The sequence below is a fragment of the Stenotrophomonas sp. ZAC14D2_NAIMI4_6 genome, from assembly GCF_003086875.1.
Taxonomy (GTDB): Bacteria; Pseudomonadota; Gammaproteobacteria; order Xanthomonadales; family Xanthomonadaceae; genus Stenotrophomonas.
Genome location: NZ_CP025996.1, coordinates 4,337,825 through 4,395,495 on the forward strand (window position 1 = coordinate 4,337,825; position 57,671 = coordinate 4,395,495).

At 68.3% G+C, this 57,671-nt stretch carries 39 protein-coding genes, 1 rRNA gene, 1 pseudogene and 1 riboswitch (2 of these 42 running past the window's edge); of the genes and pseudogenes, 19 read left to right on the top strand and 22 right to left on the bottom strand.

Translation table 11 applies throughout. From position 1 onward, the window contains the following. On the bottom strand, positions 1-1,385 hold the 5' portion of the coding sequence (locus C1933_RS19690) for a DcaP family trimeric outer membrane transporter (RefSeq protein WP_108754623.1). It extends 37 nt beyond the left edge of the window; 1,385 of the gene's 1,422 nt are visible here — the first part of the coding sequence; the start codon lies at positions 1,383-1,385; its stop codon lies off the left edge, out of view. 244 nt (positions 1,386-1,629) lie between these two features. On the opposite strand from C1933_RS19690, the gene acs reads away from it, so the two are divergent. From acs to C1933_RS19705, 3 genes are all read left to right on the top strand, one after another. Further along, positions 1,630-3,573: an acetate--CoA ligase gene (gene acs / locus C1933_RS19695; protein WP_108754624.1), complete on the top strand. Its 1,944-nt coding sequence runs from the start codon at positions 1,630-1,632 to the stop codon at positions 3,571-3,573. Positions 3,574-3,712: 139 nt separating this feature from the next. After that, entirely contained in the window at positions 3,713-4,378 is a 666-nt protein-coding gene (locus C1933_RS19700; RefSeq protein ID WP_006477308.1) for a response regulator transcription factor, read from the top strand. A gap of 167 nt (positions 4,379-4,545) precedes the next feature. Then, a riboswitch (yybP-ykoY riboswitch) is annotated at positions 4,546-4,635 on the top strand. Between the two features lie 89 nt (positions 4,636-4,724). After that, positions 4,725-5,300 carry a manganese efflux pump MntP family protein gene (locus C1933_RS19705; RefSeq protein ID WP_108754625.1) on the top strand — a complete coding sequence of 192 codons (576 nt, stop codon included), beginning with the start codon at positions 4,725-4,727 and terminating at the stop codon, positions 5,298-5,300. 87 nt (positions 5,301-5,387) lie between these two features. Here C1933_RS19705 and C1933_RS19710 read toward each other — a convergent pair whose 3' ends face one another. The 6 genes from C1933_RS19710 to glyQ all read right to left on the bottom strand — a co-directional run bounded on the left by C1933_RS19710 (position 5,388) and on the right by glyQ (position 20,165). Continuing rightward, positions 5,388-8,843: a PAS domain-containing hybrid sensor histidine kinase/response regulator gene (locus tag C1933_RS19710; protein WP_108754626.1), complete on the bottom strand. Its 3,456-nt coding sequence runs from the start codon at positions 8,841-8,843 to the stop codon at positions 5,388-5,390. A gap of 135 nt (positions 8,844-8,978) precedes the next feature. Continuing rightward, the gene (locus C1933_RS19715; protein WP_108754627.1) at positions 8,979-11,126 is read right to left on the bottom strand and encodes a S46 family peptidase; all 2,148 of its coding nucleotides are present in this window, start codon (positions 11,124-11,126) and stop codon (positions 8,979-8,981) included. Between the two features lie 141 nt (positions 11,127-11,267). Next, a complete protein-coding gene (locus C1933_RS19720; RefSeq protein WP_108754628.1) occupies positions 11,268-15,137 on the bottom strand; it encodes a translocation/assembly module TamB domain-containing protein in 3,870 nt (1,289 codons plus the stop codon). After that, positions 15,134-16,930, bottom strand: coding sequence for an autotransporter assembly complex family protein (locus tag C1933_RS19725; protein ID WP_108754629.1), 1,797 nt, complete (start codon positions 16,928-16,930; stop codon positions 15,134-15,136). Before C1933_RS19725 ends, C1933_RS19720 begins: the two co-directional genes overlap by 4 nt. A 176-nt stretch (positions 16,931-17,106) precedes the next feature. Beyond that, positions 17,107-19,182, bottom strand: coding sequence for a glycine--tRNA ligase subunit beta (glyS, locus tag C1933_RS19730; RefSeq protein WP_108754630.1), 2,076 nt, complete (start codon positions 19,180-19,182; stop codon positions 17,107-17,109). A 71-nt stretch (positions 19,183-19,253) separates the two neighbouring features. Then, on the bottom strand, positions 19,254-20,165 hold the full coding sequence (gene glyQ / locus C1933_RS19735; protein ID WP_108754631.1) for a glycine--tRNA ligase subunit alpha: 912 nt from the start codon (positions 20,163-20,165) through the stop codon (positions 19,254-19,256). An 83-nt stretch (positions 20,166-20,248) separates the two neighbouring features. Between glyQ and C1933_RS19740 the strand changes: the two genes are divergently transcribed. From C1933_RS19740 to C1933_RS19750, 3 genes are read left to right on the top strand one after another with little or no spacing between them, the layout of a single operon-like run. Next, complete coding sequence (locus C1933_RS19740; protein WP_108754632.1) at positions 20,249-22,084, top strand: GspE/PulE family protein; 1,836 nt, start codon at positions 20,249-20,251, stop codon at positions 22,082-22,084. Further along, a complete protein-coding gene (locus C1933_RS19745; RefSeq protein WP_108754633.1) occupies positions 22,056-22,802 on the top strand; it encodes a glutamine amidotransferase in 747 nt (248 codons plus the stop codon). Before C1933_RS19740 ends, C1933_RS19745 begins: the two co-directional genes overlap by 29 nt. A 51-nt stretch (positions 22,803-22,853) precedes the next feature. After that, the gene (locus C1933_RS19750; protein WP_108754902.1) at positions 22,854-23,765 is read left to right on the top strand and encodes a BPSS1780 family membrane protein; all 912 of its coding nucleotides are present in this window, start codon (positions 22,854-22,856) and stop codon (positions 23,763-23,765) included. 80 nt (positions 23,766-23,845) lie between these two features. Here C1933_RS19750 and tatC read toward each other — a convergent pair whose 3' ends face one another. From tatC to C1933_RS19770, 4 genes are all read right to left on the bottom strand, one after another. Beyond that, the gene (tatC, locus tag C1933_RS19755) at positions 23,846-24,595 is read right to left on the bottom strand and encodes a twin-arginine translocase subunit TatC (protein ID WP_108754634.1); all 750 of its coding nucleotides are present in this window, start codon (positions 24,593-24,595) and stop codon (positions 23,846-23,848) included. After that, entirely contained in the window at positions 24,592-25,026 is a 435-nt protein-coding gene (gene tatB / locus C1933_RS19760) for a Sec-independent protein translocase protein TatB (RefSeq protein ID WP_108754635.1), read from the bottom strand. The genes tatC and tatB overlap by 4 nt, the downstream gene beginning before the upstream one ends. Positions 25,027-25,041: 15 nt before the next feature. Next, complete coding sequence (gene tatA, locus C1933_RS19765; protein WP_108751385.1) at positions 25,042-25,269, bottom strand: Sec-independent protein translocase subunit TatA; 228 nt, start codon at positions 25,267-25,269, stop codon at positions 25,042-25,044. Positions 25,270-25,343: 74 nt separating this feature from the next. After that, entirely contained in the window at positions 25,344-26,228 is an 885-nt protein-coding gene (locus tag C1933_RS19770; RefSeq protein ID WP_108754636.1) for a YSC84-related protein, read from the bottom strand. Positions 26,229-26,390: 162 nt separating this feature from the next. Here C1933_RS19770 and hemH point away from each other — a divergent pair, with 162 nt between their 5' ends. The 3 genes from hemH to C1933_RS19785 all read left to right on the top strand — a co-directional run bounded on the left by hemH (position 26,391) and on the right by C1933_RS19785 (position 30,594). Then, complete coding sequence (gene hemH / locus C1933_RS19775; RefSeq protein WP_108754903.1) at positions 26,391-27,353, top strand: ferrochelatase; 963 nt, start codon at positions 26,391-26,393, stop codon at positions 27,351-27,353. Continuing rightward, positions 27,350-28,204, top strand: coding sequence for an alpha/beta hydrolase (locus C1933_RS19780; protein ID WP_108754637.1), 855 nt, complete (start codon positions 27,350-27,352; stop codon positions 28,202-28,204). Before hemH ends, C1933_RS19780 begins: the two co-directional genes overlap by 4 nt. Before the next feature lie 287 nt (positions 28,205-28,491). Beyond that, positions 28,492-30,594 (top strand): methyl-accepting chemotaxis protein, encoded by a 2,103-nt coding sequence (locus tag C1933_RS19785; RefSeq protein WP_108754638.1) that lies wholly within the window; start codon positions 28,492-28,494, stop codon positions 30,592-30,594. 420 nt (positions 30,595-31,014) lie between these two features. Here the strand turns inward: C1933_RS19785 and rrf are convergent. Continuing rightward, a 5S ribosomal RNA gene (gene rrf, locus C1933_RS19790) occupies positions 31,015-31,129 on the bottom strand. 531 nt (positions 31,130-31,660) lie between these two features. Between rrf and C1933_RS19795 the strand changes: the two genes are divergently transcribed. Then, positions 31,661-32,869 carry a benzoate/H(+) symporter BenE family transporter gene (locus C1933_RS19795; protein ID WP_108754639.1) on the top strand — a complete coding sequence of 403 codons (1,209 nt, stop codon included), beginning with the start codon at positions 31,661-31,663 and terminating at the stop codon, positions 32,867-32,869. A 51-nt stretch (positions 32,870-32,920) separates the two neighbouring features. Here C1933_RS19795 and C1933_RS19800 read toward each other — a convergent pair whose 3' ends face one another. The 3 genes from C1933_RS19800 to egtB form a co-directional block, all read right to left on the bottom strand. Then, positions 32,921-35,092 (bottom strand): lytic murein transglycosylase, encoded by a 2,172-nt coding sequence (locus C1933_RS19800; protein ID WP_108754640.1) that lies wholly within the window; start codon positions 35,090-35,092, stop codon positions 32,921-32,923. Between the two features lie 78 nt (positions 35,093-35,170). Continuing rightward, the gene (gene egtD / locus C1933_RS19805; RefSeq protein WP_108754641.1) at positions 35,171-36,151 is read right to left on the bottom strand and encodes an L-histidine N(alpha)-methyltransferase; all 981 of its coding nucleotides are present in this window, start codon (positions 36,149-36,151) and stop codon (positions 35,171-35,173) included. Continuing rightward, on the bottom strand, positions 36,148-37,419 hold the full coding sequence (gene egtB / locus C1933_RS19810) for an ergothioneine biosynthesis protein EgtB (protein WP_108754642.1): 1,272 nt from the start codon (positions 37,417-37,419) through the stop codon (positions 36,148-36,150). The genes egtD and egtB overlap by 4 nt, the downstream gene beginning before the upstream one ends. Before the next feature lie 141 nt (positions 37,420-37,560). Between egtB and C1933_RS19815 the strand changes: the two genes are divergently transcribed. Next, the gene (locus tag C1933_RS19815; protein WP_108754643.1) at positions 37,561-38,841 is read left to right on the top strand and encodes a GGDEF domain-containing protein; all 1,281 of its coding nucleotides are present in this window, start codon (positions 37,561-37,563) and stop codon (positions 38,839-38,841) included. 3 nt (positions 38,842-38,844) lie between these two features. Here C1933_RS19815 and C1933_RS19820 read toward each other — a convergent pair whose 3' ends face one another. Beyond that, positions 38,845-39,237, bottom strand: a complete 393-nt coding sequence (locus tag C1933_RS19820) for a YchJ family metal-binding protein (RefSeq protein WP_108754904.1) — start codon at positions 39,235-39,237, stop codon at positions 38,845-38,847. Positions 39,238-39,320: 83 nt separating this feature from the next. On the opposite strand from C1933_RS19820, the gene C1933_RS19825 reads away from it, so the two are divergent. Further along, positions 39,321-40,100 (top strand): sulfite exporter TauE/SafE family protein, encoded by a 780-nt coding sequence (locus C1933_RS19825; protein WP_108751672.1) that lies wholly within the window; start codon positions 39,321-39,323, stop codon positions 40,098-40,100. Positions 40,101-40,189: 89 nt separating this feature from the next. On the opposite strand, the gene C1933_RS19830 is transcribed toward C1933_RS19825, so the two are convergent. From C1933_RS19830 to folE, 4 genes are all read right to left on the bottom strand, one after another. After that, positions 40,190-43,570 carry an SbcC/MukB-like Walker B domain-containing protein gene (locus tag C1933_RS19830; protein ID WP_108754644.1) on the bottom strand — a complete coding sequence of 1,127 codons (3,381 nt, stop codon included), beginning with the start codon at positions 43,568-43,570 and terminating at the stop codon, positions 40,190-40,192. 16 nt (positions 43,571-43,586) lie between these two features. Then, complete coding sequence (locus tag C1933_RS19835; RefSeq protein WP_108754645.1) at positions 43,587-44,288, bottom strand: DUF4194 domain-containing protein; 702 nt, start codon at positions 44,286-44,288, stop codon at positions 43,587-43,589. Next, positions 44,275-45,744 (bottom strand): DUF3375 domain-containing protein, encoded by a 1,470-nt coding sequence (locus C1933_RS19840; RefSeq protein WP_108751395.1) that lies wholly within the window; start codon positions 45,742-45,744, stop codon positions 44,275-44,277. Before C1933_RS19840 ends, C1933_RS19835 begins: the two co-directional genes overlap by 14 nt. A gap of 115 nt (positions 45,745-45,859) precedes the next feature. Next, positions 45,860-46,471: a GTP cyclohydrolase I FolE gene (folE, locus tag C1933_RS19845; protein WP_108754646.1), complete on the bottom strand. Its 612-nt coding sequence runs from the start codon at positions 46,469-46,471 to the stop codon at positions 45,860-45,862. 577 nt (positions 46,472-47,048) lie between these two features. Between folE and C1933_RS19855 the strand changes: the two genes are divergently transcribed. The 7 genes and pseudogenes from C1933_RS19855 to C1933_RS19885 form a co-directional block, all read left to right on the top strand. Next, positions 47,049-47,504, top strand: coding sequence for a MarR family transcriptional regulator (locus tag C1933_RS19855; protein WP_108751397.1), 456 nt, complete (start codon positions 47,049-47,051; stop codon positions 47,502-47,504). 102 nt (positions 47,505-47,606) lie between these two features. Next, positions 47,607-47,816: a DUF1656 domain-containing protein gene (locus C1933_RS19860; RefSeq protein WP_108754648.1), complete on the top strand. Its 210-nt coding sequence runs from the start codon at positions 47,607-47,609 to the stop codon at positions 47,814-47,816. Continuing rightward, the gene (locus tag C1933_RS19865) at positions 47,813-48,727 is read left to right on the top strand and encodes an HlyD family secretion protein (RefSeq protein ID WP_199911394.1); all 915 of its coding nucleotides are present in this window, start codon (positions 47,813-47,815) and stop codon (positions 48,725-48,727) included. Before C1933_RS19860 ends, C1933_RS19865 begins: the two co-directional genes overlap by 4 nt. Next, a complete protein-coding gene (locus C1933_RS19870) occupies positions 48,724-50,184 on the top strand; it encodes an efflux transporter outer membrane subunit (protein ID WP_108754650.1) in 1,461 nt (486 codons plus the stop codon). The genes C1933_RS19865 and C1933_RS19870 overlap by 4 nt, the downstream gene beginning before the upstream one ends. Before the next feature lie 3 nt (positions 50,185-50,187). Then, positions 50,188-52,227: an FUSC family protein gene (locus C1933_RS19875; RefSeq protein WP_108754651.1), complete on the top strand. Its 2,040-nt coding sequence runs from the start codon at positions 50,188-50,190 to the stop codon at positions 52,225-52,227. 94 nt (positions 52,228-52,321) lie between these two features. Further along, the gene (locus C1933_RS19880; protein WP_108754652.1) at positions 52,322-52,720 is read left to right on the top strand and encodes a hypothetical protein; all 399 of its coding nucleotides are present in this window, start codon (positions 52,322-52,324) and stop codon (positions 52,718-52,720) included. Between the two features lie 240 nt (positions 52,721-52,960). Beyond that, a pseudogene (locus tag C1933_RS19885) lies at positions 52,961-53,053 on the top strand (IS3 family transposase); the annotation flags it as partial. 209 nt (positions 53,054-53,262) lie between these two features. Here the strand turns inward: C1933_RS19885 and recD are convergent. Continuing rightward, on the bottom strand, positions 53,263-55,089 hold the full coding sequence (recD, locus tag C1933_RS19890) for an exodeoxyribonuclease V subunit alpha (protein ID WP_108754653.1): 1,827 nt from the start codon (positions 55,087-55,089) through the stop codon (positions 53,263-53,265). After that, positions 55,086-57,671 carry the 3' portion of an exodeoxyribonuclease V subunit beta gene (recB, locus tag C1933_RS19895; RefSeq protein WP_108754654.1) on the bottom strand. Its footprint extends 1,059 nt past the window's final position, so only the last 2,586 of its 3,645 coding nucleotides appear in the window; its start codon lies off the right edge, out of view; it ends in the stop codon at positions 55,086-55,088. Before recB ends, recD begins: the two co-directional genes overlap by 4 nt.

Consider the following 57,671-nt stretch of genomic DNA (forward strand, 5'->3'; position numbering starts at 1 on the left):
ATATCGCCCTTGCGCCCGTCTTCGATCTCGCGCACGCCGTACATGTACTCGGCACCGATATCGACCTTGGGCATCGGCGTGTAGAAGATGTTGCCGCGGATGCTCTGCACGCTCTTGGTCACCAGCGGGCCCAGGCTGCCATCGTTGTCGTAGTCACTGCGCGCGTAGATCAGGTTGGTGCGCAGCTTCGGGGTGAACGCATGCCGCCAGCCCACGTAGCCGGCAAGCACGCCGGTCGGGTTCAGTTCGTCACGTGCCACGTCGTAAGCGGTATCGGCGGTCACACCCAGACCGATGTAACGGGCAATGCCTTCACCACCGGTCAGCTGGTAATGCAGCGAATCGTTGCCGCCCATCACCCACTTGCCGCCCACGGTCAGGCCGCCGCCCACCTTGTCTGCCTTGGCCCCGGTGGCCTGGTTGTCGACCTTCAACTGGCGCACGATGCCACCCACGCCGAAGGTGCCCCAGTCGCCCTTCCAGCCATAGCGCAGGGTCAGATCGGGCAGGCTGCCGCGGTCGGAGTTGGCGCTGGCGTTGGTCCAGGCCCCGGTCACCGGGTTGCGGGTGCCGGTCAGGGTGGTGGTTTCCGGGTTTTCCAGCGCCACGCTGAAGCCGCCGTTGGTGTAACGCACCTGCGCCTGCCTCACGAAGATCACACCGTCGGTGGGACCGACGAAATCGACCGCTTCAGGCAGCGCTGCGGCGTCCATGAAGTTGGACCAGGTCTGGCCGGCCAGCCAGTTGTTCCAGTACATGTACGCATGGCGCAGGGTCACGCCGTAGGTGTTGGTGGCGGTCTGGTTGCCCAGCGAGTTGCCGAAGAAATCCATCTCGAACAGCGCGCCGGACTTGTTGCCCGATTCGCTGACGTTGTCGATGCCGATGTTGAAGCGCGAGAACTTGGCGTGGGCGTTGTAGTCCACGTCCGAGCGCTTGCCGCTGCCGCCGGCGCCGGCCACCGGGGTCTGGCCCGGCAGGTACAGCGCGCGGCCGGTGGCATCGTCGGCCAACTGGCCATCGCCGGTCTGGGTGGCCAGGAAGTCGGCCTTGATGAAGCCGCCGATCTTGACCGTGGTGCCCGGCGCCGCGCCGGGGGTGATGGTGGTGACCTGGATCGGCTGCTTGCCCGCCGGCACGGCCGGCTTCTGCTCGGCCTGCACGGTGCGGACTTCGGTGACCGCCTGCTGGGTCTGCACGATCTGGGTCTGTTGCTGCTGCTGCGACGACAGCAGCGCCTGGACCTGGCGTTCCAGCTCGGCAACGCGCGCTTCCAGTGCCTTCTCTTTGGCGGTTTCTGCAAACGCCATGCCCGGTGCGACCAGGGCAACCAGCAAGCAGGCCGCCAAAGGTTTGCGCACGGCTTTCAACGTACGGTGGCTCATGTTGCCCTCTCTCCCAAGTGGCAAGGTGATGCCGCGCGTGGGGCACGGTCGAGCCGAGACTGCGGGCGGTTTATGTATAGCGGTATTCGCCATTGGTCGAAGCCGGGCTGCTACGGGCCGGTCTTTCGACCAAGGTCTAAGCGCGGCGATAACGCGGGCGGGGGTGGATGGGGCAAACTGAGGGGGAACGGCCGCTGCGATGCTGCGGACGCACATGAAAAGTCAACGTGCAAGTGAGGGTGCCATGGCTGATATCTACCCCGTCGATCCGCAGTTCGCCGCCAAGGCACGCATCGACAAGAAGTCCTACGAACAGCAGTACCAGGCGTCGGTGTCCGATCCGGATGCCTTCTGGGGGAAGGCCGCGCAGCGGCTGGACTGGATGCGTGCGCCGACCAAGATCCGCAACGTCAGCTACGACCTGGCGGATTTCCACATCAAGTGGTTCGAAGATGGCGAGCTCAACGCCAGCGTGAACTGCCTGGATCGCCAGCTCGAAACGCGCGGCGACAAGACCGCGTTGCTGTTCGAGCCGGACAGCCCGGATGCACCGGCCCAGCACGTGACCTATCGCGAGCTGTACGAGCGCACCTGCCGCCTGGGCAATGCGCTGCGCAACCTGGGCGTCAAGAAGGGTGACCGGGTCACCATCTACCTGCCGATGATCGTCGATGCTGCGGTGGCCATGCTGGCGTGCGCGCGCATCGGTGCGATCCACTCGGTGGTGTTCGGTGGCTTCGCCCCGAACTCGATTGCCGACCGGGTGAGCGATTGCCAGAGCAAGCTGATCATCACCGCCGACGAAGGCCTGCGCGGCGGCCGCAAGGTACCGCTGAAGGCCAACGTGGATGCCGCGCTGAAGCTGCCGGGCACCAACACGGTGGAAACCGTGCTGGTGGTGCGCCACACCGGCGGTGCGGTGGACATGCAGGCCCCGCGCGACCGCTGGTTCCATGACGTGGTGGACAGCCAGCCGTCCACCTGCGAACCCGAGCGCATGAACGCGGAAGACCCGCTGTTCATCCTCTATACCTCCGGTTCCACCGGCAAGCCGAAGGGCGTGCTGCACACCACCGGCGGCTACCTGCTGTACGCGGCCTACACCCATGAAGCGGTGTTCGACCTGCGCGAGGACGACATCTACTGGTGCACCGCCGACGTCGGCTGGGTCACCGGCCACAGCTACATCGTGTACGGCCCGCTGGCCAACGGCGCGACCTCGCTGATGTTCGAAGGCGTACCGAACTACCCGGATACCTCGCGCTTCTGGAACGTGATCGACAAGCACAAGGTGTCGATCTTCTACACCGCCCCCACCGCCATCCGTGCGCTGATGCGCGAGGGCGAGGAGCCGGTGAAGAAGACCTCGCGCGCCTCGCTGCGCCTGCTTGGCAGTGTTGGCGAACCGATCAATCCGGAAGCCTGGCGCTGGTACTACGAGGTGGTGGGTGACAGCCGTTGCCCGATCGTCGATACCTGGTGGCAGACCGAAACCGGCGGCATCCTGATTTCGCCGCTGGCCGGCGCGATGGATCTGAAGCCGGGTTCGGCCACCCTGCCCTTCTTCGGCGTACAGCCGGCGCTGGTCAATGCCGATGGCGAGATCCAGGACGGCCCGACCGAGGGCAACCTGATCATCCGTGATTCCTGGCCGGGCCAGATGCGCACGGTGTATGGCGACCACCAGCGCTTCATCGATACGTATTTCCGCACCTATCCGGGCAGCTATTTCACCGGCGACGGCTGCCGCCGCGACGAGGACGGCTACTACTGGATCACCGGCCGCGTGGACGATGTGATCAACGTGTCCGGCCATCGCATCGGCACCGCCGAAGTGGAAAGCGCGCTGGTCTCGCACCCGAAGGTGGCCGAGGCGGCCGTGGTCGGCTTCCCGCACGACGTGAAGGGCCAGGGTATCTATGCCTATGTGACCCTGGTGGCCGAAGAGGCCCCCAGCGACGAGCTGCAGAAAGAGCTGGTCGCCTGGGTGCGCAAGGAAATCGGCCCCATCGCTACGCCGGACCACCTGCAGTGGGCGCCGGGCCTGCCGAAGACGCGCTCGGGCAAGATCATGCGCCGTATCCTGCGCAAGATCGCCGAGAATGCACCTGACCAGCTTGGCGACACCTCGACCCTGGCCGATCCGTCGGTCGTGGCCTCGCTGGTGGACGAGCGCAAGGTGCGCTGATGCATCACCCGGGGTCGGATCCCTTTCCGCAAGGAAAGGGCTCTGACCCCAGCAGATTCCGGCCTCCACGGGGTCAGAGCCCGTCCCTGACGGAACGGGATCTGACCCCGAACAGTTTCCCCCACGGTTCCCCCCGACCATGACCACCCTTCTGATTGCCGATGACCACCCCCTGTTCCGCGAAGCCCTGCGCGGGGCGGTGCAGCGGGTCATCCCCGGCGTGCAGTTGTTCGAGGCCGACAGCGTGGAAGCGCTGTACGCGCTGGCCGACCAGCACAACGATGCCGACCTGGTCCTGATGGACCTGAACATGCCCGGTGCGCAGGGCTTCAATGCGCTCGTACACATGCGGTCGCTGCACCCGCACCTGCCGGTGGTGGTGGTCTCTGCGCGCGAAGAAGCCACGGTAATGCGCCGAGCGCTGGACCACGGCGCGCTGGGCTTCATTCCCAAGTCGGCCGACTCGGACACCATCGGCCATGCGCTGGGCACCATCCTGGATGGCGAAACCTGGGCGCCGCCGGAAGCGCACAACGTGCCGCCCACTGGCAGCGAGGAACGCGAAGTCGGCCAGCGCCTGCGCGAGCTGACCCCGCAGCAGTTCCGCGTGCTGCAGATGCTCGGCGCCGGTCGCTTGAACAAGCAGATCGCCTACGACCTCAATGTTTCCGAAGCGACCATCAAGGCGCACGTGACCGCGATCCTGCGCAAGCTGGGGGTGACCAACCGCACCCAGGCCGTGCTGATGGCCGGCAAGCTGGCCATCGACGACGACGCCATCGTGCTGCCGCCGGAAGAAGACTGACCCTCGCCGGGCATGGCCCGGCGCTACCTTGACCACCTTGGTGGGTGCCAAGCTTGCTTGGCACGCTTCTGCTTCGCCTCGATATAGCCTTCGCTATACAAACCAGCCCTGCCTGCGCGTTTGCCTGGAAATGCGCCACGCGCGGATCGCGGTGCTAAGCTTCGCGTCCCCTTGGGGAGTAGCCGGATTCCTTCGCAGGAATCGTCCACGTCAACATACTCGGCCAGTGCGCCGTGGCGTGGACAACCATGATGGTTGGCGAGACCAGCGGCCCGCGTGCGCAATCTCAGGTTGGGCGCGAACGCGAGCCGTGCGTCCGTCCTTGCCCGACCTTCAGTTGCCGCCCATGTCTCCTGTTTCGATCCTCCTGATCGGCTTTGCCATGTCCACCGATGCCTTCGCTGCGGCGATCGGCAAGGGTGCGGCCATGCGCAAGCCGGTGTTCCGCGATGCACTACGCGCCGGCATCATCTTCGGTGTCATCGAGGCGATCACGCCCATCATCGGCTGGCTGCTCGGCCGCGCCGCCCTGCAGTACGTGGAAGCCTTCGACCACTGGATCGCGTTCGGCCTGCTGGCCGCACTCGGCATCCATATGATCTACAACGGCGTGCGCCCGGACAGCGGTGAAGAAGAGGAAGACCCCTCGCAGCATCACGGTTTCTGGAAGCTGGCACTGACCGGTTTCGCCACCAGCATCGACGCGATGGCCGTGGGCATCGGCCTGGCCTTCATGGACGTGCATATCGGCGTGATGGCGGCCGTGATCGGCCTGTGCACGCTGACCATGGTCACCGCCGGCATCATGCTCGGCCGTGTGCTGGGCAGCATGGTCGGCAAGCGCGCCGAGATCATCGGGGGCGTAATCCTGATCATCATCGGTTCGACGATCCTGTACGAGCACCTGCACGGCGCCGCGTAACGCGTTGGTTACCGTGGTCGCCGGGCATGCAATCCCGCATCGTGCCAACCAAGGTTGGCACCTACCGGATCCACGCATGGCGTGGATCTACGGTGACGTTCCTGCGTCGCGCAGCGCGCCCAGGAAGGCGCGCAGCGAGGCGGGCTTGATCGGCTTGGTCAGCACGCGGTAGCCGCGTTCGCGCGCCATCCGCTTCAATTCGTCACGACCATCGGCGGTCAGCAATGCGCCCGGCAGCGGGTAGCCCGCGGCCTCGCGCAGCGCCACCAGCGCATCCAGGCCATCCATGCGGTCATGCAGGTGGTAATCCACCAGCATCACCTGCGGTCGCTCGGCAATCCGTTCCAGAGCCTGGTCCACGGTGGAGGCGGTGATCACCTGCACCTGCCAGCGACCCAGCAGCGCGCGCATGCCGTCCAGGATCTCCTCATCGTTGTCCACGCACAGCACGCGCAGGCCGGCCAGCGAATCGCTGCGCACCGCCGGTGCGGCTGCAGCCACGACAGCGGCCGGCTCGGTGTAGCCCGGCAACGGTGCCACCCGCGGCAGGATGATCGAGAACATCGAGCCACTGCCGACCCGGCTGCGGGCGTTCAAACGGTGGTCCAGCAGGCGCGAGATGCGCTGGCAGATCGACAGGCCCAGGCCTAGACCCTGCTCACCCCAGTCGAAGGGCTGCTGGTAGCGATGGAATTCATCGAAGATCTGCCGCATGTGGTGCTCGGGAATACCTGGCCCGGTATCCCACACCTGCAGTTCCACTTCGTCGCCGCGCTGGCGCACGGCCAGCACGATGCGGCCCTGGCGGGTGTAGCGCAGCGCATTGGCCAGGAAGTTCTGCAGCACGCGCCGCAGCAGGCGACGGTCGCTGCGCACCCAGGTGGTGCGCGCGAACAGGTCCAGGCGCAGGCCACGGCCCGCAGCCACCGGGGTGTACTGCGCGGCCAGCTCGCGCATCAGCGCGCTCACGTCGAACTCGCCGATGACCGGGTGCAGGCCACCGGCATCCAGCCGCGACACGTCCAGCAGGCCATCCAGCAGTTCTTCGGCCGCGCGCAGCGACGCATCCACGCGTTCGGCCAGGTGCTTCTGCTCATCGCTCACGTGGTCGCTGTCACGCAGCGCCGAGGCGAACAGGCGCGCCGCGTTCAGCGGCTGCAGCACGTCATGGCTGATCGCCGCCAGGAAGCGGGTCTTCGACTGCTGCGCCACCTCGGCTTCATGCGAGCGCTCGGCCACGCGCTGTTCCAGCGTTTCGTTGGCTTCCAGCAGCGCCTTTTCCGCGTGCTTGTAATCGGTGATGTCGTTGTAGCTGGTCACGTAACCGCCGCCGGGCAGCGCCTGGCCACGCATCTCGATCACCTTGCCATCGCTGCGGGTGCGCTCGAACACGTGCGGCGAACCGGCGCGCATGTAGCCGATGCGGCGGTTGATCTGCACTTCGATATCGCCTTCGCCCAGCTCGCCGCGTTCGGCGTTGTAGCGGATCAGGTCGGCGACCGGCCGGCCGACGTAGAGCATGCCGTCGGGATAGCCGAACATGTCCTGGTAACGGCGGTTCCAGGCGGTCAGGCGCATGTCCGGGTCGACCACGCTGACGCCGGCGCTGATGTTTTCCAGCGTGGTGGACAGGATCTCGCGGTTGAAGCGCAGCTCCTGCCCGGCTTCATCCAGCACCGCCACCACTTCGCCCAGGTCCATGCCCGAACCACGCAGCAGGCTGGTCAGCAGCAGGCGTGCGGAGGCGGCACCGATGGATGCAGCCAGCAGACGTTCGGTGAACTGCACCCACGGCCGGTCGGCCGGTGCCGAGGACTGCAGTTCGCGACCCAGCGACTGCGCCTGTTCGAAGAACGAGCGCTGCGCATGGCGCTCGCCCACCACCCGCGCGGCCAGCGCCAGCAGGTCGCCCACGTGCACGTGGCCGGGCCAGCCACCGGCGACCGACGGCCGTTCCGCGTAGGGGTCCAGGAAGGGGGCCGCACGCAGGCGCTCGTCCACGCCGGGGCGCCAGCGCGCGGACACCAGCATCATCGTCGCCGCGTTCACCAGCAGCGACCAGAACGTGCCGTGGGTGAGCGGGTCCCAGCCGGTCATGCCGAACAACTGCTGCGGGCGCAGCCAGTCGATACCGAACGGGCCGTGCTGCACCCACGCCGCATCCACCCAGCCGGCCAAGGTCATCGCCGGCAGCAGCAGGGTGTACAGCCAGGTGGCAAAGCCCAGCAGCATGCCGGCTTCCACGCCACGGCGGCTGGCGCCACGCCAGTACAGACCGCCAATCAACCCCGGCGCGAACTGCGCCACCGCTGCGAACGCCATCAGGCCGTAGGACGCCAGGGTGCTGTCGTTGCTGCTGCTGCGGTAGTAGCTGTACGCCATCAACGCCAGCAGCAGGATCGCCAAACGGCGGATCCACAGCACGCGCGAGGCCACGTCGGCCGCTTCCTGGTGGTCGCCACTGCGGCGCAGCAGCACCGGCATCACCAGGTCGTTGCTGACCATGGTGGCCAGCGCGATGGACGAGACGATGACCATGCCGGTGGCCGCCGAGAAACCGCCGACGTAGGCGATCAGGGCCAGCGCATTGCGCCCTTCGGCCAGCGGCAGGGCCAGCACCATGGCATCGTCGGCCACGCTGCCGCCGGTGCCGAACAGGCTGACGCCGGCGGTAGCGATCGGCAGCACCATGGCCGAGATCAGCACCAGGTAGCCGCCGAACATCCAGCGCGCACGGCGCACGTCGCGCACGTCGCCGCACTCCACCACCGCTACATGGAACTGGCGCGGCAGGCAGATGATGGCCAGGAAACTGAGCAGGGTCTGCGAAATGAAGCCCACCGGCGGCAACCCGGTGAACAGCGTATGCACCGAAGCGACCACCGCCTCGCTGCGATCACTCAGCCACAGGTAGGCGAACACGCCCACCGCCAGCATCGCGCACAGCTTGATGACCGATTCAAAGGCAATGGCCAGCATCATGCCGTGATGGTGCTCGGTGGCATCGACCTGGCGGGTACCGAACAGGGTGGCGAACAGGGCCATCAACAGCGCCACGTACAGCGCCGGGTCGGTGAAGAAGCCGGTGGGCCCGCTGTTGCCGGTCAGCACCTGCAGGCTCATGGCCACGGCCTTGTACTGCAGGGCCAGGTACGGAACGATGCCGATCAGGGCGATGATCGCCACCAGCGCGGCCAGCCGCCGCGAGCGGCCGAAGCGCGAGGAGATGAAATCGGCGATGGACACCACGTTCTGGCTGCGTGCGATCAGCGCCAGCCGCTCGATGATGCGCCAGCCGAACAGCAGCAGCAGCAACGGGCCGATGTAGATCGGCAGGTAGCCCACGCCGTTGCGCACGGCGGTGCCCACGGCACCGTAGAAGGTCCACGACGAACAGTAGACGGCCAGCGCCAGGCTGTAGACCACCGGCCGCAGCCACGGGCGGTCGGGATACATGGGCCGTCGGTCACCCCACCACGCCACGCCGAACAGCAGCGCGGCATAGGCAACCGAGACCAGCAGCAGGATCCAGCTGGAGACCACGCGTGCGTTTCCGTCAGAGGAACCCGCAGTGTAGGCCAGGCGTGGCCAGGTGTACGGGCTCGTTGGGGGCAACCACCCCCACCAAGGTGGGGGCCTACGCGGTGCGGGCCGCGACCGTTGGTCGTGGCCGGCTTCTTACTGGGCCGGCACGCCCATTTCCTTCAGCAGCTCCGGCGCCGGGTAGACCTTGGCCAGCAGCCAGCGCAGGTAGCGCATGTCCACGTGCACCGCACGCTTGTAGCGCGGGTCGAACCACCAGCTGGCGCTGACCGATTCCCAGTTGCTGTCGAAGTTCAGGCCGATCAGTTCACCCTTGGCGTTGAGCACCGGCGAGCCGGAATTGCCACCGGTGGTGTCCAGGTTGGTCAGGAAGTTGACCGTCTGGGTCTGCAGCGCCGGGTCGGCGGTGCTGCCGAAATCGCCCTTGGCGATGGCCGCCAGCAGCGGCTTGGGCGCGTCGAACGGATAGGCGTTGGTGTTCTTTTCGACGATGCCGGCCACGGTGGTCACCGGCGAATAGGTCACGCCATCACGCGGGTGCAGCGCCTCGACCTTACCGTAGCTGATGCGCAGGGTGCGGTTGGCATCGGGGTAGACGGCGCGGCCCTGCTTGGCACGCCAGGCGAACAGCGCCTGCATGTAGGCCGGGCGCAGGCGCAGCTGTTCGCCCTCGCGGGTCTTGCTTTCGTTCTCGATGCGCAGCTGCGCGGCCACCAGCGGTCCGGCCACGGCAATCAGCGGGTCGGCGGCAAGGGCTTTGCCTTCGCGGGCGGCGGCGAAGCGGCTCAGGCGCTGTGCCTCGTCACCCAGCTGGGTGCTGGCATACAGGGTATCCAGGGCCTTGGCCAGCTGTTCGGGGGTGCGCCCGAAGGCGGCATCGAACTCGGCCACGCGCTGCGCGTCCGGCAGCTGCTGGTAGCGGGTCAGCAGGCTGCCCAGCAGGGCCTTTTCGACCTCCGGCGCATAGCGGCGCTGCACCTGCTTGAGCACGCCTTCGATCATCGCCTGGTCGCGCTGCTGGAAGCCGGTCTCGCGCTGCGCGTCCGGCTTGGCCGATTCGATGCGCAGGCGTTCCAGCAGCAGTGCCGAACGCAGCAGCTGGGTCTGCAGGGCCATCTGGTCCAGCAGCAGGTCGCGCTCGCCCACCGCCGCACCCTGCGACAGGTTGGTCAGCAGCGCCTTGATATCGCCCTGGTAGCGGCGGTCGGTGGCGGCCAGCATGGCCGACTCGTCGGCGGCGCGCTGGGCCTTGGCGTCGCTGCGCAGCAGGCCTTCCAGCTCGCCGGCGGCGCGCTTGCGGTTGTTCTTCAGCGACTGCAGCTGCGAGGCGTAGCGGGTACGCGCCTGCGCATCCTTGGCCGTGGCCGCTTCGATCGTGTCGATCATCTGCTGGAACACCGATACCCGGCGCGGCAGCACGGTGTCGATCTGGCCAGCGAATTCGGCCGCCGTGCGGTGGCGGTAGGTGATGCCCGGGTAGCCGGCCAGCATCGCGTAGTCGCCTTCCTTCGGGCCTTCCAGCGACATCTGCAGGTGTGCCGGCGCCTGGTAGGGCACGTTGTCCTTGCTGTACGGGGCCGGCTTGCCGTCCTTGCCCACGTAGGCACGCAGCAGGGTGAAATCGCCGGTGTGGCGCGGCCACATGAAGTTGTCGATCTCATCGCCGTAGTTGCCGATCGCGCGCGGCGGTGCGTACACCAGGCGCACGTCGCTCAGTTCCAGCTGGGCAATGCGGTAGAAATCGGTGCCGTAGTACATGTTGGCCACCGAGCAGCGCACGTTGCCGGTCTTCTCGCACTCGGCCACGATCTGCTTGCTGGCCGCGTCCACCGCGTCGTAGTACGCGCGGCCGGTCTTGCCACGGGCCTGGGCCAGCACCTGGTCGGTCACCTTGTCGAAGCCGACGGTCACCAGCACGCGGAAATCCGGGTTGGCCGGGCGCTCATCGGCACGGCCCTGGGCGATGAAGCCGTTGTCGATCAGGTTGTGCTCGGGCGAGCTGTTGTACTGGATCACGCCCATCGCCACGTGGTGGTTGGTCAGCAGCAGGCCATCGGCCGACACGAACGAACCGGTGCCACCGCCGGCGCGCACCACGGCGCTCAGCGGCGGCGCGGTCACGTTGGCCAGGTCGGCCGGATCGCCCTTGAAACCGGCCGCCTGCAGCGGCTTGGCCAGGTCGGGCAGCTGGGTCGGCATCCACATGCCTTCATCGGCGTGGGCACCGGCGGCCAGGGTCAGGCCCAGGGCCAGGGCGGCAGGAAGGGTTTTGCGGGCAGACATCGGCACTCCGGCAATACAGAACAGCCGGGGACCATAGCCGCTGGGGCAGGCCGGGGCAACGGCCGATGGTTGGGTGGCGGCGTTGCACCCGGGGTCAGAGCCCTTTCGTTGAAAGGGATCTGACCCCGGCATGGCGTGGCTCTACTTCTCGCGGCGCCAGTTCAGCGAGCCGCGGTTTTCCACCGTGCTCGATTCCACTTCCACGTCGAAGCCGCGGCTGAGCAGGTATTTCAGCGTCAGCACCGAACCGCTGCCGACCATCGATACGCCGTAGCCCACGTACAGCTTGGGCGAAATGTACTTGCCAAAACCAATTACCGAACCGCCCAGCGCGCGTGACTGGCTGACCCCGGCATCATCCAGGCCCAGCTTGGCGCCCAGCTGCGAGGCCAGCAGGCCGCTGCCGGCCGACAGCGCGGCCGAGGCGGCGGTGACCTGCTGGGTCTGGTCGCTGCTGGCATTGGTCAGGCTGCGGCCCAGCACCAGATAGGCCAGGGCTTCGGACTGCGACATGGCCGGATCGGACCAGACATCGGCACGGGGTTGCTGGGCGCGCCCGGTCACATCGATGCCCGCGGTGACATCGCCAATGCGGCGCTCGGCGCGGATGTTGATGCGCGGGTCGGACACCGCGTTGTAGTTCCAGTTGAGGTTGCCGCGGGTGATGGTCAGGTCCTGGCCATAGGCCTTGTAGCGGCCACTGACTTCCAGGCCGCCATTGGCGGTCATCTCGCGGCCTGGTCGCGCCCACACCTGCATCTTGCCGGTCAGCGCGCCCTTCAGGCCGAACCCGGTCATCTTCACCTTGTCGCCCAGGCTGACCGTCAGGTCCATGTCCAGCGGCGAGGTGCGCGATTCCTCCGGGTCGGCCGGGTCCAGCACCACCACGTCTTCGGACACCGACGTGCCGCGGTCCAGGCGTTCCAGGTCGATGTCGGCCTCGGGCACGTGCACGGTGCCGCGCAGTTCCATCGCCGCCTTGGCCAGGGTGAAATCGAGGTTCGGGTTGGCAATGATGCGCAGTTCGCTGGTGTTGGACACCAGGACGTTTTCGCCATGGATCTTCAGCTGCAGCGGCTGCGCATCGCCGAACCAGGACAGACCGCCGTCCACGTACAGGGTGCCCTGCCCCGAATTGGCCTGCGCGGTGATCTTGGCCGAGCCATCGGGCTGGGCGACGAAGCTGCCCTTGCCCTGGTCGAGGGTCAGGCCCAGCGCCGGGAATTCACCCTTGAAGTTGCTCAGCTGCGCGTCACCGCCCAGCGATGGCTGGCCACGCGTGCCGCGCAGGCTCACGTGGCCTTCGATCAGGCCGGTGGGGCGCACGATGTCCGGCGAGAAAAGCTCCAGCCAGTACAGCCGCGACATGTTCATGTACAGCTCGCCGTTCAACGGCGCGCTGGCTTCCCAGCCGGTCTGGAATTTCGCATCGACGAAGCCGTTGCCCTGGAAGCCCAGGCCCAGGTAGCCCTTGATGCTGGCCGGGGTCATGTCCAGCTTCACCGAGAACTGGTCGTAGCGTGCCAGTTCACCGCGGTTGGCATTGGCGCCGGTGCCGGTGTTGCGGTTCTCGCCCAGGCGCACGCCGCCTTCCGGCGAACGCACTTCCACGTGGCCCTCCCAGGCATTGCCGCGCGGGCGGATCTGCGCATCCAGGGTCAGTTCGCCACGCAGGTAGATGCGGCGCCCCGACTGCGGCGGCAGCCACGGCTGCACCAGCGACAGCGGCAAGGCATCACCCCGCACCACCAGCCCTTCGCGCGGCCAGTTGGCCTGCGCGCACAGGGCGCCGCCGGTGGCCGCGGCCAGGCAGGTGTCGGCCAGGGTGTAGGTGCCGCCGTCCACCGCGAAGGCGGCCGGTGCACGCAACGCCCAGGCGTCGCCCTTCACCGGCGCAATGCGAAGGGTGGACAGTTCACCGCGCCATTGCTCGCCCTGCTGGCGCACGCTGCCCTGCAGGTCGATCGCGCCCAGTTCGTTGTGGGTCTGCGCGCTCAGGCGCAGGTTGGACACGCTGCCCTGCGCGTCGATGGCCAGGCGTTCCAGCAGCATGCCGGCGTTGACCTGCTGGCCCTGGATCGACAGGCGGCCGGCGTCACCGCGCCACGGCAGGTTGCCCTGGATGCTCAGGCTCTGCGCGCCGTAGCCATCCCAGTTGATGTTGTTGCCCACCAGATCGGCACGGATGTCCGGCGCGTCGCGCGGGCCGGTCACCTGCACCTGGCCGCGCAGGCCGCCATCGGCGCCGGGCAGCAGATCGCTCAACTGCAGCGGCTCGAAGCGCGCATCGATATCCAGGCGGTCGCCCACCTTGCCCTTGGCGGTGACCCGGCTGCTGCCGATCGCCAGCGCCAGTTCACCCTGGCCCTGCGCGCCCTGCAGCGCGAACTTGCCCTTGGCATCGACGTTGCGCTGGCGCAGGGTGCCCTTCAGTGCTGGCAGATCGACGGTCGCTTCCAGAGTGGGCGCCGTACCTGCGGCGGCGCTGGCCGGCGGCGGCACCTGGCGGCCCTTCGAGGCAAGGTTGCCCGAAAGCCGACCATCCCAACCCGGCAGGAAGTAGCCCGGATCGAAATCCTTAAGGCTGGCCTTGGCATCCCAGTCCAGCTGCGGTGCCCAGGCCACCTGGCCTTCCACCTGCAACTGGCCACCGGGGGTCTGCGCCACCAGTTCGCGGATCGAAGCGGACTGGTCGTTGCCGCGTACATCGAAGCGCAGGTCGGCACGCTTCTGCTCGCGCTCGATCTGCGCACGGCCAATGGCCGCCCACGCCTTCAGCGTACCGGCCAGGCCGAAGCGCGCTTCCTGCAGGGTGACCGGCACCGGCGCACTGCCGGCGGTGTTCGGATCGGGCTCGGGCACCCAGGTCAGGTTCCGCGCAATCACCGAGAAATTCAGGGTCTGCTGGTCCGGGTTGCTGAAATCGGCGGTGCCCTGCAGGCGCGCTTCACCGCCCAGGCCCTTCAGCACCAGCGGCGACACCTTCAGCACCTGGTTTTGCAGCGACACCACCGACGGCGCCAGCTCCACTTCCTGCGCCCCCTGCTTCAGCTTCCCGTGCAGGTTGGCCTGGCCGCCCTTGCCGGCGGCGGTGAAATCCAGCGACAGCGGTGCGATGGCCGATGCGGCCAGCGCCGGCGACAGCAGTGCCAGATCCAGCTCATCGCTGCGCACGCTGGCGCTCCACGTCGGATCGGTGCGGCCATCGAACACCAGCATGGCCCGCAACGGCTTGGGCGCGCGGCCGGCCACGCCCACTTCCATGTGCGCCAGGTTGCCGCGTGCAACCAGGCCCAGGGTGGCGGCGGTGCGACCGCGCGGGGCCGGCAGCACGGCGGTCACGGTCACGTCGGTGTCGTAATCCTTGGCCGGAATGTAGCGCCCCTGGGCAGTGAAATCGCCCATGTCGCTGTCCACCAGCAGCTGCCGGGCCTGGAATTCGCCGTTGGCGATCTCGATGCCGCCGCGCACGCGGGCGATGTCGATCAGCGGCTCATTGGCCTGGGTGATGCGGAAGCCGTCGATGGCGATCACATCGGCCTGGATGGCCAGCGGCATTTCGATCTGCGGCAGCGAATCGGGCCACGACGGCATCTCGAACGGCTCATCGCTCTTGGCCAGGTTCAAGGTCGCGTTGGTCAGCTCCAGCCGGTCCAGCAGCAGCTTGCGGCCCAGCAGAGGGCGCAGGTCCGGTTCCAGGTGCGCACGCTCGGCGTGGAAATGGATGTCGTCGTAGCGGAAATCGACGTTGTACAGGGTCAGCGGGCCGGCGACCGGGCCATCCACCTTGTCCCAGGTGAAGCTGGCGCCCACCGGCAGCCGCGCGACCACCTGCGCCAGCAGCACGTCGCGGCCGGCCACGGTCTGCAGCAGCCAGTAGACCGCCAGCAAGGCCAGCAGCACCAGGCCCAGCACGCCCACGCCCGACCAGGCCCAGAAACGGCGACGACGGTAGAAACGCACGCGCGGTGGCGGGCTGCCCGCAGGTGGATTCGGCGTGGGCGCGCTCACAGGTCCGCTCCGATGTTCAGGTACAGCTGGAACTGCGAATCCGGATTGTTCAGGCCGTGCGCGATATCCACGCGCACCGGGCCCACCGGCGATTTCCAGCGCACGCCGAAGCCGACGCCGGTGTGCAGGTCAATGGTGTTGTCGAATGCACTGCCGGTGTCGACAAATACCGCTGCACCCCACGGGCCGCCGTTGAAATAGTGCTCGTACTCGGCCGAGCCGATCACCAGGTTCTTCGCACCCAGCGCGTATTTGTCCGGCGCCGGCGTGCGCGGGCCGACTTCGCGGAACGCATAGCCGCGGATGCTGCGGTCGCCACCGGCGAAGAAGCGCAGGCTGGGCGGCATGGCCACCAGGTCGCTGGTCCAGGTGGTGCCACCTTCGCCGCGCAGGATCAAGCGGTTGCTTTCGCCGATGGGGATGTACCAGCGCAGCAGCAGGTTGGCCTGCACGAAACTGGTGTCCGAGCCGGCCCCCTCCACGCCGCCGCGCAGGGTGGCGCTGCCACTCACGCCGCTGCGCGGGAACAGTTCATCGTCCACGTTCACGTAGTCGGCCACCAGCTGCGGGTAGACCAGCGTGGAGGTGTTGTACACCGCATCGGTGAACTCGGTGCCCGAGGCGTAGCGCCAGCGCTCGCGCAGCGCGTTGATCGAGGCGATGGCCGTCCAGTGTTCGTTGATCTCGCCACTGCGGCTGGCGATCAGCTTGAAGTTGCGCAGATCGATGTAGTCGGTCTGCTCGTCATAGGCGCTGGCGGTCAGTCCATACCAGCCATCCAGCCACTTGAACGCCGGCACACGGTAGGTGCTGACCAGGCTCTTGCGCTTCTGCGCATAGTCCAGCTGGGTGTTCATCTTGTGGCCGCGGCTGTTCAGGAACCGCCGCTCCACGCCGCCGCGCACACCGGCGCCACTTTCACTGCCGTAGCTCAGACCGGCGGTGTAGATGGTGCGCTTGGCGCGGGTCAGCTTCACGTCGATCGGCACTTCGCCGTTGTCGTCGGCCTGGTCCGGCCGCGGCTGGATGTCGATCACGCTGAAGTAGTCCAGCTTGGTCAGCGATTCGCGCAGGCGGTCCAGCTTGCCTTCGTGGAAATAGCTGCCCTGTTCCCAGTACACCAGCGGGTCGAACAGCTTGTCGACGAAGTAATCCTGCTCGAAGCGCACCGGGCCCATGTTGTAGCGGCGGCCGCTGTCCCAGGTCAGGTCGATGTCGGCGGCGTTCTCGGCGCGGGTGATCTGCACCTGGCGCTGGGTGTAGTCGGCATCGAAATAGCCGCGCTCGGCCAGGCGCCGGGTCACGGTGATCTTGCTGGCTTCGTACTGGGTATGTTCGAAGCGCTGGCCCTTGCGCGGCTTGAACGCGGCCAGGTCATCCTGCAGGTACTGGTCGTACGTGGCCGGGCCGGTGATGTCGATGTGCTCGCGGCGCACGGTTACCGGCGGGCCCTTTTCCACGTGGATCACCACCCGCAGGTGTTCGTCCTGGCGTGGCGCCTCCACGGTGATCACCGGGTTGTAGTAACCAAAGGGCTCCAGTGCCTGGCGGGTCTGCCGCTCGGCCTGCGACAGCAGGTATTCCAGGCGCGATTCGCCCTGTTCCTTGCCGATGGTTTCATAGAGCGACAGTGAGACCTCGATGTTCTCGATCATCTCGGCGTCGTCGCCCTTGTCCAATCCCTTGATTTCCACCTTGTCGATGGTGCCGCGCGCGTGGGCGGACGAGGCCACGGCGAAGGACAGGAGCACCAGGGGCAGGGCGTAGTTCTTTGGCTGCATGCGGCACAGCATACCGACCGCGCGTGACGATGCGAAATGCAGCGCGCGAATCGGGATCGGTTGTTAAGTGGCAGTCAAAATGCGCGCCTTTGTGCGCATCATCGGCACGATAACGACAACGCCGGGCATGGCCCGGCGCTACCTGTTCCAGTAGATCCACGCCATGCGTGGATGGGGGGCGGCCCCGGTCAGCTCGACAGATGCTCGATCGCCGCCACCTTGCCCAGGCGCTCGCCCAGCAGGGTCAGCAGCGCCAGGCGGTTGCCACGCAGGGCCGGGTCTTCGGCATTGACCATCACGCCATCGAAGAAGGCATCGACCTGCGGGCGCAGGCGGGCCAGGCGCGCCAGCACGGCCACGTAATCCTTGTGGTGCAGGCTGGCGCTGGTGTCGTCGATGGCCGCGGTCACGGCCTCGGCCAGCGCGCGCTCGGCGTCTTCCTGCAGCAGCGACGCGTCGATCTGGCCCGGGATGTCGCCTTCGGCCTTGCGGAGGATGTTGCGGATGCGCTTGTTGGCCGCGGCCAGCGCCTCGGCTTCCGGCAGCGCGGCAAACGTGCCGATTGCGTCAAGGCGGCGGTCGAAGTCATACAGCGAGGCCGGCTTCAGTTCGGCCACGGCGTTGAAGTGGGTGGCCGGCACGCCCTTGTCGCTGTAATAGCCCTTCAGGCGGTCCAGGATGAAGTCGTACAGCTCACCCACGTCGGCCTGCACGTTGCGCGCGGCCAGGCCGGCGTTGGCGCTGGCCAGCAGCGCGCGCAGGTCCAGCTCGAAGCCGCTTTCGATGATGGTGCGGGCCAGGCCCAGCGCGTTGCGGCGCAGGGCGAACGGGTCCTTGTTGCCGGTCGGCTTCAGGCCTGCGGCGAAACCGCCGGCCAGCGTATCCACGCGCTCGGCAATGGCCAGCACCTTGCCCAGCGGCGACAGCGCGATGTCATCGCCACCGAAGCGCGGCTGGTAGGCCTCGTCGATGGCCAGCGCCACCTCCGGCGATTCGCCACCGGCCACCGCGTAGTGGCGGCCGGCAATGCCCTGCAGTTCCGGGAATTCATTGACCATGCGCGACTGCAGGTCGTTCTTGGCCAGCTGCGCGGCGCGCTTGGCCAGCAGCGCCTCGGCGCCCACCTGCGGCGCAATCACCTCGGCCAGGGCCACCACGCGTGCCACCTTGTCGGCGACGCTGCCCAGCTTGGCCTGGTAGGTCACCGTCTTCAGGCCCTCGCCCATCGCTTCCAGGCCCTGCTTCAGGTCCTCGTCGAAGAAGAACTTGGCATCGGCGAAGCGCGGGCGGATCACGCGCTCGTAGCCCTTGGCCACTTCGGCCACGTCCTTCGATTCGATGTTGGCGATGCCGATGAACTTCTCGGTCAGCTTGCCGCTGTCATCCAGCACCGGGAAGAACTTCTGGTTGATCTCCATGGTCTCGATCAGCGCTTCCTGCGGCACCGCCAGGAACGCGCGCTCGAAGCTGCACAGCACGGCCGACGGCCACTCGACCAGGTTCACCACCTGCTCCAGGTTGTCTTCGGTGATGCGCGCACTGCCGCCGGCAGTGCCCGCAGCGGTCTCGACCTCGGCCACGATGCGCTCGCGGCGCTCGGCCGGGTCGACCAGCACCTTGGCCGCGCGCAGCGATTCCACGTAATCCTGCGGCTGGCTCAGCCACACGGTCTTGTCGTGGTGGAAGCGATGGCCGCGGCTCATGCGGTCGGCCTTCAGGCCGAACAGTTCGGCCTCGACCACATCGGTACCATGCAGCAGCACCAGCCAGTGTGCCGGGCGAGCGAAGCCCCACTCGTGGTCACCCCAGCGCATCGGCTTGGGAATGGGCATGGCCGCAATCGCCTCGCGCAGCACCTCCGGCAGCAGCGCGGCAGTGCGTGCACCCGGGCTAACGGCGCGGTGCACGAAGCGTTCGCCCTTGTTGTCGGTGGTCTTTTCCAGCGCGGTCCAGTCGATACCGGCCTTGGCCGCGAAGCCCTGCAGGGCCTTGGTCGGCTGGCCTTCGGCATCCAGCGCGATGTTCAGGTACGGGCCCAGCACTTCACTGCGCTGTTCCGGCTGTTCCAGGCCCACGCCGGGCAGCAGCACGGCCAGGCGGCGCGGGGTGGACAGCGGGCGTGCATCGCCCAGCTCCAGTTCGACACCGCGCTTGCGCAGGCCATCGACAACGCCATCGAAGAAGGCCTGGGCCAGGCCCGGCAGCGCCTTCACGGGCAGCTCTTCGGTGCCCAGTTCGATCAGCAGGGGGGACAGTTGGCTCATCGTTTCAATCCTGTGGTGGGGGCGCAGCGCGCAACGCGTCCGGCGCCCGGAAGTAGTGGAAAGCGCGGCCCTCAGGCCTTCTTCGCGCCCGGGAAGCCCAGCTTCTCGCGCTGCTCGTAGTAGGCCTTGGCCACCGCCTGGGCCAGCGCGCGCACGCGCAGGATGTAGCGCTGGCGTTCGGTCACGCTGATCGCGCGGCGCGCATCCAGCAGGTTGAAGGTGTGGCTGGCCTTCATCACCTGCTCGTAGGCCGGCAGCGGCAGGTTCACTTCCACCAGCTTCTGCGCCTCGCGCTCGCACGCATCGAAGCGGTGGAACAGTTCTTCCACGTCGGCGTGTTCGAAGTTGTAGGTGCTCTGCTCCACCTCGTTCTGGTGGTAGACGTCGCCGTAGGTCACCGGCTGGCCGTCCGGGCCGTAGGTCCAGACCAGGTCGTAGACGTTGTCGCAGTTCTGCAGGTACATGCACAGGCGCTCGAGACCATAGGTGATCTCGCCCAGCACCGGGCGGCATTCCAGGCCACCGGCCTGCTGGAAGTAGGTGAACTGGGTCACCTCCATGCCGTTGAGCCAGACTTCCCAGCCCAGGCCCCAGGCCCCCAGGGTCGGCGATTCCCAGTTGTCTTCCACGAAGCGCAGGTCGTGCACCAGCGGGTCGATGCCCAGCGCCTTCAGCGAATCCAGGTACAGCTGCTGGATGTTGTCCGGCGCCGGCTTCATCGCCACCTGGTACTGGTAGTAGCGCTGCAGGCGGTTGGGGTTCTCGCCGTAGCGGCCGTCGGTGGGGCGGCGCGAGGGCTGCACGTAGGCCGCGTTCCAGCCTTCCGGGCCGATCGCACGCAGGAAGGTGGCCGGGTGGAACGTACCGGCGCCCACCTCCAGGTCGAGCGGCTGGATGAGCACGCAGCCCTGCTGGGCCCAGAACTGGTTCAGGGTCTGGATCAGGCCCTGGAAGGTGATCGGTACGGTCGGGGTCGCGGACATGCGGACGATTCTTGGCCGGCTGAGGGGTGCGCTAGTATAACGGCCGACCTGCGGGGCATTCCGTACCCGGGAGGAGCAGGCAGATGGATCACCGGCTGCCGGTGGGGAGTTCGGGTGATTCCGCCGCGGTACCGCTGCCGCCAGGGCGGCTGCAGTTCGAGCAGGTGGCCGCCGCCGTGCTGGCCGATGGCCTGGTCGCGCCACAGGACCGCGAGCGCGTGCGCTTTTCCGCACAGGGCGCGCGCAATGCCAGCGAAGTGCATCCGCTGGTGCTGCTGTCCAACCTGAAACTGGCAGCCAGCAGCGGCGGTGAACTGAGTCTGGAACGGCTGACCGAATGGCTGGCCCAGCGTACCGGCTGCCGCTACCTGCGCATCGACCCGACCCGGGTGGACGTGGCCAGCGTGACCGCCGTGGCCTCGCACGCCTATGCGCGCCGCCATCGCTTCCTGCCACTGGCGGTGGACAGCGAGCGGGTGCTGGTGGCCACCAGCGAACCGCTGGCGCAGGAATGGCGCCGCGACCTGCAGCACCTGACCCGGCGCCAGATCGAGCTGGCGGTGGTCAACCCGCTGGACCTGCACCGCTACACCATGGAGTTCTTCGGCGTGACCCGCTCGGTGCGCGGGGCCCGCGGCGACGTGCGCGGTGAAGCCAACGCCACCCTGCCCAGCTTCGAACAGCTGGTGGAGCTGGGCCGCACCGGCGACGTCAACGCCGACGACCAGCACATCGTGCACATCGTCGATTGGCTGCTGCAGTACGCCTACGAACAGCGCGCTTCGGACATCCATCTGGAACCGCGCCGCGAGATGGGGCGCATGCGCTTCCGCATCGACGGCGTGCTGCACAAGGTGTTCGAGGTGCCGCCAGCGGTGATGACCGCCGTGGTCAGCCGCATCAAGGTGCTGGGGCGCATGGACCTGGCCGAGCGCCGGCGCCCGCAGGACGGCCGCATCAAGACCCGCTCGCCGGGCGGGCGCGAAGTCGAAATGCGCCTGTCGACCATGCCCACCGCCTTCGGCGAGAAGTGCGTGATGCGCATCTTCGACCCCGATGCGGCCTTCAAGAGCATCGACCAGCTCGGCTTCAGCCCGCAGGAAGCGGCCGGCTGGAACGCGCTGGTGGAGCGCCCGCACGGCATCGTGCTGGTCACCGGGCCGACCGGTTCGGGCAAGACCACCACCCTGTATTCCACCCTGAAGCGGCTGGCCACGCCTGACGTGAACGTGTGCACGGTGGAAGACCCGATCGAGATGATCGCCGCCGAGTTCAACCAGATGCAGGTGCAGACCAACATCGACCTGGATTTCGCCGCGGGCGTGCGCACCCTGCTGCGGCAGGACCCGGACATCATCATGATCGGCGAGATCCGCGACCTGGAAACCGCGCAGATGGCGGTGCAGGCCTCGCTTACCGGCCATCTGGTGCTGTCCACCCTGCACACCAATGATGCGCCCTCGGCCATCACCCGGCTGCTCGACATCGGCGTGCCGCACTACCTGCTGGCCTCCACCGTGAACGGCATCCTGGCCCAGCGCCTGGTGCGCACGCTGTGCCCGCACTGCAAGCAGCCGCACACGCTGGGACCGGCCGATTGGGCGGTGCTGGCTGATAGCCATGCAGCATATCCAGATGCCGCCACGCCCTGTCGGCCGGTCGGTTGCCTGGAGTGCCGGCGCACCGGTTTCCTCGGCCGCATCGGGCTGTATGAGTTGCTGCCATTGGGTTCGCGGCTGCGCGGGCTGATCCGCGCGGACATGGATCTGGCCGGTTTCAGCCGGGCCGCGCGTGCTGAAGGATTGCGAACCCTGCGCCAGGCCGGGCTTGAAAAGGTGGCGCAGGGGCTGACTACAATCGAGGAAGTCCTGTCAGTCCTGCCGCCCCCGGATGAATCCAGCGCCCTTCCTGATCCTTGAAACCGGCCGCCCGGTGCCGACCCTGCGCCGTTACGGGCGCTTTCCGCACTGGATCCGCGTGGCCGCCGGCCTGGAAGAACAGCAGACTGTCGTGGTCGATGTCGAACACGGCGCCGCCCTGCCCGATGCCCGTGGCTTCGCCGGCGTGCTGGTCAGCGGTTCGGCCGCCTACGTGACCGACCGTGCCGAATGGAGCGAGCGCAGCGCGGCCTGGCTGCGTGCGGCCGCGCATGATGGCGTGCCGGTGTTCGGCATCTGCTACGGCCACCAGCTGCTGGCCCATGCACTGGGCGGGGAAGTGGCCTACAACCCGGCCGGGCGCGAATCGGGCACGATCGAACTGGAGCTGGACCCGGCCGCCGCCGAGGACCCGTTGTTCAGTGGGCTGCCGCGCCATTTCGCCGCCCATGCCACCCACCTGCAGACCGTGCTGCGTGCGCCGGAAGGTGCCGCCGTGCTGGCCCGCTCGCCGCTGGATGGCTGCCATGCCTTCCGCTGGGGCCGGCAGGCCTGGGGCGTGCAGTTCCATCCCGAATTCGCCACCCACCACATGCGTGGCTACGTGCGCGCCCGCGCCGACTGCATCGGCCGCCACGGCGGCTGCGCACGCAGCGTGGAACGGGCGGTCAGCGCGGCACCGCTGGCGCGCCAGCTGCTGCGCCGTTTCGTGCGCCAGGCCCGGCTGTCTTCAGCCCAGCCGGTGGCAAAACAGGGATAATCGGCGGCACGGGCCCCGGCCCGGCCCCCTTACTGTCCTTCCCGGATGTCCATGAAAGAGATTCGCAAGCTGCCGGCTTCGGCGGGCGCCCAGTGGTTGCTGGATACGTTCTCCCTGTACCGGCGTGCGCCGCTGCAGCTGGCCCGGATCGGCCTGACCTGGATGCTGGTCAGCTGGGTGGTCACCCTGCTGTCCACGCTCATTCCTGGCGCGGCGGGGCTGGCGGTGCAGCTGATGACCCTGGCCATCTCGCCCATTATGTTCGGCGGCATGCTGTACGCCGTGGGCGAGATCGACGAAGGCCGCCCGGGCCTGGCCACGCACCTGCTGCAGCCGATCCGCGACCACCGTGTCAGCCACCTGCTGGTGCCGCTGGCGATCCAGGTGCTGGCGGTGCTGCTGCTGGGCGTGCTGCTGTACCTGATGATCGGCCGCGAGGGCTTTGCCGCCTTCAGCGAGGTCATGAAGCGGATGGAAGAGATCGGCCAGAGCGGGCAGCAGATCAGCCCCGATGATGCCGCCGCCCTGGTGGCCAACCTGCCGGCCAAGCGCATCGCGCTGTGGCTGCTGCTGGTGTTCATCACCGCCATCGGCCTGACCCTGGCCATGTTCACCCAGCCGGCGCTGGTGGTGTTCGACAAGCAGAGCGGCATGCACGCGCTGCGCCTGAGCCTGCAGGGCTGCGTGGAAAACCTGGGGGCGATGGTGGTGTTCGCGCTGCTGGGCGTGATCGCGTTGTTCTGCGGCTACATCGCCTTCGTCATCGTCATCCAGCTGGCCATGCTGATCGGCGGCCCGCTGGCTGCCGCGTTCATCGCCCAGCTGGTGCTGACCACCGTGCTGATGCCGCTGTACGTAGGCGCCGTGTACGCGGCCTGGAAGCAGATGTTCGTGCACCGTGGCAGCCGCGCGGTACCGCCGATCCCGGCCACGCCGCCGGCCAACGACGTCTTCCACGCCTGACCTGCACCGCAGTAGATCCACGCCATGCGTGGATGAAGCGGATCAATGAAGAGCGCCGGGCAATGCCCGGCGTTCGCGCATCAGGCGGCCGGTTTCTTCGCCACCGACGACGGCACCAGCCAGCGTGCGGCGTGAATGCCCAGTTCGTACAGCAGGCACATGGGAATGGCCAGCATCAGCTGTGACACGACGTCCGGCGGGGTCAGCACGGCGGCCACCACGAAGATGCCGACGATCGCGTAGCCGCGGCCTTCCTTGAACTGCTGCGGCGTCACCCAGCCCAGCAGCACCAGGATCACCATCGCCACCGGCAGTTCGAAGCTGCCGCCGAAGGCGAAGAAGATCGCCAGCACGAAATCCAGGTAGGCATTCGCATCGGGGGTGAGCGCGATCACTTCCGGGCTGAAGGTGGTCAGGAAGTGGAACACCGCCGGCAGCACCAGGAAGTAGGCGAACGCGCAGCCGGTGTAGAACAGCAGCACCGACGACACCAGCAGCGGCACCGCCAGGCGCTTTTCGCGGGCGTACAGGCCGGGCGCCACGAACGCCCACAGCTGGTACAGCAGCCAGGGCACGGCCACGAACAGGGCCACGAAGAAGGTCAGCTTCAACGGCGCGAAGAACGCACCGGCCGGATTGGTGGCGATCATCGTCTGCCCGTTCGGCAGCTGCGATACCAGCGGATGCGCCAGCGCGGTGTACAGCTTCTGGGTAAACGGCAACAAGCCCAGCAGCACCACGCCCAGGCCCAGCAGCGCACGCACCAGGCGCGCGCGCAGTTCAACCAGATGCTCGACCAGCGAGCTTTCGCCGAAGTCCTGTTCGCTCATGGCTGGCGCTCCGGCGGTGTGGCCGGCGTCGCGGCGGCGTCTGTCGCGGGCGTGGCATTGGCCGGGGTTGCCGACGTATCCAGCAGATGCGGCGGGGTCTGCGCTGCGGCCGGTGTCGGCGCCCGCACTTCGTCGGCCAGCGCATCGCCGTGCTGCTGCGCCTGCGTGGCTTCGCGGCGCACCGCTTCACCACTGGCGCGCAACTGGCTTTCGGTGTCCTGCATGCTCTGCCGCACGTCCTGCATCTGCCGCTTGATCTCCTCGGCGTGCAGTTCGCGTTCCAGCTCCTGCTTCACCGAATCCCACTGATTGCGCGCACGGCGCACCCACAGGCCGGCGAAGCGGGCCGCCTTGGGCAGGCGCTCGGGACCGAGCACCACCAGGGCGACCACGGCAATCACCAGCAGTTCGCTGAAGCCAATATCAAACACCGTGACCGCTCCGGATCAACGCGGGGTGCGGTCGTGCTCGTCCTGCGCGGTGCGCGAGGCGTCCTGGCTGCGCGATTCGTCGCCCAGCTGCGCGGCGGGCTTGTCCTCGTCACGCATGCCCTTCTTGAATTCCTTCACCGCCGAGCCGAGATCCTTGGCGCCGCTGGTCAGGCGCTTGGTGCCGAACACCAGCAGTACGATGGCCAGTACGACCAACCAGTGCCAGATGCTGAAACTGCCCATAAGTCGCTCGTTACGTTAGTGATCAGGCTGTCGAGCATAGCGCACCGGCCGTAAGCCGGCGCGCGTGACGAAAGTCAGTTGCCGCCCAGCGTCTCGGTGCGGATTTCACCGTCGCCCACCGGCTGGAAGCCCTGCTGCTGCGGCGGCGGGTTCTGCGGCACGTTCTGCAGCGGCGCGGTGGTCGCTTCGGCCGGCGGCGCCTGAACAGGCGCAGGCTGGCTGCTCTGCGGCGGCGGCGGTGCGCTGGCAGTGGCGCCATTGCCGTTGCGGTTGTTGCGCGCGGCGTAGGTCGCCTCTTCCAGACGGTCGCGGAAGGCGACCACGTCCATCGACGGCGCGCCCACCGCGCGCCCTTCGAAGATCATGCGCGGGGTGGTGTTGCTGCCGTAGGCATCCAGGTTGGCGGCATCATCGATCTGCAGCACCGCGCCATCCAGGGCCACGCCGGCGAACAGGCCGCGCGCGCGCGACCACGACCAGATTTCCGCCTTCAGCTGGCCGTCGGTGGCGGCGGCCGCGTTGCGCCCTACCGGGCCCGCAGCCACGCCGGCATCGGCGCCCAGGGTGAACTTGCCGTTGACCAGATTGTCCAGGCTGCGGTCGTTGCGGAACACCAGCACCACGTCGGACGACTGCACACCGGCCTGGAAGCCGATGCTGCCGCCGGTCAGCTTGATGAATACCGGGTTCGACCATGCGCCGTTGGGCATGCGCACCGACATCAGGCCGTGGCCGCGGCGGCCACCGATGACCAGACCGGCCTTGATCGTGTCGGGAATGACGATGACCGCGCGGCCTTCGTCCAGCAGTTTGTCCGGAATTCCCTGCTCGGGGATTTCCTGGATTTCAGCCAGCACACGCACCGCGTTGCGGGCGCGCTGGTCTTCCTGCGGTCCGGCCATGGCCTGGCTGGAAAGCAGGCTGGCGGCGATCAGCAGGGCTTGGATCGGGCGACGCATGGCAGGCTCCAGAAGTCAGTCCATAGGAAGATATAGCAAGTGACTGAAATTAGTAGTGTTGCGATGAATCGCCAATGAGCGCGCGCCGTGATCGGCAGTCGCAATCGGCACGATGCGCAGAAGCGATGCCGGCGGCACATCGGATCGGCGACAATGGTGCCCATGCTCGACGCACCCGATACCGCCGTGCTGGCGGTCAACCTAGGCACGCCCGAGACGCCGACGGCCCCCGCCGTACGCCGTTACCTGGCTGAATTCCTGTCCGACCCCCGCGTGGTCTCCATTCCGGCGCTGCTGTGGCAGCCGCTGCTGCGCGGGCTCATCCTGCCGCTGCGCAGCAGCCGTTCGGCCGCCAAGTACGCCCAGGTGTGGCTGCCCGAGGGCTCCCCGCTGATGGTCTACACCCGCCAGCTGGCGCAGGCCATGCAGGCCGAGCTGCCGCAGCTGCGCGTGCGCCACGCCATGCGCTACGGTGAACCGGCGCTGGCCCGCGAACTGGACCGCCTGGTCAGCGAGGGCGTGCGCCGCATCGCGGTGCTGCCGCTGTACCCGCAGTACTCGACCACCACCACCGCCTCGGTGGAAGACCGGGTGGCCGACTGGCAGCGCCGCAACCCCGGCGTGCATATCAGCCTGGTGCAGGACTACGCCATCGACCCGCAATGGGTGGCCGCGGTCGCCGCGTCCATCCGCGCCTACTGGGACACGCATGGCCGCGGGCAGATGCTGATGTTTTCCTTCCACGGCATTCCGCAGCGACTGGCCGACGCCGGCGACCCGTATCCGCAGCGCTGCGAAGCCAGCGCCGCCGCCATTGCCGCCGCCCTGGGTCTAGGCGCGGACGACTGGCAGCTGGGCTACCAGTCGCGCTTCGGTCGCGAACGCTGGCTGCAGCCCTACGCCGAACCGCGCCTGTGGGAACTGGCCGAGGCCGGGGTGAAGAAGATCGATGTGGTCTGCCCGGGGTTCGCCACCGATTGCCTGGAAACCTTGGAAGAGGTGGCCATGGGCTTTACCGAAACCCTGGCCGAGCGTGGCGCGCAGATGCGCTACATCCCCTGCCTGAACGCCAGCGTCGACCACGCCCGCGCCCTGGCCCGGCTGGCCACGGCTGCGCTGGCATGAGCCTGCAACCGTTCGAACTGCACGTGGCCGGCGCGCGCGTGGCCGGCCTGCGCCAGGCAGGCCCCGGCCCCCGCGTGCTGGCCCTGCATGGCTGGCTGGACAATGCGGCCAGCTTCGTCCCGCTGGCCGCACACCTGCCGCAGCTGGATCTGGTGGCCATCGATCTGCCAGGTCACGGCCACAGTGCGCACCTGCCGCCCGGCGCGCCCTACACCACCCCGGCCACCATCACCCACGTGCTGGACGTGGCCGATGCGCTGGGCTGGGATCGCTTCACCCTGATCGGCCACTCCATGGGCGCCGGCATCGCCAGCCTGACCGCAGCCGTGAGCGAACGCGTGCAGCGCCTGGTGGCCATCGAGGCGCTGGGTGGACTGCGCGGACCGGAAGAAGAAACCGCCGAACGCCTGCGCGACCATGTGCGGGCCAGCCGTGCGCTGGCGCGCAAGCAGTTGCGGGTGTTCGCCGACCTGGCTGCGCCGGTGCGTGCGCGCATGATGGCCAACCAGCTCAGCGAGGGCTGCGCGCGCCTGCTGGTGGAGCGTGGCGTGGAAGCAGTGGAAGGCGGCTATCGCTGGTGCAGCGATCCGCGCCTGATGCTGCCCACCGCCATCCGCCTCAGCGAAGGGCAGATCGACAACCTGCTGCAGGCCATTGCCTGCCCCACCCAGGTGATCTACGCCACGCCGGCGCAGTCGTACTACCCCGAACCGATGCGCAGCGAGCGCCTGCAGCACCTGCGCGACGGACGCCTGGCCGTATTCGCCGGCAACCATCACCTGCACATGGAACACCCCGCGCAGATCGCCGCGGTCATCAACGCCTTCCTCGGCGAGCCCAACGCCGGCTGACCCGCTGCATGCCGTTGCGCTTCACTGCGCGTAGCAGCGGCCGATAGAACAGCTGCGGGCCTTCTCGCCCGCGCTCCGCCTACCCACCCGGGCCGGCGGCCTGTCCGGGTTCTGCAAGGAAGCACGCATGTCTGCACTGCTGCACCGTCATCCACAGGATGTGGCCACGGTGTTTCTGTTCCGCGCCACCTGTGGCGCCGCCTCCCCCTTTCCTGCCCTGCCGTGACCACGCATGTACGCGTGCCGCGCGGCAGGGTCGTTGCTGTTCGTTGAACCAGGAGTTGCCGATGTCTGCCGTACCCCCACCCCAGCGCGGTCATAACACCGCCCGCCCCCCATATCTGCAGGCGCTGGCGCGCCGCGCCGATCATCGCGTGCTGCTGCTCAGTGCCACCCTGGTCGTGACCGGCGTGGCCCTGGCGTGGCGCGGTTCACCGTTGCTGGCCACGATCATCGCGGCGGCGTGGCTGCCGTCGCTGCTGTTGGCCACCCGCTTTGCAGGCCAGCCGATCGCGCGCAACGGGCTGGCGGTGCTGCTATCCATGCAGCTGGCTGCCGTGTGTGCATCCATCGGTGTAGCCCCGGCGTTACCGCAGTGCGTGCTGCTGGCGTGCCTGCTGGCCTACCGCGACCGGGGCCCGCTGTGGTCGGCCGGTGCGGTGGGCACGCTGTGCGCGATGGTGCCTGCACTGCAGGCAGGTGCATGGATCCCGGCACTGCCGCAGGCCGCGCTGGTCGCCGCAGCAGCCGCACTGATGGGCCAGGCCGCACAGCGCCTGCGCCAGCAGACCGAGGCACTGGGGCACGGGCCACGCCGCCTGGCGGCGCTGGCGCGTGACATCGCCACCGGCGCCGACCTTGCCGCGCATGCCAACACGCAGGACTACCTGCCCGGCACCCTGGCTCATGCGCTGGCCGATACCGCGCGCCACGTGCAGGCGCAGCGCAGCCGCGACACGGCCCTGCACGCCGAGAACGCGCAGATCCGCCAGGCACTGGACGCCTCGCGCACGTCGATGATGATCGCCGACAACGATCACGTGATCCGCTACGTGAACCGCTCGGTGGTCGCCCTGCTGCGCAACCAGCAGGCCACGCTGCGCGAAGCCTTCCCGGATTTCGACGCCGAACGATTGGTAGGCACCAGCATTCACCGCTTCCACGCCAACCCCGATCGCATTAGAGCCATCCTCAATGGCCTGCAGGTGGCGCACAACGGCAAGGTCCGCATCGGGCCCGTGCACTTCGCCCAGGTCGTCACCCCCGTCTTCGATGCGCAGGGCACGCGCCTTGGCTTCGCGGTGGAATGGCACGACCGCACCCACGAGCTGCTGCTTGAGAACGCGGTGGCCGACATCGTCAGCGCCGCGGCCGCCGGCGATCTCGACCAGCGTCTGCGTCCTGCGGAAGGCGCCAGCTTCCTGGACGGGCTGACCGGTGGCATCAACCAGTTGCTGGAAACCGTCGGCAGCACGGTCGAAGAGGTGCGGCAGATGCTGGCGGCGCTGGCCCAGGGTGATCTGGACCGGCGCATGCACGGTGACTACCAGGGCGCGTTCGCCGCCATCGCCCGCGACGCCAACGCCACCGCGCAGCAGCTTTCCTCCATGGTCGGCCACATCCAGCAGTGCGCCGCGGCCATCAGCACCGCGGCCAGCGAGATTGCCGCCGGTAACGGCGCACTGTCCGAGCGCAGCGAACGGCAGGCGGCGCATCTGCAGGAAACGGCGGCGTCCATGGAAGAACTCACCGCCACGGTGCGGCAGAACGCCAGCCACGCGCGGCAGGCCAGCGAACTGGCCTCGTCCACCCAGGGCGTGGCCAGCGAAGGGGACCGCGCCATGCAACGCGTGGTGGACACCATGCAGGCGATCGAAGCGGCTTCGCGGCGGATCGGCGACATTACGGGGGTGATCGACGGCATTGCCTTCCAGACCAACATCCTGGCCTTGAACGCGGCCGTGGAAGCCGCACGCGCAGGCGAGCAGGGGCGTGGCTTCGCCGTTGTCGCCAGCGAGGTGCGCGTGCTGGCACAGCGCTCGGCCTCGGCCGCCCACGAGATCAAGGGATTGATCGATGAAGCCGGCCGCGAGGTAGGGGAAGGTGCGCAACTGGTTGCCGACGCCGGGCGGCGCATGCAGGGCATTGTCAGTGGCGTGCAGGATGTCAGCCAGTTGATGCAGGAGATCTCCGGTGCATCGCAGGAGCAGTCCAGCGGCATCGAGCAGATCAACCAGACGGTGGTGCAGATGGACCAGGCCACGCAGCAGAACGCCGCGCTGGTGGAAGAAGCCACGGCCGCGGCCCGCGAACTGCAGGCCCAGGCCGGCGCATTGACCGCCGCCGTGGCGGTGTTCCACCGCGATCGCGAACCGGCGTTGATTGACTGAGGCAAGGCCGAGGGGCGCGCCGCGCGCGCCCCTCGGTAGGTGCCAACCTTGGTTGGCACTGCTTTCCATCCACGCATGGCGTGGATCTACCAGGGTCAGCCTTGGTGGGTGCCAACCTTGGTTGGCACTGCTTTCCATCCACGCATGGCGTGGATCTACCAGGGTCAGCTCTGGTGGGTGCCAACCTTGGTTGGCACTCCATCCACGCATGGCGTGGATATACCGGGGTCAGCTCTGGTGGGTGCCAACCTTGGTTGGCACTCCATCCACGCATGGCGTGGATATACCGGGGTCAGCCCTGGTGGGTGCCAACCTTGGTTGGCACTGCTTTCCATCCACGCATGGCGTGGCTATACCGGGCGCTTCGTTTCGCGCAAAGAAAAAACCCCGCTGCGTGAGCAGCGGGGTTTTGGGTATAAACCCTGGCGATGACCTACTCTCGCATGGCTTGAGCCACACTACCATCGGCGCAGCTGCGTTTCACTTCCGAGTTCGGGATGGGATCGGGTGGTTCCACAGCGCTAATTTCACCAGATTGATGCTGGCAACGTATCGCTTGCTTTAAAACAATTAATAGTTGCTTGATCAAACGTCTGCAAGATGGACAATCATCCTTCCTGCAGGCGCCTTCACAAGATACCTGCGCATACTTTCAAAGATCCTGGGGAGTGGCCTCAGCGCCGTTCCCGTGTGCTGCGAAGTTTCCTTCGTAGCGAGCCGCCCATTATAGCCGGCTTTTCCGCTTCGTCAACACCTTTTTTCAAGGCCGTCTCACCGGGGTGGACGTCGTTGCCGATGCCGCTTCGTCGTTGGACCCGAGGGCCTTTCGTCGTTGCGAGCCGCCTATTATGCCGGACTTTTTCAGTCCGTCAACACCTTCGTTCGATCATCTCGTCCGGCGGTGGTGGCGTTGCTGGTCGCGTGCCGTTTCCGAAGAAGTGGCGCGCTGCAGCAAGGGAGCGAATTCTAGAGATCCTGCAGGATTCGTCAACCCTTTTCTTTCATCCTGATGACAGCAGTGCGCTCGCGTTGCGCACACCGCACTACTGACGCTATGTATGCAGGGATGGATACCGAACACACCGCACCGGCTGCATCGCCGCACTCGCCCTGGTGGCGCGATCTCTCCTTCCCTGCCGTGGTGGCAGGCTTCATTACAGTGCTGGTGGGATTTGCCAGCTCTGCGGTGATCGTGTTCCAGGCCGCGCAGGCGGTCGGTGCCGACCAGGCGCAGATCGCCTCGTGGATGTGGGCACTGGGTCTGGGCATGGGCGTGACCTGCATCGGCCTGTCACTGCGCTACCGGGTACCGGTGGTGACCGCATGGTCGACCCCCGGTGCAGCGATGCTGGTGGTGGGCGCAGGCGGGGCTTCGCTCTCTGAAGCCACCGGCGCCTTCCTGCTGGCCGCCGCGCTGGGCATGGTGGCGGGCTTCTCCGGGGTCTTCGCCCGGTTGATGCAGCGGGTGCCGATGGCGCTGGCCGCCGGCATGCTGGCGGGCGTGCTGCTGCGCTTCGGGTTGGATGTGTTCGTGGCGATGAACACCCAGGTAGTGCTGGCCCTGGCCATGTTCGGCACCTGGCTGGCCGGGCGCCGGCTGTTCCCGCGCTATGCGGTGATCGCCACGCTGCTGGTGGGCATTGCGCTGGCTGCCAGTCGTGGCCTGCTGCATGCGCAGGCGGTACACCTGCAGTTGGCCACCCCGCAGTGGGTCACCCCTTCCCTGTCCTGGTCGGCGGTGGCCGGGATCGCCCTGCCCTTGTTCATGGTCACCATGGCATCGCAGAACATTCCCGGGGTGGCGGTGATGCGCGCCTCGGGCTACCAGGCACCGGTGTCCCCGCTGATCGGCTGGATCGGGGTGGTCAACACGCTGCTGGCCCCCTTCGGTGCCTATGCCCTGAACCTGGCTGCCATCACCGCGGCCATCTGCATGGGCCGCGATGCGCACGAGAACCCGGCCCGGCGCTATACCGCGGCCATGGCCGCCGGTGCGTTCTATATCGTCATCGGGCTGTTCGGCGCGACGGTGGCCGCCCTGTTTGCCGCCTTCCCCCGCGAGCTGGTGGCCTGCGTGGCCGGCATCGCCCTGTTCGGCACCATCGGCAACAGCCTGGCCAGTGCGCTGGCGGTGGAGCGCGACCGCGAAGCCGCGCTGGTCACGTTCCTGGTCACCGCTTCGGGCGTCACCCTTGCCGGCATTGGCTCGGCGTTCTGGGGGCTGGTGGCCGGTGCGCTGTGCCTGCTGGTGCTGCGGCCGCGCCGCACCCCTTGAACGGGATCGGCCGTTACCGGACCGCCCGGCAACGGACCTCGGGGACGGCGCTTACAGCGGCGACACCGACAACGTCTGCACCAGCACGTGGCGGCCCTTGGGCGCCACGGTCACCACGTCCGGGCCGGCGTTGGCCGCTTCCAGGCACACATACTCGCGCCAGCCCTCTCCCACGTCGGCCATCTTCGCGGCCGCTTCGGCACCGGGATTCCACGCCACCAGCGAGCGGCTGCCCTCGGTCGCCAGCTGGATGCGGCGCTTCAGCACCGGGTCGCGCAGCACGTAACGCCCGCTGGCCGGGCTGTAGATGCGGTCGCTACGACCGGGATCGCGCGGGTCACGCAGCGACCAGGGCCCTTGCTGGCGGCGGGTCTGGGCATAGTTCTCGAACTTGTCCTGGTAATCCGCGCCGTCCACGCCATCGACCTCCACGCGGGTGGCATCGCCCACGCGGAAGTAGTTGTGCAGTGCCTGAGTGAAGCTGACCGGCGTGCTGCCGGTATTCTCGGTGACCAGTTGCTGGCGCAGCTCGCGCCCCACGCGCACGGTCATGGACAGCCGCAGGCCCAGGTCCTGCAGCGCCGGCGGCACCAGGGTCAGTTCGATGCTGCCATCGTCCAGCCGCCGCGCCTGCTGCAGTTCCCATGGCAGGGTGCGCACGAAACCATGCGCGGGTACGTCGTTGCCCTGCCCCTGGCGCCCGAAGTACGGCCAGCAGACCGGGCTGCCGCCACGGATGGGCGTGGGCAGCGCCGCACGCTGCGGCGACAGCCACATCACGTCGGTCTGGCCCTTCGGGATGAACGACAGCAGCTGACCACCGAACACGCTGATGGCCGCCGTCGCGAAGGGGGTTTCCACCAGCCAGGCATCGAGCCCCTGGAACTGGCCACTGCTGACACCCTGGATCTGTTGCACGCTGGAACGACTCCGTAGGGCCGGCGACTGCGCGGCGCTGTAGTTGGCGGGAAGACTGAAGCGACTGGGCACCGTCGGGGTGCGCGGCTCGGCCTGCAGGGCACGCAGGATACGTTGCCCGGCGCGGCCATCGGCGGTGGCCCAGCCCAGCCGGCGCTGTTCGCTCTGGATGGCGCGGCGGCTGGCGGTACCGATCATGCCATCGGCGCTGCCGATGTCGTGCCCCCGTGCCAACAACAGGGTCTGCAGCTGGCGGCGTTCATCGCGGCCCAGGCCGGGATCATCGGTGGGCCAGGCGGTGACCAGGCCGGTCCCGCCACGCAGGCGATCGGCCAGGGTGGCGATGGCCAGCGCGTAGCTCTCGGCCGCGTTGTAGCTGTAGATCGCATCGTAGTTGCGGAACACCAGCAGCGCCGGCCCTTTCACCCCGGCTGGCAGCAGCAGGGCCGCACGCGCATCGGCGGGCAGGCCTGCCGGGGCCAGTGCGCTGCCATCCAGTGCGCTGCCATCCAGTGCGGTGACGCCTGCCGCGCGCCAGTCCGCCAGCGGGCGGCGCTGGGTGCGACCGGCCTGCGCGGCCTTGAACCCCTCGGGGACGCGGACCTCGATGCCCCACGGTTCGCCGGTGCGCCAGCCTGCCCGCTGCAGATAGTTCGCGGTGGACGCCAGCGCATCGGGAATACTGCCGACCAGATCGCGGCGACCGTCGCCATCGCCATCCACGGCAATGCGCGCATAGGTACTGGGCATGAACTGGGTATGGCCGAAGGCGCCTGCCCATGAACCGGTCAGGCCCTGGGCCTGCAGATCGCCCTGGTCGATCAGCTTGAGCAGCGCCAGCAGTTCACCACGGAAGAACGGTTGGCGACGGCCCGCACAGGACAGCGTGGCCAGCGACTGCAGCAGCGGCCGCTTGCCGAACACGCGGCCGTAGTCACTTTCCACGCCCCAGACCGCGACGATCGTGGCGGCATCCACGCCGTACTGCGCCGAAATCTTCTGCAGCAGGTCACGGTACTGCTGCAGGCGCGCGCGGCCGTCGTCCACCCGCTGGCGATCGACCAGGGCGGCCAGATAATCCCAGATGGGCGTGGTGAATTCCGGTTGCGCGTCCAGCAGTGGCAGCACGCTGGGGTCGGGCTGCAGGCCCGCGGTGAGCGCGCTGAAGCGATCGGCGGCGATGCCCTGGCGGCCCGCGCTGACCTGCAGCTGCTGCATGCAGGCAGCAAACGCCGGATCGGTGGCGGGCGCAGCGGGCAGCGCCGCAGGCGTGGCCAGGGCGGCGGCCAGGCCGAGCGTGGTCATCAAGGGCATGGCGTCCTCCGTGTTGCCGTTACCTGGCCATGGTAACGCGCCCCCGGCGGACAGCGCCCGGCGCTGCCGTCACTGGGCGCTGGCGCGCAGCAGGCGCAGGCCGTACGCCGGGTCGGATGCATTCCAGTGGGCAACGACTTCCAGACCCGCCTGCTGCAGCAGGTGGTCGAAACTGGCATCGGTGTACTTGTGGCTGTACTCGACCCGGATGGGTTCACCGGTCTGGAAGTGGAACGTGCGGCCATCCAGATGCACGTCCTGCTCGCACTGGCTGACCAGATCGGTCTCGATGCGCAGGCGGGCGGTGCTGTAGCGCGCCTGGTGGCGGAAACCCTGCAGATCGAAGTCACTGCCGACTTCGCGGTTCAGGCGGGTCAGCAGGTTCAGGGTGAAGGCGGCGGTGATGCCGTCGGCGTCGTTGTAGGCGGCTTCGATCAACGCCGGGTCCTTGTGCAGATCGATGCCGATCAGTGCCAGGCCGTCCGCGCCCATGGTCTGGCGCATGGCGCGCAGCAGGGCGATCGCATCATCGCCGGCAAAGTTGCCCAACGTCGAGCCGGGAAAGAACACCAGCCGCCGCGCCGCCGGGCGGGTCGGCAGCGGCACCTGCACCGGGCGGGTGAAATCGGCGCAGACCGGCAGCATTTCCACGTCCGGCAATGCCGGGGCGAGCAGCTCGATGCTGGACAGCAGGGCCGCCCGCGAGATCTCGATGGGGGTATAGGCCACCGGCTGGTGCAGTGCATCCAGCAGGCGTGCGGTCTTGCGGCCACTGCCACTGCCCAGTTCGACCACGTGCGCGTGCGGGCCCACCCGCCGCGCGATGTCCGGCAGCACCAGGTCCAGCAGCGCCAGTTCGGTGCGCGTGGGGTAGTACTCGGGGGTGTGGGTGATGCGCTCGAACAGACGCGAGCCGTGCGCATCGTAGAAGTACTTCGACGGCAGCTGTCGCTGCGCCCGCGAGAGGCCGGCCACGGCATCGGCCAGCAGCTGCTGGCGGCCGGGGGTTAGATCGGTCAGCGCCTGCAGCGCGTCCTGTACGGTACTCATGGAAGATCCTTGGCCAGGCGCAGGCCGGAAAACTGCCAACGCGCCGGTGGCATGAAGAAGTTGCGGTAACTGGCACGCACATGGCCGCGCGGGGTGGCGCAGCTGCCGCCGCGCAGTACCCACTGCCCACACATGAACTTGCCGTTGTATTCGCCCAGGTTGCCGGCGAAGGGACGGAAGCCGGGATAGGCGCCGTAGGCGCTGCTGGTCCATTCCCACACATCGCCGAACAGCTGGCGCAGGCCGCTGCCCTGCCCCGCGTACGGATGCAGGCGGTCATCGTCGGCGAAGTGGCCGACCGGTGGCTGCGACGCCGCCGCAGCTTCCCATTCGAATTCGGTGGGCAGGCGTGCGCCATGCCAGCGGGCACAGGCATCGGCTTCGTAATAGCTGAGATGGCAGACCGGTGCATGCGGGTCGAGCGCGCGCCAGCCGCCAAGCGTGTACTCCTGCTGCAGATCGTCGTGCCAGTACAGCGGGTGCTGCCAGCCCTCGCTTTCGCACAGCGCCCAGCCTTCGCTCAGCCACAGTTGCGGCTCGCGATAGCCGCCGGCCTCGATGAAGGCGCGGAATTCGGCGTTGCTGACGGGACGGTCGGCCAGCGCATGGGCGGGCAGCAGCACCCGGTGCGGCGGCGATTCGTTGTCGTAGGCAAAAGCGGCCTGCCGTGGCCAGGGCGCTGCGCCGATGCCCACGATGCTTTCCTCGCGTTCGATCCAGGCCTGCGCCGTCTGCACGCTGGCCACGGCCGCCAGCGACGCATCGTAGGGCGGCTGCAGTGGATTGCACCAGAACGCGTGCTTGATGTCGGTCAGCAGCAGTTCCTGGTGCTGCTGTTCGTGCTGCAGGCCCAGCTGCAGGTGCTGCAGGGCGTGCTCGCCGAGATCGCCATCGAGCAGGCGTGCCAGCACCTGTTCGTCCACGTGCTGGCGATAGTCCCGGACCTGCTGCAGCGAGGGCCGTGACAAGAGCCCGCGCCGGGGGCGCGCATGGGCGGGCCCCAGGGACTTGTAGTAACTGTTGAACAGGAAATCCCAGGCGGGATCCCAGCACGCATGGCCCGGCAGGCTGGCCAGCACGAAACGTTCGAAGAACCAGGTGGTGTGGGCCAGGTGCCATTTGCTGGGGCTTGCATCGTCCATGCTCTGCAGCATTGCGTCTTCGGCGCTGAGCGGCGCGGCCAGCTGCAGGCTTCTCCCGCGGATACGGGCGAACTGGCGGGCAAGATCACGCTGCGCGGCAGCGACGGCGGCAGGTGCGCTGTGCATGGGACCAGCTTCGACCGTCGTGGGTGAGCGCCACGTCATGGCGTGCCAGCACCGCTTTCACAGGCTGCGTATTCAAGAAGCGCGCGGCAGCGCCGCTAACGGCTTTGCCGCGGCCGCTTCGTGACCGCGCAGGAACCACGCTTGTCCGATCATCCGCTCCGCCAGCCTGCGCATTACCTGTTCGTGCTGCCCGCCCTGCTGGTTGCGCTGGTGCTGTGGGCCACCCTGGGCAACGAGGACGTGGCCCGTGCCGGGCAGCGCGTGCTGCCATGGTTGCTGGCCTGCCTGGGGGCCGGACTGGCGCTGATGTACAACCAGGTGCGCACCCTGTGCCTGTTGCTGGTGGCGGCGGCGGTATTCAGCGTGCTGCACCCGGACGTGGCGCACTACCTGCGGCAGGGTCGGGTGAGTGCGCTGACACCGCTGCGCTTCCACGCCATTTCTGCCTGGCTGCCGCTGCTGTTCGCTACCCACGCGCTGTGGCCCGAGCGCGGGCGACGCCGCCAGGACCTGCTGCTGCGCGCGATCGCCAGCGGCACCGTGCTGGCCATCTTCATCCTGCTGGCCGCGCAACAGCCGCAGGGCATGCACGACCTGCTGTCCAACCGCCATTTCGAATGGGTGCCGCGCGACTGGAACGCGCTGGCGCAGCTGCCGGCGCTGCTGTTCCTGCTGGCCACGCTGGCGCTGGGCTGGCAGGCATGGCGGCGGCCGCGGCCGCTGCACACGGCCATGCTGCTGGCGCTGCTGTGCCTGTGGTGGATGCTGCCGCGCATCTACCTGCAACCGGCACTGCTGCCGGCGCTGAGCGTGGCGGCATTGCTGCTGTTGCTGGGCGCAACCCTGCAGGAATCCTTCCACATGGCGTTCCGCGATGAGCTGACCGGGCTGCCCGGGCGCCGCGCCTTCAACGAAACGCTGCGGCGCGCGGCCGGCACCTACAGCATCGCCATGGTCGATGTGGACCACTTCAAGAAGTTCAACGATACCCATGGCCACGACACCGGCGATGACGTGCTGAAGCTGGTGGCTTCGCGGCTGGCCCGGGTGGGCGATGGCGGCCGGGCCTTCCGCTACGGTGGCGAGGAATTCGCGGTGGTGTTCCTGGACCGGCCTGCCCAGGCCTGTGTCGAAGCGGTGGAGACACTGCGGCAGAGCATCCAGGACAGCCGCATGCAGTTGCGCGACCGCCGCACCCGCAGCCGTGACGACACCGCCGGGCAGCAGCAGCGCGGCCGCGGTGGCGCCGGTGCCGTGGTGCAGGTGACGGTGAGCATCGGCCTGGCCGACAGCCGGGTGGACCCGCGCCCGGCCGGCGTGGTGAAGGCAGCCGACCAGGCCCTGTATGCCGCCAAGGAAGAGGGCCGCAACCGGGTCTGCGCGCATGGCGGCCAGCGTGTGCTGGCCGTCCGCGCCGGCTGAGCCTCAGACCGCGTCGAGGTAGTACCAGCGGCCGTCGATGCGCTGGAAACGGCTGTGCTCGGTCATTTTCACCGCGCTGCCGCCGCCGATGCGGTAGCGGGCGGTGAAGCGCACCTCGGCGGTGTCGGCGCCGGTGACGGTGTGTTCGTGCACGGTCAGGCCCAGCCAGTGGGTGCGCTGGCCGGGCGCATCGTCCAGCGACAGCTCGGCCGGGCGGGTATCGGGGTGCCAGGTCTGGCGCAGGTAATCGGCCTGCTGGCGGACGTAGGCGCTGTAGCGCGACCGCATCAGGCGCTCGGCATCGGGCGCGGCTTCACCGGCATGGTAGCGGCCGCAGCACGCGGCGTAGGGCGCGGCCAGGCCGCAGGGGCAGGTTTCGGCAGGGCGGGGTTTCATGCCGGTATTGTCGCGCGGGCCGGCGCAGGCTTCCATCGGCAATGGGCGTATGCTGTCGCGCCCTGCTGCTGTGGTTGATGGCCGTGCTGGAGCTGATTCCCCCCGAACTGTGGTGGCTGGTGCTGATCGCCTTCATTGCCGGCCTGGTCGATGCGGCCGTGGGCGGCGGCGGACTGGTGCAGCTGCCCGGCCTGTTCACGGTGCTGCCGCAGCAGACCCCGGCTATGCTGTTTGGCACCAACAAGTTCAGCTCGATGTTCGGCACCGGTGCGGCCGCCTGGCGCTATGCGCGCAACGTGCGTTTCCCGTGGAAGCCGGTGCTGTTCGCGGCCGCCACGGCCTTCGTGTTCTCCTTTGCCGGTGCCACCGCGGTCAGCCTGTTGCCCAAGGACGCGGTGCGTCCGCTGGTGCTGGTGCTGCTGGTGGCGATGCTGGGCTACACGCTGTGGAAGAAGGACTTCGGCGCCCTGCACCGGCCGCAGGAGATCGGCCGCCGCGAGCTGGCGATCGCGCTGGCCATCGGCGCGGCCATCGGCTTCTACGACGGCTTCTTCGGGCCGGGCACGGGCAGCTTCCTGATCTTCCTGTTCGTGCGCTTCTTCGGCCTGGACTTCCTGCGCGCCTCGGCCGCATCGAAGGTGGTGAATCTGGCCACCAACGTGGCCGCGATCTCGTTCTTCATTCCCACCGGCAACATCCTGTGGCTGTTCGCGCTGCCGATGGCGGCGGCGAACATCATCGGTTCGGTGGTGGGCACGCGGCTGGCATTGAAGGGCGGCACGCCCTTCATCCGCAAGCTGTTCGTGGGCCTGGTGGTGGTGTTGATCGCGCGGATGGCGTGGGACACGTTCCGCGGCGCGTGAGCGCGAAGCGATGACCCGACAGGTGCCAACCTTGGTTGGCACGCTGTTTCCGCGGTAGAGGGCCGCCGGGCGTGGCCCGGCGCTACCCATCAGGCGTCGGCTTCTTCCGGTTCGCTGGCCTGCTGGCGGCTGCGCTCGGGCAGCTTCAGGCGCTTGCCTTCTTCGTCGTACTCGATCAGCAGCACGCCTGAATCGTGGCGGCCACTGATTTCGACGAAGCAGGCGCCGCCAATGAACGGCTCCAGCGTCATCACCGATTTCAGCGGGGTGGCCACCACCATCTGGAAACCGAAGTTGTCGAAGATGTTCATGGCCAACGCGGTGAACTCGTTGTCGGCCTTGTCGAAGGCTTCGTCGAGCACCACGGCGGCATAGCTGGGCAGCTGGCTGTCGGCGCCGCCCAACTGGTAGCGCAGCGCTGCGGCCAGGCAGGTGGTGGCCAGCTTCTGCCGCTGGCCGCCGGATTTGCCGGCGCCGCTGCGGTAGATTTCCACCTGCTGGCGGGTTTCGGCATCCAGTTCCACGCCGATGAATTCCACGTGCATGCGCACGTCCAGCACCAGTTCGCGCCAGCGCTTGTCCTCGCCTTCCTGCGAACCCAGCCGGTTCACCAGCTGGCGCAGCACAGTGAACTGCGATTCGGCCACTTCGCGCTGTTCGGTCTGCTGCTGCGACAGGACTTCACGCAGCTGCTGGTGGAACTCGCCCACTTCCGGCAGACGGCGATCGCTCAACTCGATGGTCAGCAGGGTGCCGCGGTTGAACGGCACCTGTTCCAGGCTGGCGTTCACTTCGTCCAGGCGCTGGCCGATCGACTTGCGGGCCTCGGCGCTGTGCCGCTGCAGGGCCAGCAGGTTGTTCTTGCTCTGGTTCTGCAGCAGGTCGAAGAAGCGCTCTTCGTGCTGGGGCAGACCGTCGCGCTCCAGGCGTTCCAGACGTGCCAGGAAATCATCGGCCGACGCCACCGAGACGGTGAAGTCACCCGATTCTTCCGGCCACTGCTGGATGAAGCGGCGGAAGCAACCCAGCAGCAGGTTTTCGACGCGGTTGACGTCCTGCTGCGAGGACGACAACTGCTCGTTCAGCGCGTTGCTGACCTGGCGCATGTGCGCTTCCAGGGTTTCCAGGCTGAGCGGGCCCTGCTCCTGCAGGCGTTCGGCCAGCCCGGCTTCCTGCTCCTGGGCCAGCGCCGGCAGCACCAGCGCACGGCTCTGCTGCCGTGCGCGGTCCAGACGGTCGCGCTCGCGCACCAGCTGGCCACGCTCCACGCGGGTGTCTTCGTAGGTGCGGCGGGCCTGTTCGATATCGGCGCGCACCGCATCGATCTGCTGCGCCAGGCGGGCCAGGTCGGCATTGCCTTCGCGCAGGTCGCGCAGGCTGGCTTCGATGTCGGCCACGCGCTGCTGCGGGGCGGCGATGTCGATCTCGTTCCAGCTGATGCCCACCAGTTCGTGGCAGGCCAGGCGGCGTTCGTTGTCGCGGTCACGCTGGCCACGCAGGCGCGCGATGTCGGTCTCGCAGCCAGCGATGCGCTTGGCCAGTTCCTGCGCTTCCTTCTCGAACGCACCGACCTTGTCGTGGTTGTTGAAGCCCAGGATCCAGCGCCGGCGGTCACCGACTGCGCTGCGGTCATCCTTCTCGAAACGGTCGCCCGGGTGCTTGACCTGGCCTTCGCGGGTGATGCCGCGATCGACGTTGCGCAGCTGCTTGGCATCCACGCATTCGTAGTCGAAGCGCTTGCCCAGCTCGCGGCGCAACCAGCTTTCGAACACGTGGTCGCGCAGTTCCAGCTTGTGCAGCAGCGAGCGGCCGGACGGCTCGCGGGCGAAGGCCTCGTCGTTGCGGCGCACGCGGTAGTACGTGAAACGCATGCCCAGGTGGGTGCGGTTCACCCATTCGGCCACGTCGTTGTAGTGCTTGTCATCGACCAGCAGCGACAGGGCGAAGCCGCCCAGCACGCGCTCGATGGCACCCTGCCAGGCCTGTTCGTCCGAACGCACCTGGATCAGTTCGCCCACGAACGGCAGTGCGGCTTCGGAAATGCCGGTCTCTTCGGCCAGGCGCGCGCGCAGCTTCTGCATGGGCGCGGGGATGTTGGACGGCGTGCGCTGCATCGCCTCCAGTTCGCCACGCACTTCGCTGAAGCGGCGCTCGTCATCGCGCTTGCCGCCCAGGCGGTCGCTGATCGCATCGTCCAGGGCGCTGGATGCACGCTGGCGGTCCTGCAGTTCGGTCTGCGCCTGTGCGACCAGTTCGGCAAAGCCGTGTGCATCGTCGGGCAGTTCGGCCTGCAGCTTCTGCGCGGCCTCGCGGGCCTGGTTGTACTTGGCCAGGCGACGGTCGCGCTCGGCTTCGGCACGGCCCTGCTCGCGTTCCAGTTCCTCGATGCGTTCGCCGCCCTGCTGGCGGCGCTGCAGTTCCAGTTCGGCCAGGCGCTCGGTGTGGTTGTCCAGCGCGGCCCGGCGCTGCGATTCCTCGCCGAGCAGGCCGCGGTCGCGCACGTCCATCTCGCGCAGGCGCGCTTCGATCAGCAGCTGGCGGCGGCTTTCGCGGAAACTGTCGATGCCCAGCTTGAGGGCTTCGTCGTCGCCGCGCTGGCGCGACATTTCCTTCAGGTCGTTGTAGTGGGCGCGCGCCGGCAGCAGGGTTTCCACCTGGCGCCGCGCGGTCACCACGGCCTGGTGCGCGCCATCGAGTTCGGCGAAATCGCTGACCAGGCGCTCGGCCGCATCGAAGGTGCGCGGCGTATCAAGCATGAAGTCGCGCAGGAAGACGTTCAGGTCGCCCAGGTTCTTGGCCGACTGGGTCTTGTGCAGCAGGCGCAGCGCCATCTCGTTGTCGATGCCCAGCAGGTCGCGGAAGCGCTCTGCATAGCCGGAGAACGTGTCGAAATGGTGGACGTCGGCCAGCTTCTGCTTCAGCTTGCGCAGGTCCAGGTCGAAGCCGCCCAGGTCCTTGGCGATGTCGAACGGACGCTCGGCGATCATGTAGTGCTTGCGTACATCGCCGGCCGAGGTGCCGTTGCCGGAGATCCACAGCAGGCGCACCAGGCTGACCACGCGGCCATCACCGGCGCGGTATTCCAGCACCAGGGCGGTCCAGGTGGCGCCCTTGCGCAGGTACTGGGTGGCGATTTCGCCGGTGCCGCTGTCCTGCTGGTCGGCCCAGGCGCCGCGCACATACGACACCAGGTTGCGGTCGCGGCCACTGCGCTCGGCTTCGCGGGCGGCGGCGTTGAAGTCGACGATGGCCGGCGGGGTGAGCAGCGCAGACATCGCATCGAGCAGGGTGGACTTGCCCGAGCCGGAACGGCCGACGAACAGGAAGCCACGCTCGGCGATCGGCACTTCGGTCAGGCCGTTGAAGGTGCCCCAGTTGTGCACCTGCAGGCGACGCATGCGGAACTGCTGCAGGCGCGGGTCGGGCAGGCCGTCGTTGAACAGGGCGGGAGTGTGCTTGGAAATGGCCATGCGGTGGTCAGGTCTCTCAGGCCTCGGCGGCCGGGGTTTCGCGCAGCTGGCGGTAGACCGCCGAAAGCTGGGACACGTCTTCGGCGGAGAACAGCAGCTTCAGCGCCGGCGAGACTTCGTGGCGGTCTTCCTGGCCGCTCAGGCGGGTCAGGATGTGGTTGTCCTTCATCTTCTGCACGGCCGACGCCACGCGGCGGTTGAAGCCGGCGCGGTCGGTGGACAGGTTCTTTTCATAGATGGCCAGTGCTTCGGCCATCTCGGCATCGGCGACCACGGCACGGTTGCCACGCGCGTCCGCCTCGGCCAACTGCTGGCGCAGGAACAACAGCAGCACCGAATCGATGAAGGTCAGCGGCGAGGTACGCAGCAGCACCGGCGCATCCACGTCTTCGGTGTCGGCCTGGCGGGTGAACGCCACGCCGCTGTCGCGGTCCAGCACCAGTTCCAGGAACAGATCGGCCAGCGCCGAGCGGATGCCGGCTTCGCTGCGGATCAGCGCCGGCCACAGCTTGGCGTGGCGCAGCTGGTCGATGCTGGGGCCGATCAGCAGCTGGCACAGCGCGCGGCGCGCATCCAGCGGCAGGCGACCGGTGTCGCCCATGTAGTAGACATCGTTGCCGCGGCGCGGCGGCGAGGCCGCCGGTGCCGGTTCGGCTTCGTAGGCGTCTTCGACCAGGTCGTCCGCCGCTGCTTCGATGGGGTCTTCATGCCAGCTCATGGCGTCTCTCCTGAGTGAACCAAACCAGCGGAATACGTGCGCGGCGTACCTGGCCGTCGCCGCCGCGCCATTGCGCAAGCTCCTGCTCGCCAGCCACTACGTTGCCAAAACGCGTGCCCAGCGACAGGTAGCCGATGACACTGCCCAGGCCCTGCGGTGCTTCGCGCTGCGAGAGCGCCTGGGCAATGCTCAGGCGCGGCTGCGCGTCCAGCAGATCGTGCAGGTCACGACGCAGGGTGCGGAAATCGATTTCCGACGAGGCCACCAGGTCGCCCACGCTTTCCAGGCTGATGCTGGCCGCATCGTTGTATTCAACGTTGCCATCGACCTGCGCGCTGCGCGGATCGTGCAGCTTCCACTGCGACCACGAGCGCAGGCGGCTGGTGGTCAGCTGCAGGTCGCGACCGATGCCGCGCTGGGCCGGGAACTCGTCGCGCAGCGCCAGCGCTTCGGACTGGGCCTGCTTCAGCAGCTGGTTCAAGCGGCGCTGTTCCAGGTAGCCACGACTCTGCACGAAACCGCGCAGGCTGCGCGCGAAGTTCTGCAGCACGTCGTGCACCTGGCCGCCACGCTCGAGCATGGTGCTGGTGAAGCTGCGCAGGAAGTTGCGTTCATTGCGGTCCAGGCGGCGGGCAAAGCCACGCGCCAGCACCGCTTCCAGCGCGGCATCGAGCTGGGCGCTCTGTTCGGCATCGTTGAGCAGGCGCCAGAAGGCCTGGAAGCTGCGGCCGGCATCGCTTTCGCCGATCACGTCCACGCCTTCGAACAGCTGCGACAGCACGTCGCCGCGCTCGCCTTCGTCGTCGATGATGCGCTCGCGGAAATCGCGGTTGAGCTGCTCGAAGTCATCACGCACGCGGCGGAAGTCTTCGGTCAGCTCGTCGGCCAGGCCGATGATCTGGCGCGTGCGTTCCAGCGCGCGCTTGCCGTCCAGGGCAATCACCCGGCCGGCGCTGACGCGGGCGATCTCCGCATCGATGCGGTCGCGCTCGTCGCGCAGCGCAGACAGGCGTGCGTCCGGGTCCGATTCGGTCTGTGCGGCCAGCTGCGAGAGCTGTTCGATCACCAGCGCCAGACGGCTTTCGGTGGCGGCCACGCGGGCCTGTTCCAGGCTGTCGGCGAAACGGATGGCCTGCAGCGCGGGGGTGGACAGTTCGTACTGTTCCTGGTCGGCACCCTCAGGCAGGCGGCGCTCCAGCCAGCCCTGGGCGAGCCAGTGCGCGATGTAGGCCTGCGCGGTACGCGGCAGGTCGCGCGACAGTTCATCGCTGTTGAGCTGGTCCAGGGCGCGCTGCAGGCGTTCGTGCAGCACCGCCGAGGGCAGCGTGCGCTCGCCGTCCATCAACAGGCCCTGCAACAGGCCGATGATTTCCGGAGCATGGTCGGCAGCCAGCAGCTTCCACTGCGGCTGTTCGCGCAGGGTGCGGTAACGGGAGATGCGTTCGCGGTGCTTCATGCAGCGACAGTGATCAGGTTGGCGGGGTGCGGAAGGCAGCCGCAGGCGGCCGCAGGCAATGCGGCCGCGCGGGCGCGGCCGGCCACGGCGGGCCGGCGGGGCGCAGGCAAGCGGCTCAGCGCTTGCTGCCCACTTCGATGAAGCGCAGGAACTCGGCGCGGGTACGCGCGTCGTCGCGGAAGCTGCCCAGCATCTTGGAGGTGACCATGCTGACGCCGCGCTTGTGGATGCCACGGGTGGTCATGCATTCATGGGCGCCTTCGACGACCACGCCCACGCCGATCGGCTGCAGCACGTCCTGGATGCACTGGGCGATCTGCGCGGTCATCTTTTCCTGCACCTGGAAGCGGCGGGCGTAGGCTTCGACCACGCGGGCCAGCTTGCTGATGCCCACCACCTTGCCGGCCGGCAGGTAGCCGACGTGCACGCGGCCGATGATCGGCGCCATGTGGTGTTCGCAGTGGCTTTCGTATTCGATGTCGCGCAGCACGATCAGTTCGTCGTAGCCGGCGACTTCCTCGAAGGTGCGTTCCATATAGGCGCGCGGGTCGTCGCGGTAACCGCTGAACCAGTCGCCATAGGCCTCGGCCACGCGGCGGGGGGTATCCAGCAGGCCTTCACGGGACGGGTCCTCGCCGGCCCAGCGCAGCAGGGTGCGCACCGCATCCTCGGCCTGGTCCTGGGTCACATCGCCCTGCGGGGCGGCCTTTTCGTTGTTCTTGCTCATTGCGTACAGCGTCCCGAACGGGGGGCGAGCATCGTACCCGACCGGGGGGTGGGTCGTCCTGTGGGGACGGTTCATCGGGGGTCTTTCCGGCGCCTTGTTTGCTATCGGTCTGGAGTTGCGGGGGAGGGCAGGCAGGACACGCCGCAAGTACGTCCCTGTAGGCTCGTAGGCGCCATCCATGGCGCCTGCGGTCCTGCCAGCCCTCCCCCGCAACTCCCTGACGGTTTCCTGCGGGCGCGGCCGGACCGCCCGAAAGCGGGGTCAGAAGCTGGGGTTCATGGCTGCGGACGCCGGGCCGCGCTCGCCGGGCATAGCCCGGCGCTACCGCTTCTAAAGAGCCAACCCACCGCGCTCGCGGGGTGATGGATGGGTGGCGCAGGACCGGATGGGCCAGGACCGTCCGCGGCATGGATGCCGCGGCCGAGCCCCCAAGGACGGGTTTACGGCTGGTCCTGCACCGTCCGGCCCCCGCTGCCCCACCCGACGCCAGGCAGGCGCAACGCTTTCCTCAACACACCCACCCATTCAGCAAAACCTATTGATAGGAATGAAATTAGTAGTATCCTATCTATCTCTTATGGACCGACCCCTCGACGAGCGCACCCGGCTGCAGATGCAGCTCAGCTCCGGCCTGCTGTACGCAGGGCGGCAGTGGCAGCGCCTGGCAGACAGCCGGTTGGGCAGCTACGGCATCTCCACCGCCTGCACCATGCCCCTGCTGATGATCGGCCGCTCCGGCGGTGGCATCCGCCAGGTGGCGCTGGCCCAGCAACTGGGCATGGAAGGTCCCTCACTGGTGCGCCTGCTGGACAAGCTGTGCGCCAGCGATCTGGTCCGCCGCGAAAGCGATGCCAGCGACCGCCGCGCCAACCTGCTCTGGCTGACCGATGAGGGCCAGACCCTGGTGCGCGAGCTGGAAGAACAGTTGATCGGCCTGCGCCAGGACGTATTCGGCGAACTGACCATGGATGAACTGCACGCCGTGCTGAAGGCATGGCGCCTGCTGGGCGAGGCCGCCGACCGCATCACGTAAGCCCGCACTGCCCCTGCGTGCGCCACTGCCGTGGACGCGCCAGCGGCGTTGTCGCGTTGTTGTTGTTGCTCCTCCCCCCTTCCCTACTACCGCCCCCTACCGATGCCCGGTGAATTCAGTCTCCACGGAGTGTTCGTCCCGACCCTGCTCGGGCTGATGCTGCTGGCCTACCTGGTCAACAGCGGCCTGCACGCGCTGCTGCAGCGTGCCGGCGCCTATCGCCATGTCTGGCACCCGCCACTGTTCAACCTGGCCCTGTACGGCATCGTGCTGGGTGCGCTGTTCCACCTTCTGCGTTGGATGCAATCGTGAACAAGATCGTGAAAAAGACCCTGCCGGTGCTGCTCACCGGTGCCGCCGTGATCGTTGCCCTGCTGGTGCTGCGCCAGCTCTGGGTCTATTACATGGATGAGCCGTGGACCCGCGATGCCCACGTCGGTGCCGATGTGGTGCAGGTGGCGCCGGATGTCTCCGGGCTGGTGGAGGCCGTGGACGTGGCCGACAACCAGGCCGTGAAGAAGGGCGACCTGCTGTTCGTGGTCGACCGCGCGCGCTACCGCATCGCCCTGGAACAGGCCCGCGCCAGCCTGGCCGAACGCCAGGCCTCGGTGGCCCAGCTGCGCCGCGAGATCGGCCGCGACCGCAGCCTGCAGGACCTGGTGGCCGCCGAGGACGCCGAAGTGCGCCGGGCCAAGCTGCAGGCCGCGCAGGCCGCATTGGCCACCGCACAGGCCGCCGTGGATCTGGCCGAGTTGAACCTGGCCCGCACCGAAGTGCGCGCCCCGGCCGATGGCCGGGTGAACGACCGCACCATGCGGGTGGGCGACTACGTGGTGGCCGGCAAGCCGGTGCTGGCGCTGCTGGATACCGGCTCGTTCCGCATCGATGGCTACTTCGAGGAAACCCGCTTGCGTGGCGTGGCCCCGGGCCAGCGCGTGGACATCCGCCTGATGGGCGAGGACATCGCACTGACCGGCCACGTGGAAAGCATCGCCGCCGGCATCGAAGACCGCTACCGCAGCAACGGCAGCAGCCTGCTGCCGAACGTAACCCCGGCCTTCGACTGGGTGCGGCTGGCGCAGCGCATCCCGGTGCGCATCGCCATCGACGAGGTCCCCGCAGGCGTGCAGCTGATCTCCGGCCGTACCGCAACGGTGACCGTCGACACCCACAGCAAGCACGCAGACAAGGCCGGCGCCACGCCGACACAGGCGGGCCTGTGAACACCACCCTGCCCCGTCTCGGCCTGATCGTCGCCCTGGCCAGCCTGGCGGCCTGCAAGACCGTGGGCCCGGATTACGCCCTGCCGGAAGGCTCGGCGTTCAAGCGCCCGCAGGCCAATGCGGCATTCATCGACACCCAGAACCCGGACGTGGCCGCCAACCAGGCGCTGCCCGACCGCTGGTGGTCGCTGTACAACGACCCGGTGCTGGACGGGCTGATCACCCAGGCGCTGCGTGACAACGTCGAGCTGAAGGCGGCCGATGCGCACCTGCGCCGTGCCGCCGCCGTGTACGAGCAGGCGATGGATGCCGGTGGCTTCGAGTACGAGGCCGAGGCGGGCATCAGCCGGGCACAGTTGTCAGCCGAGTCGTTCCTGCAGGAACACGAACTGCCGGTGATCAACCTGGCCGACGGCAAGTTCGCCGTCAGCTACCAGTTCGATCTGTTCGGCAAGCTCAAGCGCGGTGCCGAGGCGGCGCACGCCGACGAACAATCGGTGGCCGCCGCGCGCGACCTGGCCCAGGTGAGCGTGGTGGCCGAAGTGGCCGACAGCTACCTGGAAATCTGCCACGCCAACCACGAACTGCACGTGGCCGAGCATTCGCTGCAGCTGCAGCAGCGCAGCCGTTCGGTCACCCAGCGGCTGATCAATGCCGGCCGTGGCACGCCGCCGGAGCTGGCCCGCGCCAACGCCCAGGTCGCCCTGCTGGAGGCCGCGCTGCCGCCGTTGCGCGCACAGCGATCGGCCGCGGCCTATTCGCTGGCCGCCCTGCTGGGCCAGACCCCTGGCCAGCTGCCTGCCGGGGTGATCGACTGCGCCGATGCGCCGCGCCTTGCGCAGCCGCTGCCGGTGGGTGATGGCCGCGCCCTGCTGCAGCGCCGCCCCGATATCCGCCAGGCCGAACGCAAGCTGGCTTCGGCCACCGCGCGCATCGGCGTGGCCACGGCCGAGCTGTACCCGGACATCCGCCTGGGCGCCTCGCTGGGCGCGGCTGGCCTTCTGGAGGACTTCGGCACGCCGATGACCCAGCAGTGGTCGATCGGCCCGCTGATCTCCTGGACGCTGCCGTCTTCGGGTACGCATGCGCGCATCCACGCCGCCGAAGCCGGTGCCGATGCCGCGCTGGCTGAGTTCGACCATGCGGTGCTGCAGGCCCTGCGCGAGACCCAGACCGCGCTGGACCGCTATGCACAGGACCTGCGCCGCCTGCAGTCGCTGCGCGAGGCGCAGCAACAGGCCGCGCTGGCGGCCGAGCAGAACCGCCGGCTGTACCAGGGTGGGCGCACGCCGTACCTGTCCAGCCTGGATGCCGACCGCAGCCTGGCCACCAGCGATGCCACCCTGGCGGCCGCCGAAGCGCAGGTGTCGCGCGACCAGATCCATCTGTTCCTGGTGCTGGGCGGCGGCTGGCAGACCACGGTTGCGCCCGCCACCGCACAGGCCCCGGCGAAATAAGCGATGGACGGACTGACCGACCGCCAGGCGTGGCTGTTTTCGATCAAGACCTACCTGGCCGCGATCGCGGCGCTGTACATCGCCATGGCCGGCAACCTGTCCCGCCCGTACTGGGCGATGGGCACGGTGTACATCGTCAGCCAGCCGCTGCTGGGCCCGACCCGGGCCAAGGGCGTGTACCGCATTGTCGGTACGTTGGTGGCCGGCCTGGCCACCCTGCTGGTACTGCCGGCGCTGGTGGAAACGCCGATGGTGCTGAGCGCGGCGATGTCGCTCTGGCTGGCCGCCTGCCTGTTCCTGGCCCTGCTCAACCGCGGCCCACGCGGCTATGCGTTCCTGCTGGCCGGCTACACCACCGCCTTCATCGGTTTCCCGGCCGTCACCTCACCGGAAGCGATCTTCGACACGGTGGTGGCGCGCAGTGAGGAGATCATCCTGGGCACGGTGGTGGCGGTGTTGTTCGCTTCGCTGCTGTTCCCCGCCTCGGTGCGGCCGATGCTGCGCGGGCGCATCAACAACTGGATGGAGGACGCCGCGCAGTGGTGCCGGCAGATCCTGGAGCGCGGCCGCGCGCATGCACCGCGCAACCGGCTGGCCGCCGATCTGGTGCAGTTCGAGGCCCTGATCGAGTTCCTGCGCCGCGACGATCCACGCCATGCCGGCTCCGCCGTTTCGATGGAACGGCTGCGTGAGCGCATGCTGCTGTTGCTGCCGGTGCTGTCGTCCATTGCCGACCGCTTGAGCGCGTTGCGCAGCCACGGGCAGGTACTGCCGCAGGGCCTGCCGGAACTGGTGGACGATATCCGCGCGTGGATCGACACCCCTGCCAGCGCCAGCGACTATGCGCGCCTGCACGCCCGCATCAGCGCCCTGAAGCCGCAGGTGGACCGCGACCTGCAGCACCTGCAGCTGGCCAGCCTGCTGCTGCGCCTGGAGGAGCTGGTGGACCTGTGGCAGGACTGCCGCACCCTGCAGCACGCCATCGACCACGGCACCGCACCGCTGGACCGCGCGCACTACCGCATCCGCACCGAGCGCGTGGCCACCGACAAGCACGTGGACTACGGCATGGCGCTGTTCTCCGCGCTCAGCGCCGGCGTGGCCCTGATGAGCTACTGCGTGCTGTGGATTGGCCTGGGCTGGGAGGGCGGTGGCAACGGCGCGATGATGGCGGCGGTCACGGCGGCCTTCTTCGCCGCACAGGATGATCCGGCGCCGAGCATGGTCTCGTTCCTGGTCTGGGCCATCGTCGCTTCGCTGGTGGCCGGCGTGTATCTGTTCGGCGTATTCCCGGCCGTGCACGACTTCGGCCTGCTCGCGCTGGTGCTGGCGGTAACGTTCCTGCCGCTGGGCCTGCTGTTGCACCACCCCAAGAGCGCCTTGTTCGCGCTGCCGCTGACGGTGAACCTGGCCGCGCTGCTGAGCCTGCAGAACACCTACAGCGCCAACATCCAGAGCTTCCTGAACTCGTCCATCGCGATGTTCATCGGTATTGGCTTTGCCGTGGTGATGACCCGCCTGTTCCGTTCGGTGGGTGCCGAATGGACCGCGCGCCGGCTGGTGCGGCAAGGCTGGACCACGCTGGCCGAGGCCGCCGAAGGGCGCGGCCAGCAGGATCGCCAGCGCTTCGCCGCGCGCATGCTGGATCTGCTGGGCCTGCTGGCGCCGCGCCTGGCGGCAACGCCGGAAGGCAGCGACATCGCCTCGGTGGACATGCTCAACGAGGCGCGCATCGGCCTGAACATCCTGCAGCTGCGCCGGGCCCGGCTGGAACTGCCGGAGCGCAGCCGCGAAGCGGTGGAACACATCCTGGAAGAACTGGCCGCGCACTACCGGCGCCAAGTGGCGGCACGTCGACCCATCGCCGCCAGCGAAGCGCTGCGCGAACGGTTGGATGCCTCGCTGGGGCGCGTGGGCAACGTGGCCGCCTGCAAGGCGCGCGATGAAGCGCTGATGGGCCTGGTTGGTGTGCGCTTTGCATTGTTCCCCGAAGCCAAGGCGCTGGCACCGGGCGTGGCGGACGCCGGCGCGCCGTCCATGTAAGGCGATCCGCCGGGCATGGCCCGGCGCTACCATCGCTACCCGGTAGCGCCGGGCCATGCCCGGCGGCCTTTCGCCCCGACAACAGGACGGTTCAATGAGTTACGACATGATGGTCTTCGAGGCCAGCGCGGCGCCACGCGAGGCGGCGGCCTTCATCGCCTGGTTCGAGAAGCAGGTGCAATGGGGCGAGAACCACGAGTACGACGACCCGGCGGTCAGCAGCCCGGCGCTGCAGGCCTGGTTTGCGGACATGGCGCGGGAGTTCCCGCCGATGAACGGTCCGCTGAGCAGCGATGATGACGACCGCCCCGAAGTGACTGATTACAGCATCGGCCGGCAGGTGATCTACGGTGCCTTCGCCTACTCAGTGGCCGAGCGCGCGCATGGCCGCGTGCAGGACCTGGCCGAACAGCACGGCGTGGGCTTCTTCGATCTCAGCGCCGATGAAGCCGCGACCGTCTTCCCCGATGGCCTGGTGCTGATCGCGGAATGAACGTGGCGGCAGGGCGGCGCCCTGCACCGGCCGAATAAACGGCAACGTCAAAGCGGGCATTTCGTGGGATGGCGGGGTGGGTCCGGTTGAGGGGGACGCCGTAAACCCATCCATGAAGTGACCCCCGGGAGTTGGACACCTGATCCGACCCCGAGGTTTGCATGAATAGATATGAGGTTTGTTTCAAATTACAGGTCGCCAAGGAGGCCTGTAACACCTCCACATCGGTCAAGGCGGTTGTACATCCGGTACTACAACGAGAATCGTATCCGCTTGAAACTAAAGGGCTTGAGCCCCGTACAGTACCGGGAGCAGGCCGCGCTGGCCGCCTGATCCCCCACCTGTCCAACTTCAGGGGGTCATTTCACCATGGGGGCTTGGTCGCGGCATCCATGCCGCTCACACCCCCTCAACCGGACCCACCCCGCCTTCGACAATTTCCCGGTGGCCAGAACGCTTCTGTAGAGTCGAGCCATGCTCGACTCAGATCCATCAGCCGAGCGTGGCTCGGCTCTACAGGGTATGCGCCGGCGCAACCCCGGTCATGCACCCAGCCGCCAGGCCAGGCCGCCCAGGCGGCTGGCGTGGCGCTTCAGCGCCGCCACCAGCACGTCTTCGCTGCCGGCCAGGTGCAGGCGCTGGCGGGCGCGGGTCAGGCCGGTGTAGACCAGCTCTCGCGACAACACGCGGCTGTCCTGCCGCGGCAACTGCAGCCAGACCTCATCGAATTCCGAACCCTGAGCCTTGTGCACGGTCATCGCGAACGCGCTTTCGTGCGCGGGCAGTGCGGCCGGATGGAAGGCGCGGGGCTGGTCGAGCGTGTCGCCGGGGAACCAGGCCGCCATCGCACCCTGCGGGTCGCGCAGGCAGATGCCGATATCACCGTTGAACAGCCGGTGCCGATAGCTGTTTTCGGTGATCAGCAGCAGACGCCCCTGGAAGTAACCGGGCGTGTTGCCGGCCAGCAGCTGCTCAATGCGGCTGTTGAGACCGCGCGCGCCCTGCGGGCCTTCGCGCAGCGCGGTGAGTACGCGCAGGCGACCGGCCTGCTGCAGCGCGCGGCCGGGATCGGCGGCGTCGGCCAGCGCGCGCCAGTGTGACAGCAGGTGCTCGCGTTGGCCGCGCAGCGGATCGGCATCGTGTTCGTGGAAGCTGACGCCCGACAGGCTGCCGTCGCGCAGCAGCGACAACGCGGTGCGGGCATCGCCCTCGCGCACGGCCTGGGCCAGCGGTGCCAGCTGCAGCGCATCACTCTGCCGATAGCCGCGCTGCAACTGCACGCGGCGGCCGGCGAAGGCGCTTGGCGACGCCTGCGGCTGCAGGGTGGGCGCGGCCAGCAGGCCGTGCAGGGCCTGCGCGTCGTCGACACGGGTGCCTGTGCCATCACCACTGGCGCGCAGGATCGCGCTGAGCACATCGCCGGCTTCCACCGAGGGCAACTGGTCCGGATCGCCCAGCAGGATCAACCGCGTACCGCTGGCAATGGCATCGACCAGCTTGGCCATCAGCGGCAGATCGATCATCGAGGCTTCGTCCACCACCACTACATCCACCGGCAGCGGATTGTCGGCGTGGTGGCGGAAGCGCGGCGAATCGGGAATGACGCCGAGCAGGCGATGCAAGGTCGTGCCGGTGCTCGGCAATGCCGCACACAGCGCCGGGTCCAGCCCTGCTTCCTGCAGCCGCTGCACGGCCAGGCGCAGGCTTTCGGCCATGCGCTCGGCGGCACGCCCGGTGGGCGCGGCCAGGGCCACCTGCGGTGCCGGTTGCCCCGCCTGCAGGGCCTGCGCGGCCAGCAGCAGCAACAGGCGGGCGATGGTGGTGGTCTTGCCGGTACCGGGGCCGCCGGTGACCAACGCCAGCGGGTGGCGCAGGGTCACCCCGGCCGCACGTGCCTGGTGGTCTTCCTGCGTGGCGGCGGCGGGGAACAGACGCGCGAACAAGGGCGCCAGCGCTGCCATGTCCGGCGCCGGCAGCGGGTGCCGGCCGATGCGCTGCAGCCCGGCGGCCAGCTGCCGCTCGTATTCGCGGTAGCGGCGCAGGTACAGCAGGCCGTTTTCCAGCACCAGCGGTGCCTCATCGGCAGCGGCGTCCGGGTCATCGGGCTGTGCCACCCAGGGCGAGGCCCGCAGCTGGGCCAGCCACTGCGGCGGCGGCGGCCACGCGGTCACGCCCTCGATCAGGCGACCGGGCTGCGCCGGATCGAAACCGGCATGGCCCTGCGATACCGCCAGCGAGGCCAGCGCGGCAGCCACCGCCACGGCATCGGGCGTATCGTCGCGCAACCGCAGCAGGCTGGTGGCCAGGGCATGGTCGAGCGTTCGCAGGTGGCGACCCACGTACAGCTGTTTCAGCAGGCTGGTGCTCATGCGCTGGCTCCGATGGCGCGCGCGGCCAGTGCGGCATGGGCGTCGTCGCCACCGGCAAACAGCGCGTCCAACCCATCCACCAGCTCCGGTGCGAAGCGGTCGACATGGACCCCGTTGCCATGGCCGTCCAGGCCGCGGCAGAACAGGTAGCGGATGCCGCCCATGTCACGCGCGTAGTCGTAGGCGCGGCCCAGGCGGAAGCGCAGCCAGCGGTGCAGGGCCACGGTGTAGATCAGCGCCTGCAGGTCATATTCGCTGTGGCGCATGGCGATCTGCAGCAGGTCCGGGCTGTAGCCCGGCAAACGGTTGGATTTGTAGTCGAGCACGTACCAGCGCCCATCGCGCACATAGGTCAGGTCGATCTTGCCGGTCATCAGCCCTTCCAGCCGGCGGCGCAGGCCGAAGCCACGGCGTGCGCTGGCAATGCCATGGGCGTGCAGCAGCTGCAGCAGCGCCGGCACACTGGTCGGTTCGATGGCGAAGTGGAACTCGATTTCTGCGCGGCGTTCGCCCTCGCCCAGGCTGTGCAGGGCACCACCCTCGGGAAGGCCAACGGTGAGCGTGTGGCCCACCAGCGGCACCAGCACGGCCACGCCATCGTCCAGGTCCTGATCGGCATAGCCTTCATCGTGCAGCGCCTTGCGCAGCAGCGCGGCCTGCCCTTCGGGCGCGGGCTGGTCTGGCGTCCAGCTACCCCACGCAGCGAAATCGACGTTCTCCAGCGCCTCATGCAGCACGTTGCCAAAACGACTGCCCATGAAGCGCGGGTCCGGCGGCACGCTATCGGCATCGACGGCGGCCGCTTCGGGCAGAGCCGGTTCCAGCGGCAGTTCGGCGCCGGCCGGTTCATCGGCGGCCGGTGCCGGCAGTTCGGTGGCGGCCGCTTCGACATCGTTGCCGGCATCGGCGTGCGCGAGCTGGGTGAAGCTGTATACCCACCAGTCGTGTGGTACGCGCCGGGTCAGGCTGCGCACGGCCGGCAGGTCGCCTTCCTGTTCCGCCGGCAACTGCGGCAGCCGCAGCACCGGCGCGCTGTCGTCGATGCAGACGTCGGCATGCGTGCGCAGGGTCTGCAGATCGCCCAGCAGCGGCGCCAGGCGGGTCTTGCCCAGTCCGGCCAGGTCGCCGATGGCAATCCACAGCGCGTGCTCGGCGCGGGTCAGGCCCACGTACAGCAGGCGGGCGTCCTCGGCGCGCTGTTCGCGTTCGCGCTGGCCGCTGGCGGCCTCCCAGGCCTCGTCCTTGTGCAGCTTCCAGTGCAGCTGGCGCTGGCCGTCCAGGTGCACGGTGCAGTGCGCCGCGTTGTTGGGCGCGCCGCCGTCGATGCCAACGAACGGCAGGTACACCAGCGGGTATTCCAGGCCCTTGCTCTTGTGCAGGGTGATGATCTGCACCCGCCGCGCATCCGATTCCAGGCGCAGCAGCTGCTGTTCGTCGTTCTGGTCGGCATGGACCATCTGCCCCTGCAGCCAGTCCAGCAGGCCATGCATGCCCAGTGCCTGCGCCGAGGCTTCCTGCAGCAGTTCGCCCAGCTGCAGATAGTTGGTCAGCCGGCGCTCGCCATCGATCAGCGCCAGCAGGCGTTCGCCCTGCGCGGCACAGACATCGGCCACCACGGCGAAGGGGCCGCCGCGTTGCCAACGCTCGCGCCAATGCAGCAGCTGGGTCTGGAAGCCACGCTGCAGGTCGCCTTCGCGCTCCATGCTGGCGATGGCGCTGGCGGGCTGGCCCAGCAGCACGGTCGCCAGCGCGGCGCGCAGCCGCCCTTCGTCGGCCGGCTGCAGCAAGGCCAGCAGCAACGCGCGCAGATCGCGGGCCTCACGGGTGGCGAACAGGCTCTGCTTGCCGGCGGCCACGGCGGGAATGCCCACCGCGGCCAGCGCGCGCTGCACAAGGGTCGCCTCGCGGTGCGAACGCACCAGCACGGCGATATCGCCGGGCTGCACCGGCCGCCCCCGCAGCACCGCCGTGCCGGCGCGGGCGTCGACCAGGGTCTGGTGGATGGCGGCCACGCAGGCCTGGGTGGCCGCCGCGCGCGAGGCGTCGGCGCCCATCGCCTTGTCGCCGTCACTGCGCAGCACGCGCAGGGTCAGCGCTGGTGCCGCTGCACCATCACGCAGGTAATCGTCATCGCTGCGCACGCCACCGGGGCGCACCGGCTCGAAGCCGATGCCCGGCTCCAGGAAGGCCTCGTCGCCGCCGTTGTCATACAGCGCCTGCAGTGCGCGCAGCACCGAGGGCCGCGAGCGGAAGTTCTGGTCCAGCGGCGGCGCCGGCTGCGCGGCCTGCTTGGCCTTCAGGTAGGTGTGGATGTCACCGCCGCGGAAACCGTAGATGGCCTGCTTCGGGTCGCCGATCAGGAACAGCGCCGGCGCCAGGTCCAAACTCTGCACCTCGGCCGAATCGCCGAACACCGTGTGGAAGATGCCCCACTGGCGATCGTCGGTGTCCTGGAACTCATCGACCAGTGCGATGCGGTACTGCTGGCGCAGCTTGCGCACCAGGTCCAGGCGCTGCGGTCCCTCCAAGGCCTGGGCCACGCCGTCGATCAGGTCGTCGTAGGTCTGTACCCGGCGCGTGCG

Bases quoted from the DNA above. Each gene is read 5' to 3' on its own strand.
- acs (WP_108754624.1), top strand. From the start codon at position 1,630: ATGGCTGATATCTACCCCGTCGATCCGCAGTTCGCCGCCAAGGCACGC.
- C1933_RS19700 (WP_006477308.1), top strand. From the start codon at position 3,713: ATGACCACCCTTCTGATTGCCGATGACCACCCCCTGTTCCGCGAAGCC.
- C1933_RS19705 (WP_108754625.1), top strand. From the start codon at position 4,725: ATGTCTCCTGTTTCGATCCTCCTGATCGGCTTTGCCATGTCCACCGAT.
- C1933_RS19715 (WP_108754627.1), bottom strand. From the start codon at position 11,126: ATGTCTGCCCGCAAAACCCTTCCTGCCGCCCTGGCCCTGGGCCTGACC.
- C1933_RS19725 (WP_108754629.1), bottom strand. From the start codon at position 16,930: ATGCTGTGCCGCATGCAGCCAAAGAACTACGCCCTGCCCCTGGTGCTC.
- glyS (WP_108754630.1), bottom strand. From the start codon at position 19,182: ATGAGCCAACTGTCCCCCCTGCTGATCGAACTGGGCACCGAAGAGCTG.
- glyQ (WP_108754631.1), bottom strand. From the start codon at position 20,165: ATGTCCGCGACCCCGACCGTACCGATCACCTTCCAGGGCCTGATCCAG.
- C1933_RS19740 (WP_108754632.1), top strand. From the start codon at position 20,249: ATGGATCACCGGCTGCCGGTGGGGAGTTCGGGTGATTCCGCCGCGGTA.
- C1933_RS19745 (WP_108754633.1), top strand. From the start codon at position 22,056: ATGAATCCAGCGCCCTTCCTGATCCTTGAAACCGGCCGCCCGGTGCCG.
- C1933_RS19750 (WP_108754902.1), top strand. From the start codon at position 22,854: ATGAAAGAGATTCGCAAGCTGCCGGCTTCGGCGGGCGCCCAGTGGTTG.
- tatC (WP_108754634.1), bottom strand. From the start codon at position 24,595: ATGAGCGAACAGGACTTCGGCGAAAGCTCGCTGGTCGAGCATCTGGTT.
- tatA (WP_108751385.1), bottom strand. From the start codon at position 25,269: ATGGGCAGTTTCAGCATCTGGCACTGGTTGGTCGTACTGGCCATCGTA.
- C1933_RS19770 (WP_108754636.1), bottom strand. From the start codon at position 26,228: ATGCGTCGCCCGATCCAAGCCCTGCTGATCGCCGCCAGCCTGCTTTCC.
- hemH (WP_108754903.1), top strand. From the start codon at position 26,391: ATGCTCGACGCACCCGATACCGCCGTGCTGGCGGTCAACCTAGGCACG.
- C1933_RS19780 (WP_108754637.1), top strand. From the start codon at position 27,350: ATGAGCCTGCAACCGTTCGAACTGCACGTGGCCGGCGCGCGCGTGGCC.
- C1933_RS19785 (WP_108754638.1), top strand. From the start codon at position 28,492: ATGTCTGCCGTACCCCCACCCCAGCGCGGTCATAACACCGCCCGCCCC.
- C1933_RS19795 (WP_108754639.1), top strand. From the start codon at position 31,661: ATGGATACCGAACACACCGCACCGGCTGCATCGCCGCACTCGCCCTGG.
- C1933_RS19800 (WP_108754640.1), bottom strand. From the start codon at position 35,092: ATGACCACGCTCGGCCTGGCCGCCGCCCTGGCCACGCCTGCGGCGCTG.
- egtD (WP_108754641.1), bottom strand. From the start codon at position 36,151: ATGAGTACCGTACAGGACGCGCTGCAGGCGCTGACCGATCTAACCCCC.
- egtB (WP_108754642.1), bottom strand. From the start codon at position 37,419: ATGCACAGCGCACCTGCCGCCGTCGCTGCCGCGCAGCGTGATCTTGCC.
- C1933_RS19820 (WP_108754904.1), bottom strand. From the start codon at position 39,237: ATGAAACCCCGCCCTGCCGAAACCTGCCCCTGCGGCCTGGCCGCGCCC.
- C1933_RS19830 (WP_108754644.1), bottom strand. From the start codon at position 43,570: ATGGCCATTTCCAAGCACACTCCCGCCCTGTTCAACGACGGCCTGCCC.
- C1933_RS19835 (WP_108754645.1), bottom strand. From the start codon at position 44,288: ATGAGCTGGCATGAAGACCCCATCGAAGCAGCGGCGGACGACCTGGTC.
- C1933_RS19840 (WP_108751395.1), bottom strand. From the start codon at position 45,744: ATGAAGCACCGCGAACGCATCTCCCGTTACCGCACCCTGCGCGAACAG.
- folE (WP_108754646.1), bottom strand. From the start codon at position 46,471: ATGAGCAAGAACAACGAAAAGGCCGCCCCGCAGGGCGATGTGACCCAG.
- C1933_RS19855 (WP_108751397.1), top strand. From the start codon at position 47,049: ATGGACCGACCCCTCGACGAGCGCACCCGGCTGCAGATGCAGCTCAGC.
- C1933_RS19860 (WP_108754648.1), top strand. From the start codon at position 47,607: ATGCCCGGTGAATTCAGTCTCCACGGAGTGTTCGTCCCGACCCTGCTC.
- C1933_RS19875 (WP_108754651.1), top strand. From the start codon at position 50,188: ATGGACGGACTGACCGACCGCCAGGCGTGGCTGTTTTCGATCAAGACC.
- C1933_RS19880 (WP_108754652.1), top strand. From the start codon at position 52,322: ATGAGTTACGACATGATGGTCTTCGAGGCCAGCGCGGCGCCACGCGAG.
- recD (WP_108754653.1), bottom strand. From the start codon at position 55,089: ATGAGCACCAGCCTGCTGAAACAGCTGTACGTGGGTCGCCACCTGCGA.